Genomic DNA, 56,552 nt, shown 5'->3' with positions numbered 1-56,552 from the left:
GGCGGTTGACCAGCAGTGTGCCAAGGATGCGTTGAAGCAGTTCCAGAAGCAGGGCCTGAACATCGTGATGGGCGCCCGCATGACTGGCGCGGAAGTCAAGCGCAAGCTGGTTAACGTCAGCTACGAAGACTCCAAGGGTAAGCAAGACGCCAAGTTTGACAAGCTGATCGTGGCTGTTGGCCGTCGTCCGTACACCGATGGTGCACTGGCTGAAGACTCCGGCGTGACCATGGATGAGCGGGGCTTTATTTTCGTAGACGACAACTGCAAGACCGAAGCGCCGGGTGTCTGGGCCATCGGTGATGTGGTTCGTGGTCCAATGCTGGCTCACAAAGCGTCTGAAGAAGGCGTGATGGTTGCTGAGCGTATTGCCGGGCATAAGCCCCAGGTCAATTACGACTGCATCCCGAATGTCATCTACACCTTCCCTGAGGTTGCCTGGGTCGGCAAGACCGAAGAGCAGCTGAAAGCTGAAGGCGAAGAATACAATGTGGGAACCTTCCCGTTTGCGGCGAACGGTCGTGCCATGGCGGCCAATGCGGCTTCCGGTATGGTCAAGATCATCGCCGATGCGAAGACCGACCGTATTCTTGGCTTCCACGTGGTAGGTCCGCAGGCGTCTGAAATCGTTGCCCAGGGCGTTATCGCCATGGAATTCGGTTCCAGCGCAGAAGATCTGGCTCTGACCTGTTTCGCGCACCCGACTCTGTCCGAGTCTGTGCACGAAGCGGCCCTGGCCGTTGCTGGCGGTGCGATTCACGTCGCCAACCGTCGCAAGAAGAAGTAACGCATTGTCGGAATACGGGGCGCCAACTGGGGCGCCCCGCTGCCATCATAACGGCGGCTTTTCGCATGCGTGACCGGCAGGCCGAGGCGATCCCTGGCCTGCCAGAACGAATTCGTTTCAGCTGCACCAATGGCGGTGCACTGACGGGTTCATTTCCGTACGTGGTTATCCTCCATCAATAGACGGGACATTAACTATGAATTTGCACGAATATCAGGGCAAGCAGCTGTTCGCTGAGTACGGCCTGCCCGTATCCAAAGGCATTGCCTGCGATACTCCCAAGGAAGCCGTAGCAGCGGCAGACGAAATCGGCGGTGACGGCTGGGTAGTGAAAGCCCAGGTTCACGCCGGTGGTCGCGGCAAGGCCGGCGGTGTAAAGCTGGTCAAGAGCAAAGAAGAGATCCGTGAATTCGCCGAAAAGTGGCTGGGTAAGAACCTGGTTACCTACCAGACCGACGAAAACGGCCAGCCAGTCAGCAAGATTCTGGTTGAATCCCTCACCGACATCGATCAGGAACTTTACCTGGGCGCTGTGGTAGACCGTGGTTCCCGTCGTATCGTTTTCATGGCCTCCACTGAAGGTGGCGTGGAAATCGAGAAGGTTGCCGAAGAAACTCCGGAAAAGATCCTGAAAGCCGAAATTGATCCGCTGGTCGGCGCTCAGCCGTACCAGGGTCGCGAACTGGCATTCAAGCTGGGCCTGGAAGGCAAGCAGATCGGTCAGTTCACCAAGATTTTCCTGGGCCTGGCCAAACTGTTTGAAGAGTGCGACCTGGCTCTGGTTGAGATCAACCCGCTGGTGATCACCCCGGCTGGTGACCTGCACTGCCTCGACGCCAAAGTAGGTGTAGACGGCAACGCACTGTACCGTCAGAAGAAAATCCACGAGATGCACGATCCCTCCCAGGAAGATTCCCGGGAAGCGGAAGCGGCCAAGTGGGAGCTCAACTATGTTGCGCTGGAAGGCAACATCGGCTGCATGGTTAACGGTGCTGGCCTGGCCATGGGTACCATGGACATCATCAAGCTGTCCGGCGGCCAGCCTGCCAACTTCCTGGACGTAGGCGGCGGCGCAACCAAAGAGCGCGTATCCGAAGCGTTCAAGATCATCCTGTCTGACGACGCGGTACAGGCCGTTCTGGTTAACATCTTCGGTGGCATTGTTCGCTGCGACATGATCGCAGAGGGCATCATCGGTGCGGTTAAAGAAGTCGGCGTTAAAGTGCCTGTTGTGGTTCGTCTGGAAGGCAACAACGCGGAGCTGGGTACCAAGGTACTCGCCGAAAGTGGCCTGAACATCATCGCCGCCACCAGCCTGGCGGACGCCGCAGAGCAAGTCGTTAAAGCCGCAGGGGGTAAATAATGAGCATCCTGATCAACAAAGACACCAAGGTTATCTGCCAGGGCTTTACCGGCGCACAGGGTACCTTCCACTCTGAGCAGGCCATCGCTTATGGCACCAAGATGGTAGGTGGTGTCAGCCCCGGTAAGGGCGGCACTGAGCATCTGGGTCTGCCGGTGTTCAACACCGTACGTGAAGCGGTAGAAAAGACCGGCGCTGAAGCGACCGTCATTTACGTTCCGGCTCCGTTCTGTAAAGACGCCATCATCGAAGCGGCCGACGCCGGTATTCAGCTGATCGTTTGTATCACTGAAGGTATTCCGACCATCGACATGCTGTACGCCAAAGAATACGTTGATCGTAAAGGCGTTCGCATGATCGGCCCGAACTGCCCGGGCGTGATCACTCCGGACGAGTGCAAGATCGGCATCATGCCTGGCCATATCCACAAGAAGGGTAAGGTTGGTATCGTGTCCCGTTCCGGCACCCTGACCTACGAAGCGGTCAAGCAGACCACGGACTTCGGCTACGGTCAGTCCACCTGTATCGGTATCGGTGGCGACCCGATTCCTGGCTCCAACTTCATCGACATTCTGAAGCTGCTGCAGGAAGATCCGGAAACCGAAGCCATCGTCATGATTGGTGAGATCGGTGGTACCGCTGAGGAAGAAGCGGCTGCGTTCATCAAAGAGAACGTCACCAAGCCGGTGGTTTCCTACATTGCCGGTGTCACTGCACCTCCGGGCAAGCGTATGGGCCATGCTGGCGCCATCATCTCTGGTGGTAAGGGTACGGCGGACGAGAAGTTTGCTGCCCTGGAAGACGCCGGTGTTAAAACCGTGCGCAGCCTGGCCGAAATCGGCAAGGCCCTGAAGGAAGTGACTGGCTGGTAAAGCAGCCCTGAGCTTCACCAAAACCCCCGGATTCGCGAGAATTCCGGGGGTTTTGCGTTATAGAGCCTCGGTTTTGTGCCGCATTGCTTAACGCCGGCGAGTGTAAAGACTATAATGCCCGGTCAGCCTGATTTCAGCGGCCGGTTTAGGCGCTGATCTCCGGCGCTCTATAAACAGAAAGAAGGAGTTCGTGCTTTGAGTTCTGTCGATTCCCAGCAAAGAGTGTTGTCCGGCATGCGTCCGACCGGCAAGCTGCACCTCGGCCACTACCATGGTGTGCTGAAAAACTGGGTCAAGCTCCAGCACGAGTATGAGTGCTTCTTCTTTGTGGCGGACTGGCACGCCCTGACCACGCAATACGATGATCCCTCAGGCATTGAGCAAAGCGTATGGGATATGGTCATCGACTGGCTGGCGGCTGGTGTTAATCCGGGCTCGTCCACCATGTTTATCCAGTCCCAGGTTCCGGAACACGCCGAGCTGCACCTGTTGTTGTCTATGATCACGCCCCTGGGCTGGCTGGAACGTATTCCTACCTACAAGGATCAGCAGGAAAAGCTGCGGGAAAAGGATCTGGCCACCTACGGTTTTCTCGGTTACCCGTTGCTCCAGACTGCGGATATCCTGATGTATCGTGCCGGCAAGGTGCCGGTTGGTGCTGATCAGGTATCCCACGTTGAGATTACCCGCGAAATCGCCCGCCGGTTTAACCACATCTATGGTCGCGAGCCCGGTTTTGAAGAGCAGGCCGAGGCCGCTATCGTCAAGATGGGCAAAAAGAACGCGAAACTCTATCGCAACCTGAAAAAACGGTATCAGGAAGAAGGCGATTTTGAGGCGCTTGAGACCGCACGGGCCCTGCTGAAAGAACAGCAGAACATTTCGCTGGGTGACCGCGAGCGGTTATACGGTTTCATTGAAGGCGGCGGCAAGGTGATACTGCCGGAGCCGCAGCCGTTGCTGACGCCGGAATCCAAGATGCCGGGGCTGGACGGACAGAAGATGTCCAAGTCCTACAACAATTACATTGGCTTGCGTGAAGATCCGGACAGTGTTGCGCAAAAGATCCGGACCATGCAAACCGACCCGCAGCGGGTGCGCCGGACAGACCCGGGCGAGCCGGAGAAGTGCCCGGTCTGGGGTATGCACAAAGTCTACTCGGACGAGCAGACCTGCCAGTGGGTACAGGAAGGCTGCCGCAGCGCCGGTATTGGCTGCCTGGACTGCAAAAAGCCGCTGATCGATGCCATCATCGAGGAACAGAAGCCCTTGCATGAGCGTGCCCGGGAATACGAGAGCAATCCGGATCTGGTGCATTCCATTCTGCAGGAAGGGCGAGAGCATGCGCGCGATGCCGCACGTGATACCCTGGAAGAAGTCCGTGCAGCGATGGGGCTCAGCTACCGCTGATTCCTGACCGCCAATAACGTCAAAGGCTGGCAAAGGCATGACCGAAGACACCAGGGAGCCGGAAGAAGCGCAGGCAACGACACCGGAACAGGTGCCGCTGGCGCTCGTATCCGGCAAACCCCTGGTGGACATCCCCAAGGATCTTTACATCCCGCCGGATGCCCTCGCGGTATTTCTGGAGGCCTTTGAGGGGCCACTGGATTTGCTTCTGTACCTCATTCGCCGCCAGAACATGAATATCCTCGATATTGATGTCAGTGAAATCACCCGCCAGTACATGGATTACATTGGTGCGGTGGAAGCGATGCGATTCGAACTGGCAGCTGAATATCTGGTGATGGCTGCGACCCTGGCGGAGATTAAATCCCGTATGTTGCTACCCCGCCAGGAGAGTGACGATGAAGACGATATTGACCCCCGGGCAGAGCTGATTCGGCGGCTGCAGCAGTACGAACGCTTCAAGAAGGCTGCGGAGGATATCGATGAGATCCCGCGCATGGAACGGGATACCTATCCGGCTTCCGCTGCTTTACCCAAGCTTCCGTCATCGCAACCCCATCCGGACGTTGATATGAAGGAGCTGTTACTGGCGTTGCAGGGTGTTTTGCAGAGGGCGGATCTGTTTACCAGCCACCATGTCGAGAAAGAGCGGTTATCGACAAGGGAGCGGATGTCCCACATTCTGTCTGTGCTGCAGGGCGACCGGTTCGTAACATTCGAGAGCCTGTTTACCCTTGAAGAGGGCCGGCTTGGCGTGGTGGTCACCTTTCTTGCCACACTGGAACTGGTGAAAGAACAGCTGATTGAAATCGTTCAGGCGGAAGTGCTCGGCCCCATTCATGTCAGGGCGCGGGCGGCAAGCTGAAGGATCGAGTGACACTATGAACGAAGAACATCTGGCCCGTATTCAGGCTATTGCGGAGGCGGCACTGTTGGCGGCCGGCAAGCCGTTGTCTCTGGAGCAGCTGCGCGAGCTGTTTGGCGAAGATGAGCGCCCGGCCCGGCAGGTGATGGAGCATGCGCTGATGATGCTGGAGCAATCCTGCGAAGGCCGCGGCTTCGAGCTTAGTAAGGTTGCCAGCGGGTACCGATTGCAGGTCAGGGAAGAGTTTGCGCCATGGGTTGGTCGGCTGTATGAGGAAAAGCCCCAGCGTTATTCCCGGGCGCTTCTCGAAACTCTGGCCCTGATTGCCTATCGTCAGCCCATCACCCGTGGCGAGATCGAGGATATTCGTGGTGTTACGGTAAGCAGCAATATCATTCGAACACTGCTTGAGCGAGAGTGGGTGCGCGTGGTCGGTCATCGGGATGTCCCTGGGCGGCCTGCCATGTATGCCACCACACGCCAGTTCCTCGATTATTTCAACCTGACCGGGCTGGATGAACTGCCTCCGCTTTCTGAGGTGCGTGACCTTGAGGAAATCGGTCGGGAAATAGAGCAGAACATGCAGGGAGAGATCAAATTCGACTCTCCTGATGGTTCCGGTGCCAGTCCGGACTCTGACTCGGAGTCCCAGGCGCCTGAATCGGATCAGACACTTCACTGAAACCCAGGTTTCAGCCCCGTATATCAAGGATATCTACCCTTATGGCGGCAAAAGGCCCCGAAAACAAAACAGCCCGTAGCGATCAGTCTCTAAGTGCAGGCCCCGAGCGGGTGCAGAAGCTGCTTGCCCGCGCCGGCGTTGGCTCCCGGCGGGAAGTGGAAGGCTGGATAGAGGCCGGTCGACTGCTGGTCAATGGCGTTCCGGTTCAGCCTGGCCAGAAGGCTTCCACTTCTGATCGTTTTGAGCTTGATGGCAAGCTGCTGGACGTGAGTTCAGCTGCCGAAGTTGTGCGTCGGGTGCTGATTTACAACAAGCCGGAAGGTGAGGTGACCAGCCGGAAAGACCCGGAAGGGCGGCCCACGGTGTTTGACCGCCTGCCGCGGCTCAAGGACCAGCGCTGGATCTCCATTGGGCGTCTGGATATCAACACTACCGGTCTGGTGTTGTTTACCACTGACGGTGAGTTGGCGAATCGCTTGATGCATCCCTCCAGTCAGATTGACCGGGAATACGCGGTTCGGGTATTCGGTGAAGTGGATGACGCCATGATTGAGCGCCTGAAGGAAGGTGTGCTGCTTGAAGACGGCATGGCCAAGTTTACCGATATCAGCCCGGCGGGTGGCAAAGGTATGAACCAGTGGTTCCACGTAACCTTGCTGGAAGGTCGCAACCGGGAGGTGCGTCGCCTTTGGGAATCTCAGGGCGTTCGGGTGAGCCGTCTCAAGCGGGTACGGTATGGACCGATCTTCCTGCCCAGCCGGTTGACCATGGGCCGTTGGGAAGAGCTGGATCAGAAGGGTGTTGATGCGCTGAGCCGTGCCGTCGGGCTCGGCAGCGTTGCTGTACCCCAGAAAACTCCGGGAGAGCAGGCTGCCCATGATCGCAAACGTCGCAAGAGTCCTGGCAAATCGCTGCAACGGACGCGTAAAGGTGGAAGCTGGCAAGTCGCCGATGGTGCGCCGCCAAAAGCCCGGTCAGATTCCCGCGGGAAGCCATCTGCAGGCAAGGGCGGAAAGCGAGCACGCTGAGACCTCTCTTCAGGAAATACTTGCGAATACCCGCGTGCAGTTTCTGCCGGCCGCCTTGGCCCGGTAGAGTGCTTCGTCGGCCCGGGCAAGCCATTGCTCGGGCTGTTCATCCGTCAGATGCATCGCCACACCGCAACTGGCGGTAACCGTCAGAGGTGTTTCACCGCCGTCCACTCGAATGCTTTCAATGGCAGCCCGAATTCGATCTGCTACGTCACGGGCTTCCTGCTCGTTGGTATGAGGCAGGAGAATGGCAAACTCCTCGCCACCAAAGCGATAGACCGTGTCGGAATTACGCAGGGCCTGCTCAAGCTTTTCTGCGGTGCGAGCGAGAATGTGGTCGCCAACCACGTGGCCGTGGTTGTCGTTAATCAGTTTGAAGTGATCCAGATCGCACAGGATCAGGCTCCAGGGGGCGCCGTGTCTGTCCGCCATGGCGCTGGCGCGCTGGAGCGCCTCATCCAGTGCCCGTTTGTTGCCAATGCCTGTCAGGGAATCCGTCAGTGCGGTCTGTTCGATGGCAATGAACTGGCAGGCATTGCGAATATGGCAGATCGCACCGGAGAGCATCATCTCGATACCCGTCAGTTCCTCTTCGCTGAATCGCTGGCGACGGTGTAACGTCAGAGTGCCATACTGGTGACCTTCCAGAGAGAGACGGTACTCGCAGCGATGGGGCCCACCCATGCCAGTGGAAAAAACGAAGTCCTGACGGGCGATGCGGTGCCTGTAATTGAGGGAGTCGAAAGGCACCATGTCTGTCATCTCCTCCGCCAGAATCGACAGTTGCGCCTCGAGGGAGAGAGTGGTGCTCAGGCGTCTGGCCAGCCGGGCCATGACATCGGAGGTGTTGTTCCAGTCCTGGAACGACTGCTTCAAAGCGGCAAGCCGCGCGGGGCGGGAAGTGTTTGGCCGGATCGATGTCAGGTTTTTCACAGTAGGACGCTCTGCTGGTGACAAAGTGATTTGCTGTACCAATAAGCAGAAAAAATGCCATAAGATAAAAAGCCAATAAAAACAACAGAAAAGCGCCTCCTGTTAAAGTCGATTCCATAAACTGGCAGATAATATTTGCCTGGTTGTCAAAATTCCGGCAGCGGGTTGCCGGTTCTGAAGACGTGCAATCGAAATGTCGGACAAAGGGGTGGGGCTGCCAAAAGCCTGTGATAAACTCCTGCGCTTGAATGTACCAAGCGAGCTGTCGATTTATGAGATTTCAGGCACCGGAAAGCCTATCCGAACAAATTGCCCAGCATCTGGGGCAGCGCATTGTTGTTCGCGATCTCAAGCCGGGAGAGCGAATTCAGGAGCTCAAGGTCGCCGGCGATCTGAATGTCAGCCGCGGCTCCGTGCGTGAGGCTCTGCTGATTCTGGAGCGGCGTCATCTGGTTGAGATCTATCCCCGGCGCGGGGCGGTGGTGTCGGAACTGACGATAGGCTCGGTGAATGCCCTTTACGATATTTACATCGATCTGTTGTGCATGTTGGCTCGCAAGGTGCTGGAGCGTTGGCCAGGTGAACAGCTCGGCGGCATGATGGGGCAGGTTAATGAAATGCAGGCGGTTATTGATGCCCTCAACTCCAATGCGCCCGATGCCGCTGAGCGGGTTATTGAAGCGGGGTTCGGGGTCATGCAGTATGCCTACCGTCTGGTTGACAATCCCTTTCTTGAGGAAACCCTGGAAAACTTCCGTCCCGCCATCAGCCGGACCTATTACGTGGCGCTGGATCATTTCCGGAGCGAGATCGCAGAAACCGGTACCTTCTTCCGTCGTCTGGCCGATGCTGCCGTTGAGGGTGATTCCGAGCGTCTGCAGCGGGTTATTCAGGACTTTGGCGAGCATCAGCGCCACCAGGTTCTGAGCATTCTCACGGAGGAGACCGCCTGATATGCGGCTGAAATCCATCAAGCTCGCGGGATTCAAATCCTTCGTTGATCCCACTACGGTGCCTTTCCCCTCCAACATGACCGCGGTGGTGGGCCCTAACGGCTGTGGCAAGTCCAATATTATCGATGCTGTTCGCTGGGTAATGGGTGAAAGTTCCGCGAAGTACCTGCGTGGCGAATCGATGACCGACGTTATCTTCAACGGTTCCAGTGCCCGCAAGCCGGTGGGGCAAGCGTCTATTGAACTTGTTTTTGACAACAGCGACGGTTCCGCGCCTGGCGAGTTTGTGAAGTTCAATGAAATTTCAGTGAAACGCCGGGTATCCCGTGAAGGGCAGTCTGAATATTTCCTGAACGGTTCCAAATGCCGACGCCGCGACATCACCGATCTGTTCCTCGGCACCGGTCTCGGGCCTCGCAGTTATGCCATCATCGAGCAGGGCATGATTTCCCGGCTGATTGAGGCGAAACCCGAGGAATTGCGGGTGTACATCGAGGAAGCGGCGGGCATTTCCAAGTACAAAGAACGGAGGCGGGAAACCGAGAACCGCATTCGTCGCACCCAGGAGAACCTGGAGCGGCTGACAGACCTTCGCGAAGAGCTTGGCCGTCAGCTGCAGCACCTGGAACGACAGGCGGCAGCTGCGGAAAAATACAAAGCCTACAAACAGGAAGAGCGCGAAAAGAAAGCCGAGCTGACGGTGTTGCGCTGGAAAGCCCTGGATGACGATCTTCAGACCTGGCGCGGTAAAATCCGCGATACCGAGCTGGAACTTGAAAAGTTTCTGACCGAAAGGGTGAACCTGGAAACTTCCCTGGAATCGCTCCGGGAAGACCACCATGAACGGACCGAGCACTTCAACCGGGCCCAGGCCCGGTACTATGAGGCCGGGGCCGACATCGCCCGTATTGAGCAAAGCCTGGAACACCAGCGCGAGCGCAGCCGACAGACTGCGGCGGAGCTGGACCAGGCCATGGCCAACCAGCGTGAGTTAGGCCGCGAACTGGAGCAGGATGAAGAAAAACTGGCCTCTCTCCAGGAGGAGCTCGACATGATCGAGCCCGAGCAGGAGGCCCTGACGATACGTTCAGAGGAATCGGCCGAGAAGCTCCAGCAGGCAGAGGAGGCCATGAGTGACTGGCAGCACCGCTGGGACGAATTCAGTACCCGTTCCTCAGATGCCCGCCGCCAGGCCGAACTGGCACAATCCCGCATCCGCTCTCTTGAGGACGCCATAGAACAGCTTAAAGCCCGACAACAGAAACTGAGGGACGAGCAGGCGCTTCTGGACGGGCAACTGGACCGCTCGGAGCTGGAGCAACTGCTGGAAGAACAGGAAACCCTGGAACTGAAAAGGGAAGAAGCCTCAGAGCGTATTCAGCAATTGCAGGATCAGGTGTATTCCAGCCGACAGACGCTGCGCGAAGCCGAACAGAGTTCATCGGAATATCGCCAGACGGTTCAGAGCCTTAAAGCCACGCTGGAGTCCCAGCAGGCACTTCTGGACGAACAAATGGGCGCAGGCGACGATGCCTTGCAAGCCTGGCTGGCCGATCAGGGGCTGACCGACGCGCCGCGACTTGCTGCGAAATTGTCGATTGAGGACGGCTGGGAGTTTGCCGTGGAGCAGGTCATTGGCCGCTTCACTCAGGGCCTCACATTGCCGGAGTTTGATCAGCTGGCTACGGCGCTGGAATCGGCACCCAAAGGTTTTGCCGTGGTCAGTGACGGTGCAGCCTCGCCTTCAACCAATGGTTTGGCGGCCAAGGTAAGCGGTGTCGCAGGGATCAGCCAACTGCTTTCTGCGGTTCACGCTGCCGATACCCTTCCCGAAGCCATGGCCAACCGCGCTGGACTGGCGCCCGGTGAGAGCATCATCACCCGGGACGGTGTCTGGCTGTCCCGGGACTGGTTGCTGATGCCTGACTCTGACACCGCTCAGGTCGGTGTGATTGAGCGGCAGAAAAAAGTGGCGGAATTACAGGCAAAGCTCGCGGAAGCGGAAGCCAGGCTGGAGCAGGCAACCGAGCAACTCGAGCAGCTGCAAGAAAAGGCTGAACGTGCGGAAACCGCACGGGACGAGGCCCAGGCACGCCACAGTGACATTGAGCGGGAGCTTGGTGCTTTGGCATCCCGTGCCAGCGGCCTGAAAGCCAGGGCAGAACAGATTGACGCCCGGCTGTCCCGGATCGGGGAAGACATTGCAGACGTAGACCTGGCTCTGGAAGAGCAGCAGGCCAACCTTCAGGAAGCCCGTGAAGAGTGGGACATCGCACTTGCATCCAGCGAGGACAGCGATGAAGAGAAAGAGCAGTTGCTGGAGCAACGGGATTCTCTTCGGGAAAACCTCGACCGCCTGCGCCAGGAAGCCCGGCACGATCGTGATCACGCTCATCAGTTGCAACTTCAGTTGCAGACGCTCCAGAGCCAGCGCGACGGACTGCAGCAAACCATCGACCGGATGCAGATGCAGAAAGAACGGCTTGAAGAGCGACTGGATGTCCTTCGGGAATCCCGGGAAAGTGCCGAGGAGCCTATTGAGGATCTCCAGTTGCAACTTGAAGGCTTGCTGGAACGACGACTGGCGGAAGAAGAAAAGCTCAGTGCCGCCCGGGATGCCCTGGAAGAGATTGATCGACAGGTTCGTGATCGTGAACAGGGGCGGAGCCGAACCGAACATCAGGTTCAGGAAATCCGGGCTCGACTGGAAAAACTGAAGATGGAATCCCAGGCCCTGGAAATTCGGTCCGGCAACCATATTGAGCAGCTCAAGGAACTCAACGTTAAGCTCCAGGAAGTGCTCGAACAGCTGCCAGAGGATGCTGAAGAAAAGGTCTGGGCCGAAGAGCTGGAGAAAATCGGTAACCGTATTCAGCGCCTGGGAGCAATTAACCTCGCGGCCATTGAAGAGTATCAGGTACAAAGCGAACGCAAGACCTACCTGGACGAACAGCACAACGACCTGATGGAAGCGCTGGAAACCCTGGACAATGCCATCCGGAAGATTGACCGGGAAACCCGGCAGCGCTTCAAGGAGACTTTCGATCAGGTGAATGGCGGCCTGCAGGCCCTGTTCCCGAAAGTATTCGGTGGTGGCAATGCCTATCTTGAGTTAACCGGGGAAGACCTGCTGGAAACTGGCGTGGCCATTATGGCCAGGCCGCCGGGCAAGAAGAACAGCACCATTCACCTGTTGTCAGGGGGTGAGAAGGCGCTGACGGCCATCGCGCTTGTGTTCTCGATTTTCCAGCTCAATCCTGCGCCGTTCTGTATGCTGGACGAAGTAGACGCGCCGCTGGATGACGCCAACGTGGGCCGCTACGCGAATATGGTCAAGGAAATGTCGAAACAGGTTCAGTTCATCTACATTACCCATAACAAGATCGCCATGGAGATGGCGGATCAGTTGATGGGGGTCACCATGCATGAGCCAGGCTGTTCGCGGCTGGTGTCTGTGGATGTGGATGAAGCCGCCGCACTGGCGGAAGCCTGATGCGCGCAAAGGTTGGCGAAATGCTCGCCAACCATGACAATAACGCCATCTGGGCCCGGTGTGCGTTGTATTCATTACGGGCTTTTCTTAGAGTAGCAACGTTCCAAACTGCAAACAGGACAGCAGCATTATGTCACTTAGGGAATGGTTAATTGCCATAGGTACCCTGGTTATTATTGGAATTGTGATTGACGGTGTGCGCCGTATGCGGCGTGCCCGGAAGGAATCCATGGCCATTTCGTCTGGTATGGGCGCAGACGAGCTCAAGGATTCCCCGCTGGATGATGACTTCAACCCGGAATTGCCCAATGGCGGCGCCCGCACGGTTTCCCGTTCGACACTGGAAGACCGGGGCTATCTGAAGCGCGATATGTCCGCGCCCGTAAGTGCTGATCAAGAAGACGATGTAACCCCGGAATCCGGCTGGAGCGCCCGGGACGACGATGAGGATGACGGCATCCTGAGTCCGCCCAGGGTTGTGAAACCGGAAATAGAAGAACCCGAGTCCCTTGATCCCGAGGAAACCAGCACTCCGGAACCAGAAGCGGATAAACCGAAAACCAGGCCCACCCGGCCTGAAAAGGCCAAAGCCGAACCCGAACCCCGAGCGGAAGAGCCGCTGGTGGTTACTACCGAAGTTGAGGAAGATACCGCCCGGCGAACGCCCCTCAAGCCGCGGAAGAACCAGCCACTGGCTGGAGCCAATCGCCCGGAGGCCAGGGAAGTGCTGGTGATCAACGTGTTGGCCCGCAGCGGCGAGCAGTTCCAGGGCAGCAAGCTCAAGAGCCTGTTTGAGGCCTGCGGCCTGGAGCATGGCGATATGGACATTTACCACCGCCATGAATCCGAGGACACTACCACGCCTGTGCAATTCAGTGTGGCCAATGCCGTGGAGCCGGGTACCTTCCGCCCGCAGGACATGGCGGGCCTCAGTACTCCCGGTATCAGTTTCTTCATGAGCCTGCCGGGGCCCACCAATGCGTTGCAGGCCTTCGAATTCATGCTTGAAACTGCCCAGTGCGTAGTCCGAAACCTTGGTGGCGAACTGAAAGATGAGCGCCGAAGCGTAATGACGCCGCAAACCATTGAGCACTGTCGTCAGCGCATTCGTGAGTTTGAACGCAAACAACGCTCCCAGCGAGCCTAGCAGCCTGTCCGGACCCCAGAACCGATGACCAACGTTCCCGAAACTATCCGGAAGCGCGTGGACTCTCTGCGCGCTACTCTCGAAGACCACAATTATTACTATTACGTTCAGGACGACCCCAGGATCCCCGACGCCGAGTACGATCGGTTGTTTCGGGAGTTGCAGAAGCTGGAAGCCGAACACCCGGAACTGGCGACAGAGGATTCGCCGACCCGCCGGGTAGGCAGCAGCGCTGAGACCAGTTTCGAGGAAGTTACCCATCGCCTGCCGATGCTGTCGCTGGATAATGCCTTCAGTGAGGACGAACTCCGGGATTTTGACCGTCGGGTTCGTGACCGGTTGGGAGAGGACGGGGCCATTGAGTATGTCTGTGAGCCCAAGCTGGACGGTCTCGCCGTCAGTCTGCACTACGAAAACGGTACATTAACCCGTGCCGCGACCCGGGGTGACGGCTATACCGGCGAAGATATCACCGCCAATATTCGCACCATTCCGTCGGTACCTCTCAAGCTGCGTGGCTCGGGATACCCGGATCTTGTTGAGGTCCGCGGCGAGGTGTACATGCCCCGTGCCGGTTTCGAGAAGCTGAATGAGCGCCTGGCAGAGCAGGGCGAGAAGACCTTTGTAAATCCCCGCAACGCTGCTGCCGGAAGCCTGCGCCAGAAGAAATCGACGGTAACCGCCAGGCGCCCATTGGAACTGTGTGCCTACAGTATGGCGGTAACTGATGAAAGTGTACTGCCTGAAACTCATTGGGACAGTTTGCAGCTTGTCAGGGACTGGGGGTTCCGGATCAATCCGGAAATGCGCAAGGCCGAGGGCGTGGAAGCCTGTCTGGATGCCTACAACGAATTGATGGCCAAGCGCGACAGCTTGCCCTATGAAATCGATGGCATTGTGTTCAAGGTAAACCGTCTCGATCTTCAGCAGGAGTTGGGTTTTGTTTCGCGCGCCCCGCGTTGGGCGATCGCCCACAAGTTTCCGGCCCAGGAAGAGCTGACGATCATTGAAGATGTGGAATTCCAGGTGGGCCGAACTGGAGCAGTAACCCCGGTAGCCCGCCTGAAGCCGGTGTTTGTCGGCGGCGTGACTGTGTCAAATGCAACCCTGCACAATATGGATGAGATCCGACGCCTGGACGTTCATATCGGCGATACGGTGTTCATTCGCCGGGCCGGCGATGTTATCCCGCAGGTAGTGAAGGTGGTGCCCGAAAAGCGCCCGGCCAAGGCGCCGATGGTTGAAATGCCCGAGCACTGCCCGGTCTGTGGCTCGGATATTGTCCAGATTGAAGGAGAAGCCGTTGCGCGGTGTTCGGGCGGTCTCTATTGCCCGGCTCAGCGCAAGGAAGCGATCCGGCATTATGCCTCCCGGAAAGCCATGGATATTGAGGGCCTTGGGGACCGCTTGATCGAGATGTTGGTGGACGAAGGTATGGTCAGCACCGTGGCGGATCTTTACCGGCTGACGAAATTCCAGATCGCAAGTCTGGAGCGTATGGGCGACAAATCTGCGGCAAATCTTATTGCCGCCATCGATCGCTCCCGTGAACCGGTGCTTTGGCGGTTCCTTTATGCACTTGGTATTCGTGAAGTGGGTGAGGCCACCGCCAAGGGCCTGGCAGCCCATTTCGGCACGCTGGAAGCGATTTCCGAAGCGGATGAAGAGTCTCTCCAGACGGTGCCTGATGTCGGGCCTATTGTGGCCGGTCATATCCGGAGCTTCTTTGATCAGCCCCACAATCAGGAAACACTGGCGGCTCTGAAAGAGGCAGGTGTCACCTGGCAGGAAGAGCAGGTGCTTTCGGCGGATGAACAGCCCCTCAATGGTCAGACCTGGGTATTGACCGGCACTCTCTCAGGCATGACACGGGATCAGGCCAAGGAAAAGCTTGAGCAGCTCGGTGCCAGGGTTGCTGGTAGTGTCTCCAAAAAAACCGCCTGCGTTGTCGCAGGCGAGGCCGCCGGCTCTAAACTGGCCAAAGCCGAGCAGCTGGGGGTGCCTGTGTTGGACGAGGAAGGGCTGGCCAACCTGCTACGGGAGCATGGTCTGGAGGCCTGAGGGCAGCTGGCCAAAGAATCTGAGAACTCGCGCAGGTCGCTCCGGATTCAAATTGGCTACCATGGCGTTGATCTGTAACGGTGTGTAAACCGGGTGCCAGGCACCCGGGCACGGCCATAACAATAACGTCATGAAACGGATTTTTGCATGCGCGCCGATTTGTTCTCCCGCTCAACCGCCTCGGGCCGCCTCCTTGGTGTTGCCCTGATTGCCCTGGCAGCGACCGGCTGCAAGACCGAAAAAGATCCTGACCAGCCCACCTTGTTGGGGGCCCCGCCAACCACCGCCTATCTGGGGGTCGAGTATTACTACAACTGGGGCGCCTATGGCGGCGAAAGCATTCTCGATTACTCCCTGACCAATGCGCCATCCTGGCTTGCGCTGGAAGACACCAGCAATAAGGCCCGTCAGGGTATTATCATGCGCGGTGTGCCTGGGTTATCCGGGGGCAACCGGGGTGAAGCTGATCTTGGCCAGACCGAGAATATCGAGATAGTCACCACGGACGGCCGCATGGCGGGTTTTCAGCCGTTTGATATTGAAGTCAAGCGAAACGTAATTACCCTCGACGGAGCCAACCTGAAAGAAGGTGAAAGTCAGGCGTCTGAAGATGAGTCGGAAGAGCGGTGTGCGGTGCCTGAGCTGGATGCCGGTTCCTATTCTTACGAGCTCCAGAAGTTCACGGATGAGGGCGCGCCGGATGGAACTGAGTCAGTCACCTACCCAACCAAGCGCGCGTATGTAAAAGTAAATCTGGATCAACCCTCCGTTACCGAAGTCAAAATCGCCTTTGAGCTGCGTTCTGATTTCGACCCAACTGCCTGTGACAATGACGAAACTGATCCCGCCCATCAGGACTGCAAATATAGCCGCGCCAACACCGGTGCGATTATTATCGGCGAAGACCTTGTTGCGCTCAGCGACGAACTGAATCACCCCGTTGATAAAGAGGGTAACCCCCTCGAATACGTCGAATATGACACGACTGGCAATACGATAACCGGCGGTGTTGTGACACTGAAGCCCGGTCTTACCGAGTGCTACATTCCCTTTGAAGTGGTTGACGACCTGATTCCCGAGCCAACAGAAGTGGCGACCATGGTTCTGACCGAAGTACGCCAGGGCATTGCCTCCCTGGGCAATGGTAGCGTTGAGGTCAAGGCCAACCTTTCAATTGAGGATAACGAGCCGCTACTCAGCATAGAAACCGTCAATGGTGGTAGTCGCGATACGATCAATACCGAGACGACTCGTGAGTATCGCGCCATTCTCACGGGTGACCGTAAAACCCTGTTCAGAGCCAAGCTGACAAGAATTGGTGAGCTGACCGGTGTTGTCGAGGACGAGACTTTCGAGATTGTTGAGAAGAATGCTCAGGGTACCTACGACCCAATTGAGGAGCTGGTATTCCCGCTGGAGCAGGATGAAATCACCTTTGGTGTGCGTGCGCTTGTTTACAACAATCTTCAGGATGAATTGGACGACAACGCAGCGCCTATTGGCGTCGATGTAAATTACCAGGCTGGCCGGGCCGGATATGCGAGGGGCGAGTCTGAAACACTGCTGAGGCTGAACCTGAACCGTCTGATTGAACCGCTGGTCTGGAGTGATGGCTTTATGGCAACGGATGTGTCGCTGGGCCATGAGGGCCGGGTGTTTGTTGCTGGTTACCTTCCAGGGAACAATCAGGTCCAGGTCCGCATTTATGATCAGGCGGGTACGGAGCTGCAGATTGTTGAGGTGACAGACCCGGCGATAGCGCTGCAACCTTCAGACGTATTCCTGGACGTTGGTGTACGAACGGTCACTGAAAACAATAACCGTGTGAATCGTTATGAAATTGCCGTTGCTTTTAGCTCTGACCAGGCAGAACCGGGTGCTCCCGTTGGCGGGTCTGATGCGGTAACGGCCCTGTTCCATTATGACGGTGCTTCGGGGAACTATCTTCCGAGCTGGACCGGAAACAATATCTTCAGAATTGGCACGCCGGCGGACGATTCGGTGCGATGGGTGGGCATTAACGGCACCACTGGTTATGTTTTGGTGGGCGGCGAAACCCTCGGTGCCTGGAATACCGATGCCTACCTGGGCGGCACCGACAGTTTCCTGGCCCGCATTGATACGGCGGAGAACGCAGGGGCTCTGGAGCCGACCCTGGCCTGGACACGGCAGGTTGGCTCATCAGGTGATGAGACGGTGGTCGGTGGTAGCTCACAAGGCTCGCTGGCTCTGCTGTTCGGGGCTTCGCCAATGACGCTTGATGGCCTCGGAAATGTTGGCCCGTATTTCTTCAATGGCAACACCGGAGCGTCACCGACCGTGTATCAGGTGGGTGAAGACAGTTCTGAATCGCTCGGGGACGGTCTGTATGGTGGTGCCGGGGTGGTGCTGGTCGGCGACGCACCCTATAGCTACCGATTCCGTGAAGCTCAGCCAGAGGATGCCGGTACCGAAAATGCGGAGGATGAGATTATTCGCTCGCGGTTGGATAATCGGGCCGGCTTTGTTTTGGGATTCAATACGTCAGGCGAACCTCTGAGCGCGTACACCGTTGATGATGCGGGCGATCTATCCAACGAATTCCTGACCAGTGGTGTCCGGTTTGACGGTGATATTGTGGTGTCGGGCAATACCAACGGGAGCTTTGTTGAAGGCCAGGCGGCGCCGGTGACTGGCACAGAGAGTATCCTGGCGAGAGTGGATACATCCGAATCTGGCGTAGCCTTCCGCAACTGGCGTAGGCAACTGGCATTCGAAGGTCTGGACATTCTCGATCTGGAGAATTACCGCGACGATGAAGTGGTGGCGTTGGTAAACCGAAATGGCGAAAGGATGCTGCTTGTTTTCAGCCCGGAAGGTGAGTTACTGACACCGATAACGCCGTAATCCTCCGGGTTGCAGGTCCGGGGTGGGTCAGACTGCCCCTTCCTGTCGCCCCGCATTGGCATAGAGCTTCAGGTAGTCGGTGCTGGTGACCACGCCGGCGGGTTGTCCGGCAGCATTGATGACCAGGGCCGCATTCAGCCGGTGAGCGAGCATCAGGCGTGCCAGTTGATGGGCATCGGTTTCGGGAGATGCAGTCAGAAAAGCCGGAAGTTCAATGTGAATCAGGCTTTGGTTCAAAGCTTCCGAACTGTTCTCGTGAATCCACGAAAGAAGCCATCGCAGGTCGATCAGGCCTGCGACATTGTTATCCGAGAGCACGACCAGATGGTGAACGCCGTGTTCTTCCATGGTCTCCAGTGCCTCTGCGACGGTGGCAGAAGCAGGAACCGAAAACTGAGCTGGCGAGCTGATGTCGGCGACGGGCAGGTAAACCCTTTCCTCCCGACGTTCGCCCGCAGCAGCGGCACCATACTCCTGAAGTGCCCGGAAGCTGCTACCACCGCCGCCGCTGTGCACGGCCTGCTGAAACTCGGCGTCGGTAGCCTCGCTGTGTTCGGCAGAAATGGACGCAGACTCCGACAGCTCGGTGACATCGCCCACCCGGCGACTTCGGAACGCTTCGGGTAACCGGGTCCCGATCGGGCGTCCGGGTTCACTGACGAAAATGGACATGGTTCCACCTCTCCGGGGATTTCCCCTTTACTGCCACCTTATGAAGGTTTATCGGCCGCCGGACCGTTCGCTATAGCTCAAGTTTATTACTATACGGTTAGTTGGTTCCGGTAAAGGCGTCCCGTTTCCACACGACGGGCGAGCCGGGTATTCAGGCAGGCCGGTTGCTGGCAGATCCGGTCGGCCAGATATTCCGCCAGCAGGGGAGCCCACACCAGGCCTTTGCTGCCGAAACCGGTGAGCAGATACACGCCGGTCCGGGATATCTCATTGTTGTCGGGGCACGGACCTGCCACCGGCTGATAGTCGTGTGTGGCGCAGCGGAATGCGACGCGTCCTTCCAGGTGTTCTGCCTGTATGTGCTCTGAGATGTTTATGGAGGGCAGCAGTTCCCGAAGCTGGTCCAGGTTTTCCTGATGTCCCTCGGGCGTTGGTTCGGGGTTATCGTCGCGAAGATCAAATGTGGCACCGGTTATGGCACTGCCGTCATAAGCGGGGTTCAGGTATTTGGTGCCACAAATGACTACGTCTGGAAACCGGCAGCCGTCTGCGGGTATACGAGTGACCTGTCCGCGAATGGGCTTGAGGCGCAGCGACTGACCCTCAGGTACAGGCGCGAGGGCAGTGCTTTCATGGCCGGCAGCAACCACAACCTTTGCGGCTCTGAGAGATCTCCCGTCACTGGCCTGAATGACCCAGTGGCTGTCTGTCCACCTCAGCGTATCGGCCTTGAATCCGAAAATCGTGCGGATGAGCGGGTGCTCAATCAGCGTTTTGCACGCACGGGCCGGTTGTAACCACCCGGAACCCGGAAACCATAGCCCTTCGCACTGGACCGGTATGCCGGCAATACGACTAGCTTCTGTGGGTGATACGGCAGCCAGCAGGCTTTCGGGGTAGCTGCTGCGTTCCAGAAACCGCTTTTGGCGATCCTGCTCCTGGTCTGTGGCTGCGAGCTGCAGCAACCCGCATGGGTACCAGAACTCGCCCTGCCAGCGTTGGTAGAAGCGCTGACTGAAGCAAAGCGCGGTGGCTGCGAGCTCTGTCTGGTCGTTGTACTCGACACCGAGTTTTACATACAGGGCGCCCTGGTCATTACCGGAAGCTCCTGCACCGGGGCCACAGGCCTGGTCGGCAAGCACCACCGGAACGCCCCGTTCCGCCAGGTTGCGGGCCAGAGCGGCACCGGCGATCCCGGCGCCAATGATGACGATGGGGTCAGTTCCGACAGTGGGGGCAGTGACCTCTTTCGACGTTGGCAGTCTGCCGGTCAGCATTTCCCGCTTGCGCCCGAAGCCGGGAACTTTAGCCATCTCAAAGCCTTCATCTGCCAGCGCACGACGAACCCTGCCGACCGAGGTGAAGGTGGCCAGGGTGGTGCCGGGCTGGCTGTGAGCCCGGATCTGATGAATGGCTTTTTCAAGCCACATGTCCGGGTTCAGCGACGGCGCAAATCCATCAAGGAACCAGGCGTCGGCCACGAATTCCAGTTCGTTCCAGGCGTCCAGTACATCGCCAAAACAGAGGGTAAGCCTGATCGCGCCGCCTCCAAGTACAAGGCGGTGAGTGCCTTTGATCAGTGGTGGGTAGTTGTCAATCAGCTCCCGTGCCAGGGGCTGCAGCCCCGGCCAGCTCTCCAGGGCCTTTTCCAGATCAGCCAGAGCCAGGGGGTAGCGCTCCACCGAGATGAAGTGAAGAATTGCGTGGTCTTGATCGTCAGGCCGTTGAGCCAGCCACTCGGCCCAGGTTGCCAGGAAGTTGAGCCCGGTGCCGAAACCTGTCTCGGCGATCACAAAGTGGCTGTTCCTGTCGAGTTCGGCGAAGCGCCCGGGTAGTCCATTTCTTTCGATGAACACGTAACGGGTCTCGGCCAGGCCGTCATCTCGGCTGAAGTAGACGTCGCCAAAGCGGGCTGATTCAGGCACTCCGTCTTGCCATATCAGCTCCGCCGGTTCCATTGCTGGCGGACGAAGGTCGGTGATCATGGAACTCAGTTGTCTTTTGTGATTTCTTCGGCGGACTCGATAATGACCGGGCTCACGGGAACATCGGCCATTCCGCGCTGGTAGCCGGTCTGGACTCCTGCGATACGATCAATCACACCCATGCCCTCGGTCACCTTTCCGAAAACCGCATAGCCCGGGCCCCGAACTCCGGCGTTCAGGAAATCATTGTTGGCCACATTGATGAAAAACTGGCTGGTGGCAGAATCCGGTGCATTGGTTCGGGCCATGGCGATGGTGCCTCGGAGATTGGGCAGAGTGCGGGTAGCTTCGTTCACGATGGGAGCTCGGGTCTGTTTACGCCCCAGGTTCTCATCGAATCCGCCGGCCTGAACCATGAAGCCGGGAATCACTCGGTGAAAGATGGTGCCATCGTAAAAACCGCTGTTTACGTAAGCCAGAAAGTTTTCCACGGTTTTGGGCGCAACATCGGGCCGAAGCTGAAGCACGAAAGAGCCCTCTGTCGTGACAAAACGGACCTCAGGAAGTGCCGGTTCCTCGTTTTGCGCCACGGCTGGTGAGGTGGTCAGCAGAGTGGCAACGAAGGCAAACAGGACAGACATCACAATCGGGACGAGTTTTACGGGATTTGTCATTTCAAGGCAGCTCTCTGTTACAGGTGGTGACCAGAATACTGAGATAATCCGGTTATTACGTAGTTTGTGCAGATCTTAACAGATCATTACGCCATTAAGGGTAAATCAGAACAGCACGCTCAGAGGTTGTGGGCTACGCTTCACTTGACTGTTGAATACCGGGCCGGGTTGTACGGTGATCACTGATACTGCAGGAGGAATCTGGTGAGAATCCGTCAGGGTTTTGAAGAGAAATCCCGGCTTGGCCGGCTTTTGATCAATCGTGGCTACCTGTCTGAGGGTCAGCTGGAAGAGGGGCTTCGGGCTCAACGGGAGACCGGGCAGCGCCTCGGTGAGGTGTTAATTGCTGCCGGCTGGATCTCAGAGAGGGAACTCCACCGCGTACTCAAGCATCAGTCGCGTTACCGCAATGCAGCAGCGCTTGTCACCATGGTCACCTTGCCATTTCAGCCCTTGGTGTCACTGGCGTCTAGCAACACCAATGCAGCGCAGATAGGCGCCGGAGCGGGCGAACTCTACGAGCGGAGCGGACTCACACCCCTCTCGGAAGAGGAAATGTCAGGGGTGTCTGCACAAAGCGGTATTGGCCTGATGGAGCGCCTGGAGGCCGTGTCTTCCATGCCCGCCAGCGCCCGGGACGATCTCTCAGGAGAATCTCCCGATGTCGATGTGGTGGAAGGGATCAGACTGGCGGCAAATGTATTCGTGCCGGTGCTCAGCTTTCTGGATTCCGAGCTTACAATTACGGGTGTGCATTACCGGGACTCAGAGCCTCGCTACTCGCTACAGGAAGACGGAGGCCTGAGGCTGGCATTTCCCGAGCGTATCGAGGAAATCCGGATGGATAATATTCGCGTGATGGGCGGCCAGACTCCACCCATGGGCAATGTCAGCATTCGCGATATCCGCTTTCACCCGGATTCCCAGATGACCATCTATACGCGTTGAAGACCTTGCCCTGAAACGAAAAATGCCCGGAAGATCTCCGGGCATTTCGTTGTCTGTGAGCGATGGGTGTATCAGGCGCTGGCCAGAATATTGGTGCTTGAGACGTTGGTCTGCTGGCCTTTGGCACCATAGAGCTTCTGCTGGGCGGAAGCACCTCGGAAGATGTCGGTAAGGCGTGACAGGCGCTTTTGCAGGTGGCCAAGAATTCGGCCGTTGTTCTGATTCACGGCCTGGCATTCGCGCAAACGGGTGTCGGCTTCTTTCCAGAGTTGGTACAGCTCATCCATACCAGCGGCGCGAATGAAGCGTGATGGCTCTCCGGCATTGGGCTTGTAGCCCATATTCACCAGCAGGTGAATCTTCTTTTTGGCGCGGTCGCGTATGCCTTCAAGAATCTGTTTTTTCCGGCTGGTCATTTCCTGGAGGGGTTGGATATCCGCAGAGGAGAGCACGGATTTTTCCTGGTGGAGTACTTCCGCCAGCAACTCAAGCTGGCGGATATCTTCCTGAAGAATCGCTTTCAACTGTTCATGTGCAGTCATGCTTTACTCACCCGAAAATGCTTTTATCCATCTCAAGCATTTTCTGGGCCAGTTTCTGGGCATCTACCTTGTAGGTGCCGTTCTCAAGAGCAGAACGAATCTGTTCGATGCGGTCATCGTCCATTTCGGGGTAGTCCCCCAGCTTCTGCTCAAGTTGCTTCAGGTTTTTCGCCTGATTGCTCAGATTCACGTTTTCGCCACGGGCAGCGGGGCTCTGGGCCTTGGCTTGCTCGCCTGTGGGCGCCTGTGACGTTTGATTGCCTGAGGCTTTGTCGGCCGTCGTGCGCGTGGTGTTGACCTGGCCGGGGCCAATTCCATTTAAGTCAACTGACATATCAATACCTGCTTGCCTGGGGCCACACGAAAGTGGCGTATTCGGGTTTATATCTGCTTAACGGCAAATCCGCGCCATACTTTAGTTACAAAACGGAAAACATTTGCCGCTCTTGCTGTTTGCCGCCTTACATCGGAATTTCGACCCGCCCGGGTCCAACGGCACGAGCTTTGACTGTCCGGGACGAGCGGAGATTTTCCACCAGTACCTGTTCTCCAACGCCCGCGCTCGCCAGTGCCTTACCGCGAGATGATACCGAAAATGAGCCTGAGCGCGCGGTGATAATAACATGGTCACCCCGCTCAATCGCGTTGGGAGCTTCAAGGAGATCCGGGGTCATTACCGTGCCGGCGTTCACCGGGCGGCGCATCATCATGCCTGAAACGGACTCTTTGCGGGTGAGTACGCCGCGACGACTGGCATTGATCTGCACCGAATTTACGGTGACCAGATCCGGCGTCAGGCGCTCTCCGCGCGCCAGGGGACGGGCTGCTATCAGGGCGGGGCCATGAACCTCGACGCTGGTGGTAACGTACATTCTCCAGGGTCGCTCACCACTGCAGGAAACCAGGACCGACGGGCTGGTGGTCTGTAGCGGATCGCCCGCAAACTCGGCGTTCAGCCCCTGGTTGCAGGCAGCAAGGGCGATGCGGCTGTCGATAGCGCCAACTTCGTAGCGGCTCGTGTAGCCATCGGCAGCAAGGGTTCTGGACCACTCTGCCAGGAACGTCTGGGCAGCGTCACGGATGGCTTCAGCACTGGTTCTCTCTGAAGACAGAGTGATTGGGCTCAGTGATAGACACAATGCAGCCAAAAAGATGATTCGCATACGCACCGGTTTGTCCTATGCTGTCTGTATCTGTGGATTTTGTCGAAACACGTTAAGGATTCGGGTTGTCGGGCCGTTAACCCTTAACAGGTTTGCAGGCGTCAAAGATTTGTCTTGGACAGGCCTGAAAACACCTTGCAAAGGTCAAAGCAATATTGATGCCGGTATAGGCACGCCAGGAGTAAAGCATCATGGCAGGGGTATTAGACAGCGTTAACCAGCGCACCCAGCTAGTCGGTCAGAACCGGCTTGAGCTATTGCTGTTCCGTTTGCGGGGGCGGCAGTTGTACGGCATCAACGTATTCAAGATTAAGGAAGTTCTTCAGTGCCCGAAACTGTCGTCGATTCCCAATAGCCGGAGCGTCGTCAGAGGCGTCTCCCACATTCGTGGTGAGACCATTCCCATTATTGATTTGAGTATGTCGATCGGTCTGCCGGGTATTCCGCAAGAGCAGTTGTCTACCAGTTTCGTGATCATCACCGAGTACAACCGTAAAACCCAGGGCTTTCTGGTAACGGGCGTAGACCGGATTATGAATATGAACTGGGAAGATATCTTGCCTCCGCCGAAGGGCGCAGGGAAGGATGTCTACCTGACAGCGGTGACGAAGATTGATGATAAGCTGGTAGAAATCATAGATGTAGAAAAGATTCTTGCAGAAGTTTCTCCGCTCAGGGAAGATGTTACGGAGGAGTTGGTTGCCAGGAGTGCCGAACGTGTGCCGGGCCACTTGCCTGTGCTGGTGGTGGATGACTCTTCGGTGGCTCGTCGGCAGATCGAGCGTTGCCTGACCGCTATAGGAATGGAAGTGGTTACCAAAAACGATGGCAAGCAAGCACTGCACTATCTCAAAGAGATAACTCAGGATGGATCGCGCGCAAATGATCACCTGTCTCTGATTATCTCTGACGTTGAGATGCCGGAAATGGACGGCTACACCCTGGTTACCAGAATCAAAGAAGATGCGGCTCTGAAAGAAATGTATGTAATGCTGCACACCTCGCTGAGCGGTGTCTTCAACCGGGCGATGGTGCAGAAGGTGGGCGCAGACGATTTCATGGCGAAATTCAGCCCGGATGAGCTGGCCGAGCGAGTAATGGAAATTATTGATCAGCACTGATGCTCGGCTGATGGTTTCACCCACGAAGAGATCCAATGAAAGCGGACATAACGCCCCAGGAATACGAAGCCTTTAAAAAGTTCCTGCAGGATGCGTGCGGCATCCTGCTGGGTGATAACAAACAGTATCTTGTAAAGAGCAGGCTTCGGCGCATTCTCGAAGAAAACAGCCTGAATTCCCTTGGAGAGCTTCTGGAACGATTAAAGAGGCCTGGAAGGGCAGGCTTGCGCGAGGTGGTCATCGACGCGATGACGACCAACGAGACACTTTGGTTCAGGGACAACCATCCGTTCCGGATTCTGCAGGAAAAGCTCTTGCCAGAGTTTGCCGAGCGCAGTTCACTTCAGCCGTTAAGAATCTGGTCTTCCGCCTGTTCTACTGGCCAGGAGCCATACTCCGTAGCCATGGTGATTGACGAATTCCGCCGCTCCCGGCCGGGTAAGCTGCGGGATGTAAAAATCACGGCAACGGACATTTCCAAAAGCGTGCTGGAGGTTGCCCGCAGAGGCGAGTATGAAATGATCGCCATTGGCCGCGGGCTGTCCCCGGAGCGTCAAAAGCACTTTTTTACCCCCTCGGCCAACGGTGGTTGGCAGATTCGACCGCAAATCAAGTCCATGGTGGAATTCAAGGAATTGAACCTGCTGGATCGATACATGCTTGGCAAGTTCGACATCATCATGTGCCGGAATGTGCTGATCTATTTCTCAGCGGAGCTGAAAAAGGACATTCTTACCCGGCTGCATGGTGCTCTGAACCCCGGAGGCTATCTGATTCTTGGTGCTTCTGAGTCTTTGAACGGGCTTCCCAATCTCTACGAAATGGTCCAGTGTCACCCTGGCATCATCTATCGCAAAAAATAGCCGGGAACTGTTCAATGCGGAGTAGGGGACCGATGTGGAGAATCTGAACCTCCGACATCTCTATTATTTCTGGGTTATTAGCTGCGAAGGCTCTATTGCCCGAGCCAGCGAGGTACTCGACCTGGCTCCCCAGACCCTCAGCGGCCAGCTTGCGACCTTTGAGGGAGCAGTGGGCGGCCGGTTATTCAGCCGCGAGCGCCGGCAACTGGTACTCACAGAACTCGGCCATATGGTTCGCAGTTATGCCGATGAGATCTTCGAGCTGACCGGTCAGTTGTCTGAAACCCTGAGGGCGGGGCCTGAACATCGGCCGCTTTCCTTGTCTGCAGGCATATCGGCGTCTATCCACAAACTGATCGCCTATTACCTCCTTCACCCGGCGATGAAGCTGAACCGGCCCGTGCAACTGGAATGCCGGACCGGCCGGACGGAAGACCTTCTTCTCAGCCTCAAGCGGAAGGAGCTGGACGTGGTACTGACCGATAGAATGCCCCAGGCAGAATCTCCCGAGCGTTTCGCGGTTCATCCGCTATCCCGGTCTACCATCAGTCTGTTTGCTGCACCCGAACTGGCGGAGAAGCTCAAAACCGGCTTTCCTCACTCGCTCAATCACCAGCCGTTACTGGCGAACGCTACCGATGCGCCGTATTTCGAGAAACTGATGCACTGGTTCAATCTCAATAATGTCCGAATGAACCTGGTTGCCCGAGTCGATGACAGCGCCCTTATCAAGGTGTTTGGTCGGGAGGGACTTGGTGTGTTCGCGGCGCCTACGATGATTCAGGATGAAGTGTGCCGTCAGTATCAGGTGGCTCTGATTGCTTCGCTCGATGAGGTGACGGATCAGCTGTTTGCGGTCTCCCGAAGCCGAAAGCTGGCCCATGAGGGGGTAAGGGCAATCTGCGAGGCTCGTCAGGGGATCTTTGAGCGCTAGGCTTCAAGCTGTTAAAGCATCGAAAAATACGATGTTTTCTGCTTAATAAAACTTATTTTATCGAAGCCTGCACTGCTCCATTATGGAATCGTATTCCGCAGTATCCAGAGGAGCGCAGCTATGAAAACGATTCACAAGTTCAGACTTGAGCCTGGTAAAGAGCCTACCACCCTGACCTTGAGAGAGGGTTATGAAGTGGTGCGCTGCGAGTATCTGGTGCCGCACAAAGCGGTCTTCCTTTGGGTACAGCAGCCTTTGAATGTAACCACGCCTACGGTGGAACGGCAGTTCCGGGTGGCAATGTCGGGTGAGCCGGTTCCCGATCGGTTCCAGTACATTGATACCGCGCTTGACCCGTTCGGCCCTGAGGCCTATCACGTCTTCGCGGTGCCGGCAGGTGAATTACACCTCACTGGTAATGGCCACGAGCGGGCCAGCGATGAAATGCTGGGTGGCGCTGGGTGGCAAGGGCGTTACGCGTCCTGAATATGATCGCTAGCAAGCAGCGTTGCACGCGCTCTTGGGCCCCGTCTGGGGCCCTTTTTACGTTTCAGGGGAGTGGTTTACCGGTAAGTGGCCGGTTTTTACCCAGATGACCGTCTCCTGTTCTACAAACGGATGATGTTGGCTCATATGCGGGCTGCGAATCCAGCTTCCTGGGGGATACCGGCCGTGTTCATCACGGAATTCGCCCGACAGCACAAAGATCTCTTCTCCACCAAAGTGACGATGCGGCTGAAACGCTTCGTTTGGCGGCCACTTCACCAGGGCAACGTGTTCGTGTTCGAATTCGTGCAAAGGCATAACCTGTAAGCCGCCAATGCCGGGTAGCCAGTGGCCGGAATTGGTATCGATTCTGACCGTCGCGGTATCTCTCGGGTCGAACTGATGGAGTTTGACCAGCAGGGTGCAGCCCTCTTCGCTGAACGGTGCATGACTGCTGCCCGGAGGATTCCGGATGTAGGTGCCGGCCGGATAGTGGCCGGTCTCGTCGGAAAAAACGCCTTCAAGCACCAGAATCTCTTCACCCAGAGGGTGTTCGTGGGTAGAAAAGGAAGAGCCGGGCTTATAGCGTACAACGCTGGTAGCGTGGCCCCGCTCGGCTTCCTCTCGGGCCAGTGGCTTGCGCTCAACGCCTGCGGCGGGGCTGGGGACCCAGCGCTGTTCGTGGGTACGAATAACAACGCGCTGGGAAAAATCCATGTTGAGCATAACGTGTCTACCTTCTGTCATTCACTTTATCAGAGCCTGAATGTCCCGGAAGTGTGGGTGCTTGCAGTGAACCATCCACTCGAAAGCCACCATTTCAGTGGTAACAATGCGAGCGCCGCTCTGGTGCAGTCGATCCAGGGCAACGTCCCGATCGAGTTCGCTACGGGACCCGGTGGCGTCGGCCACCACCCATACCTTGTAGCCGGCATCCAGGAGGCTCAGGGCGGTTTGCAGCATACATACGTGGGTTTCGCAGCCTCCGATGACAATATGTTGCCGGCCTTCTGGCAATTCATCGATGAGCCCGTCCGGGCAGGCGTCGAAATGGGTTTTCGCCAGGGTTGTGGAGCAGAGCTCCTTAACGCCTTCAAGATTCGGCCCAAGCTTTTCAGGTAGCTGCTCGGTTGCAATCGCAGGAACGCCAAGCAGTCCGGCGATGGTTGCCAGCGTAATGCAACGCTCAGCAACCGCATCGCCTTCGCTAATGGCAGGCATCAGCCGTTCCTGGACATCAATGAGCAACAGGGTGGATTGGTCAGCTTTCATCAGCATGGTCATTCTCCTGGACGTGTTGAGCGGGTTTCCTGAAAGGATACGTCATGGATCCGGGGTTTGTTATGTCCGAGGCCGTCGTAAGTCCCTTCGGAAAATTTTTTTGATGAATTCAAAACATGGAGTTGCCAAACGCCGCCAAAACCATTAAAGTTTGCGCCCTCAAATGAGCGACGACATCGCTGATTTGAAACAGTTTATTGGAGAGGTGGCCGAGTGGCTGAAGGCGCACGCCTGGAAAGTGTGTATACGTTAATAGCGTATCGAGGGTTCGAATCCCTCCCTCTCCGCCAATACAAAACCCCAGCAGAAATGCTGGGGTTTTTTATTGGCCGATTGGGTGGGTAGAAGCACCCTCGCGGGTTCGACCGAAGGCTGCGCAGCAGCCGCAGGAACGTCGGAGCAAAGCGACGACGGCCCCGAAGGGGTGAGGGCCGCAGGCCCGAATAATCCCTCCTATTCTTAGGCAACTCCTATCGACTGCAGGATAAACACCCCGGTAGTTACCGTCACACTCGCCAGCAATGTCGTCAGCGCGATAATGTTCGCTGCCATGCGATCGTTGCCGCCAAGCGCCTTCACCATCACGAAGCTGGCCGCTGCTGTTGGGCTGGCAAAAAACAGGAACATGAGCCCGAGTTCGCGCCCTTCAAAGCCTGCCAGCCAGGCTGCAAGAGTGCACAGTGCCGGCAAAGTCACCATCTTCCAGATGGATGATCCCACGGCCGGGCCGCTGTCACTGCGGATGGATTTCAGTGAGACCGTTGCGCCGATACAGAGCAGGGCGAGGGGCAGCGTTAGCGAAGCAAAGTAGTCGCCGCTGGTCATTACCCATCCGGGAAGCCTGATTTCAAGGGCTGCAAAAGGAATAGCCAGCACTACGCCGATGATCAGAGGGTTTCGGGCAATGTCTCGAAGGGTGTTGGTCAGGCTCATGGTTTTACCGGGCTGATACGCCAGCAACACGATCACCGATAATGAGTTGTAGACCACGATCACCAAAGCCAGGAGCAGCCCCCCGGCCGAGAGCCCGTAGTCCCCATAGAGGTTGGCTGCCAACGCCAGTCCAACGATGCCACAATTGCCCCGAAACGCTCCCTGGACGTAAACCCCGCGATTCTCTTGCCGGACCCGCTTTGTTGCCCAGAACCAGACCAGGGCAAAACTGGCCAGGGTCGCCAGGAAGTAGAACACCAGCATGCTGATGCTGAGGGTGGTATCCAGGTCGGCTCTGATAATGCTCAGGAAAACCAGGGTGGGGAGTGTGGCCTTGAAAACCAGGGCAGAGGCGGTGGCGATGAAGCCCTGGTCAATCCAGCCAATGCGCCGAAGACCGATGCCGATAAAGACCATGGCAAAGACCGGCAGCGTGGTCTCCAGCGTATACAGAAAGGTACCAAGAAGACTGCTCAATGTGTGGCCCTGAAGTCAGTGAATTCCTGAGTAGCCGGCAGTTCCTGAGCCGCCACTTCATCGACCACCGCACGTTCCGGGCCTTCGTGACACCATTCATGCAGTGCCTTGAGCTGGAGTGGCTCGCCCTCTGCCACGATTTCGACCCGGCCGTCGGGTAAATTTCGTACCCAACCTGTGAGGCCCAGTTCCCGGGCTTTCTGTTCGGTGGATGCCCGGTAGTAAACGCCCTGTACTTTGCCGCTTACCAGCAAGTGCCAGCGATTGATGGTCATCGTGTTCCTCCTTGCGCTGATTGCAAGTAAAAAGGCCTCCGCGAGGGAGGCCTGTAACTCCACATTATAACGCCTGTCAGTCGAATGATCTCGACCGTACCGAGTCTGGCTTGAGGAAAGGTTTGTCTCCGGTGTTGTTGTGGTCGCCCAGCAACTTGCCATCGGATTCCCGAACCTGGCCATACAGGGAATGCTTGTGGAAAGTGGGCCCGAATTTTTCTGCGGTTTCCTTTACGTCGCCCGTGTAACGAGGATCTTGTGGCCGCTCCTGGCTGTCCATGTAAAAAGCGATATCCCAGGCTTCCTGGTCACTCAGGGAATTGGGCTGCCCCAATGGCATGTTGTTCTTGATGAAGCCGGCTGCGGTATGCAGGCGCACAATGCCGGCACCCCAGTTATTGGACATATCGCCCCACGGGGCCGGGAATACCGTGTGGCCGTCGACACGCAGGCCAGCACCGTTTTCCCCGTGGCACACCGCGCAGTTTTCCTGATATAGCTCTTCACCGTTGGTGTAGCTCAGTTCAGCCGGCCGCTCGGGTGCCGGGAAACCCCGGCCATAGATGGGCTGTTTGGGGTACATCTCCACACCTGTTGCCAGCCACTGATGGTAGGCAGACAGTGCCAGCATATCGTCACTGCCGTATTCCAGCGGCTTGCCGTTCATGGAATAGGTGAAGCAGCCCGCAATCCGTTCCTCCAGGTTGTTTACATGGCCGTTCTTGCCGCGATAGCCGGGCAGGGTGACGGCAGCAGGCCAGATAGGCGCGCTGAAAGGCATCCGGCCTCCACCCAGATGGCAGCTGGAACAGTTCATATTGTTGAACACGTTCTTGCCACGTAGTTGCTGGGTATTGGTGAACAGGTCGTAGCCCCTTCGAATAACCTTTTTCAGTTCCGGATGGATGTCGGCTTCTTCCAGGTCCGCCATGGACGGCGGAATGTGTACCAGCTGGTTTTCGTTCGGGGCAGGAAAGCCCATGGCCGTGAGCTGATCGATGTAGGCCTGGGTTCTGTCGTCATTGGCCGCAGCGGTTATCGGAAGCATTACGAAGCCGGAGAGGGCGACGGTTAGCAGTGTGCGCATCATGATCTTTGTCCCCTCAGTTGCTGGCAGTGTTCTGGTTGGCAAGCCAGACGGCGACCGCGTGAATGTCGGTATCGCTCATGCGGCGTGCTATGGAGCCCATAAGATCCTGGGGATCGTTCTTGCGGGTACCTTCTTTCCAGGCTTTCAGTTGAGCCTCAATGTAACCCGCGTGCTGGCCTGAAATCCCGGGAAATACGTCGCCAGCACCCTGGTTCCCGGGGCCGTGGCAGCTCTTGCAGGAAACCACGTATTGGGACCAGTCGCCACGCTGGGCCAGTTGTTCGCCTCTGGTCAGAAGTGCGTCATCGGCTTTGTGGCCGCCTTCACCAGCGGTGGGTTCAAGCTGGCTGTAGTAGGCCGCAACGTCGGCAATCTTCTGATCGTCCAGCATGTTCACGAAAGGCATCATGGTGGGGCTGGCCCGGGAGCCATCTTTGATGTCGTGCAACTGTTTGGCCAGATAGCTGGCATTCAGCCCCGCCAGCCTGGGCCAGGATTCTCCACCTTCGATGTGTTTGCCGCTGCCATCGGCCTGGTGGCACGCCACGCAGAGGTTGGCGACCTCCTTGCCGTTTTGTGGGTCGCCAGATACCTCAGCCGATGCAATACCTGCTGTGGTGGCCAGCCCGATCGCGGCCAGTATCACTGGGAGTTTGCTCACGGTCGATTGTCTCTCTTTTGTTCTGAATAAGTGCGCTTTATCACCATCAGTTATGTGCTTATAGCGCTAGTTCACCGTTAATTCTTGCTTGACGAAGGTCAATAATGCAAGGGAACCCCTCCGAAAGGCGAAGATGGTGATGCACATTTCGGGATTTTCGTTTACTGTCCTATTCAAAGAATGGCAGCAAAGAACCATCCTGCAAACGAATGAACAGGGACAACTATGGCGACCGTCAATCCATCTCAGGAAGAGTTACAGAAGATTCTTGATGAAATCCCCAAAGATCAGCCTGTTGTGATGCTGAATCTGCTTCGGTTCAGGGACAAGGCTGCATACAAGGATGACAGCGAAGACTGTTCGGGAAGGGATGCCTACAAGCGTTATATGACAGAGGCTGCCCGCAGTGTCTCGGAAGTTGGTGCTGAGGTGATCTGGTCTGGCCGTTCCGTCGGTTCGCTGATTGCGCCGCCGGATGAATCCTGGGATCAGGTGCTGCTGGTCCGCTACCCCTCCATTAACGCCTTTCTGGCGATGATTGAAAGTCCGGAATACAAGGGCGTGGTGAAGCACCGCACGGCCGCGCTGGAAGATTCCCGGCTGGTGGCCAATGTTGAGGGCACCCCCTGATTATCGGGTGCCTTACAGAATGCCTGATTGCTGAATGCCCATGTAGGCGGCAGTGCCGGCCGCGATAGAAAGCAGCGCGTTTCTGCGCCACAGGTGAACGGCAACCACCAGTAATGCGGGTATCAGCGCATCTGCGCCAGGTGCCTGTGCCTGCCAGTCCGCAGACCTCTGCAAAAATACTGTGGCCAGTAATGCCATCACGGCTGCGGGCAGGAAGCGCCCGATGTGTTTGATCAGAGGGTGTTCCGTGTGCTTTTCAAAGAACAGGAAAGGCACCACCCGGGTCGCAAATGTGGCCAGGGCGGAGATGGCAATAAACGCCGCCAGGTAGCTACTTTCATCCACGATTTGCGTCTCCTGCCATGGTGTCGGTTCGATACTTCCGGTAGTGCAGAAGAAGCACTGCAGTAACCAGTACAATGCCTGCTATCAGTTGATGGGTTGCCGGTACCAGCATCATGGCAAGCGCAGCTGCCGCCGCCCCCGCCCACACCGGAAACGAATCCCCCAATGCTTTCAATTGTTCGATTGTGAGCACAATAAACAGCGCCACGAGTGCAAACTCAATGCCGGTACTGTTGAAGGCGACAGTCTTGCCGAGTACCGCACCCAAGGTGCATCCGACAATCCAGTAGCCCTGGTTCATGGCCGTGATCCGGAAGTCCACATGCTGTTCCTGTTCGCGATTGGCCGAACGGGGACGGCTGGTGAGCAGCGAATAGGTTTCGTCGGTCAAACCGAAAATCAGATACGCCTTACGCCAGCCGGCGCCACGGAATTGCCCCAGCAGCGACAATCCATAGAAGAGATGTCGAGCGTTCAGTACGAACATGGCAACGGCCACCTCAACCAGTCCGGCATTGGCAGCCAGCAGGCTGACCGCCAGAATCTGGCCGGCACCGGCGTAGATAACAAGGCCCATCAAGGGAGCAATCCACCAGGGATAATCCAGTTGCGTGGTAAACAACACACCAAAGGCCATACCAAGGGGGATGTAGCCAAATAAAATCGGCAGGGTTAGCTTGAAAGCGTGGTGATTCATTAGCATCCGAACGGAAATAAAAGAGCGATGATAGTGATTTAGCAGTTATTTTTGAAGATCGCCAAACGTAGTATCGAAAAAATGACGCAAGCAAATACATAAAAGTGTCATAAAACGGGCATACCCTCCGACCGGGTACACCTGATCGGAGTTTTTATGCTGACCACTGTTCGCGCCAGAATCCTGGCGTTTGCGCTGCTGTCGGTGGCTGCTGTTGCCGGCCTCACGTTCATTGCCTGGATGATCATAGCGAAAGCCGAGCATACCTCTCAGGCACTGGTTGGAGAGAGTCTCGAGCAATCCTGGATGCTGGTTGATCTGGAGCAGGACCATCGACTGTTGCAGGATCTGGCTTACAAGATCAAGGCACAGCTTTTACTGTGGGACGAAATCGATCCTTTGTTCACCGAGTTGGAGCGCTCAATTCCCCGGCACTGGCAGAGGATTCAGCAGAATCCCGGGTTAGGCACCTGGTCACGGGACAATCGCGAGCAATATGACCGGGTCGTGGCGCTGATGGCGGACATGAAACAGGGAATAGGCCAGCGTAGCTACTATGAAGTGGGAAAAATCGTCGATTTTCAACTGTTCCAGGCGTTGGAGCCCATGCTGGCGGCGATAAGCGAGCGCCAGAGAGCCAGCCGCGATGGCGTTACTGCGAGCGCATCAGAACTGTTGCATTATCTGGCAGACCAGCAGAGGTTCCTGCTTGGTGGCGCCCTGGTCTTTCTTGCGTTGGTCGTGGCGATGACGCTCTGGCTACGGACTTCGGTGATCCTTCGCTTGCAGGCCATGGCCCAGGATGTGTCGGCCATGGAGCAGAACGCTGATCTGACCAAGATCCTGGCGGTAAAAGGTCGTGACGAGGTTGCCGGCGTGGCCGGAGCTATTGAACAACTGGTCCGGCGCTTTGAGGTGTTTGTTGAGGATGTTCGGTCAGCGGCTTCAGGCCTTGATGCACGCTCTGCCAGCCTGGATAACGGAGCGGAAGCACTGCAGCAAACCGCCGAAAGCACTCGCCGCCAGATTTCCGATGTGGCTCAGTCTATGGCTTCCATCGCGGATCAGGCGTCCCAGATCGAACAGGCCACCGAGCACTCTGCAGCAACGGTGATGCATGCTGTCAATGCCAACAGCGAAGTCCGTGAGGGGCTGGCTAACAGTGAGAAAGGCGCTGACCACACGGTTGAGGTGATTGGACGGGTTTCTGAGTCGATCACTGCGTTGATAGACGCAACCGGAAAAATCGAGCAAGTCACCGGCGTGATCGCCGATATTGCCGAGCAGACCAACCTTCTGGCCCTCAATGCGGCGATTGAAGCTGCCAGGGCGGGCGAACACGGCCGGGGATTTGCCGTGGTGGCAGACGAGGTGCGCACGCTTTCACGTCGGACCTCGGAATCCACCGCCAATATTCGCCAGTGGGTGCAGGATCTTGTCGTGGGTGCAAACAACGCAGACTCACTGTTGGAAGATATGGCGGGCGCTGGCGAAATGAATCGCGCTAATCTGCATGCCCTGAGAGCGCACCTGGAAGGCCTGGCGGCTCAGTTTCATGAGCTGCAGCGTCAGAGTGAGAGTGTGCAGGGTGCGGTTGCCTTGCAGCGGGGTGAAATCGCGAGGGTGGGGCGTCGCGCGGAGGCTCTCGGTGAGAGCGCTGAGACCCTGACTCTGAATGTGGAGGATACCCGCCTTGTCAGTGAAGCGCTTAGGCAGGAATCGGTGGGCATGAAGCAGCTCATTGCCCGTTTCCGCACCCGCTCTCCAGAAACGTGATGATGTGTCTTCATCTGCGGGGGTTCTTGTCTGGCTCATAAAACCGTAACATACAGCGACTGACTGGAGGTTCTATGAGTAACGATGCAGTGCAGCCTTCCGATCCGGACCCGCGAGAAGAAAAATTTGTAGTAGACACGGGTTTACTCACGGCTGATCAGCTTGAGGGCCTGGCCGAGGAATACTGCACCCGTTATCACGGATTGAATGACACCGAAAGTCCTCTGGCAGAGCGGGAGCGAGTACTTGAAGCAGTGCGCAGGGGAGAACTTGTGGTGTGGTTCGATCCGGTTGAGAACACTGCCGGCCTGGGTTCCCCTTCCGGCAATGGTCTGTGATCAAGGTGCCCATTCTGGCAATTTTTTTCATGCCGCCTACCGGCTGACGCTGCTAACCGTTACAATCGGCCTGTTTCCTCATACCTGACGGCGAGGTGAGTTTTGATCAGGGTATTGGTTGTTGATGACCACGAGCTCGTACGCTCGGGTATCACTCGCATGCTGGCTGACAATCCCGATATAGACGTCATTGGCCAGGCTTCGTCCGGCGAAGAGGCGATTGACTGTGTGCGTGAAAACCGTCCGGATATTGTCCTGATGGATATTCGCATGCCCGGTATTGGCGGCCTGGAGGCGACCCGGCGCATTCTTCGTATTGATGATTCCATTCGCGTTATCGTGGTTACCGCCTGTGCAGACGACCCTTATCCGGCCCGAGTGATGCAGAGCGGCGCCACCGCGTATGTGACCAAAGGTGCTGATATTCAGGAAATGGTGCGGGCCATTCGTAAAGCCCATTCCGGCCAGCGCTACATCAGCCCTGAAATTGCCCAGAAAATGGCACTGAAACAGCTCGGGGGTGAGCGGGATGAAGACGGCGAGCTGTCGTTGTTCGAGCGCCTGTCTGAGCGCGAAATGCAGATTGCCATGATGGTGGTGGATTGCCAGAAGGTTCAGGATATCTCCGACAAACTGTGCCTGAGTCCGAAAACCGTAAACAGTTACCGTTACAGGATTTTCGAAAAGCTGGAGATTTCCAGTGATGTGGAGCTGGCGCTGATGGCAGTAAGGCTTGGATTGCTGGATGCCGACAAGGTCTGATCCCGAGCAATCTCCCGGGAAGTTCGACAGCCAGAATTTCCTGAAACAACTGACAGAACGCCCCGGTGTCTATCGTATGTATGACGATACCGGTGGCATCCTCTACGTGGGTAAAGCCCGCAACCTTCGCAAGCGCGTCAGCAGTTATTTCCGTAAATCAGGCCTGGCCCCTAAAACCGAAGCCCTGGTGGGCAAGATTGCGGCCATTGAAGTCACTATTACCGGCAGTGAAACAGAAGCGTTGCTGCTGGAACAGAATCTGATCAAATCGCTGCGGCCGCCCTACAATATTCTGTTGAGGGACGATAAGTCCTATCCCTATATCTATCTCTCCTCGCATTCGGATTATCCCTCGCTGACCTTTCGGCGGGGCCGCACCAAAAAGGGTGGTGGCATCTGGTTCGGGCCCTTTCCAAGCTCGGGAGCGGTCAAGGAAAGTCTTAATATTCTACAAAAGGTTTTCCGCATAAGATCCTGTAGTGAAAGCTATTTTAGAAACAGAACCCGGCCATGCCTGCAGTACCAGATCAACCGCTGCACGGCGCCTTGCGTCGGCTTTATCAGCCCTGAGGAATACCAAGAGGATATCCGGCACGCCAGCATGTTTCTGGAGGGCAAGAACCCGGCGATTATTCAGGACCTGATGCAGTCCATGGAGGATGCATCACGGGCGCTGGAGTTTGAGAAAGCCGCGGCGTACAGAGATCAGATCAACAATCTTCGCCATGTTCAGGAACAGCAATCCGTAGACGGTGAGGGAGGGGATGCAGATGTCATCGCCATTGCCCAGGATGCCGGTGTGGTCTGCATCGTTGTGATTATTGTTCGTGGCGGGCGGGTGCTGGGCACCAAGGATTATTTTCCTCGCTATTCCCTGGAACAGACCGAAGGCGAATTGCTGGCCTCGTTTCTGGGCCAGTACTATTTCGGTGGCGACACCCGGCGGGAGATTCCGCGCGACATCCTGGTGCCGGTGGCGGTAGACGGGCAGGAATTATTGTCGCAGGCCCTGTCGGAAGCGGCGCGCCGGGAAACCCGCATCCGCGGCAATGTGCGGGGCGAGCGTCGGCGCTGGCTGGAGCTGGCGATGACCAACGCCCGGCAAACCCTGCTGACACATCTCGCCAGTAAAGAAACCGTGTATCGCCGATTGCTGGCCCTGCGGGACCTGCTGGAGCTGACGGAAACGCCTTCCCGTATGGAATGCTTCGATATCAGCCACAGTCATGGGGAAAATACCGTCGCATCCTGTGTGGTTTTCGACGAGAATGGGCCACTGAAAAGCGATTACCGGTTGTATAACATCCAGGACATAACCGCCGGCGATGACTATGCCGCCATGCGACAGGTACTCACCCGGCGTTACCGGCGGATGGTGAACGGCGAGGGCAAGCGGCCAGATCTGGTGTTTATCGACGGTGGTAAGGGCCAGTTGAATATTGCTCGTGAAGTGTTTGAAGAGCTTGGAATTTCCGATATCCCCCTGATTGGTGTCGCCAAGGGTGTGACCCGGCGCGCAGGGATGGAGCAGCTGATTGACGCCTTAACAGGGGCCGTATTCCGAGTACCGGCGGATTCTCCGGCGCTGCACCTGATACAGCATATTCGGGATGAATCCCACCGCTTTGCCATATCCGGACACCGGGCCGGGCGAGATAAAAAGCGGCGCCAGTCAACACTGGAAGGCATCGAAGGGGTTGGTCCCAAGCGTCGGCGCGAACTGATTCGCTATTTCGGTGGCATCCAGGAACTCAGAAAAGCCAGTGTTGATGAAATGGCCAAAGTGCAGGGCATCAGCAAAACACTGGCAGAGACCATTTACGCAGCATTGCATGACCAATAGGAACACCATGAATTTACCGAACATACTGACCATGTCCCGTATCGTGATGATTCCGGTATTCGTGGTGATCTTTTACCTGCCGATGCAGTGGAGCTACCTGGTCAGCGCCATCATATTTGCTTTGGCGGGTCTGACGGACTGGCTGGACGGCTACCTGGCCCGCAAGCTGAACCAGAGTACGCCTTTCGGCGCCTTCCTGGATCCGGTGGCCGACAAACTCATGGTGGCAGTGGCGCTGGCGGTCCTGATCGAAGAGTATTCGGCGGTACTGCTGACAATTCCCGCCACCGTGATTATCGGTCGCGAGATTGTGATCTCGGCGTTGCGTGAATGGATGGCCGAAATGGGCAGTCGCGCCAGTGTTGCTGTGTCTTATATCGGCAAGATCAAGACCACCGCTCAGATGGCGGCCATTGTCGGGTTGCTGGCGTTTCCGCCGGGTAATTTCTGGGCTTATGTGGCCATCGGTCTGCTATACATCGCAGCAGTGCTGACCCTGTGGTCCATGATTCTCTACCTTCGTGCCGCCTGGGCTGACTTGTTTCCGAAAGAGGCAGGTTAATTGGCCGGAGGTTCCTGGGCCATACACTGGTGTGCCCAGGTGACTGTGGTCACGGATGAATGTGCACTGGCATTACTGAAGGCCTCCATCAACTCCCCCAGCGCGGTGCTTTGTGCGTTCGCACTGGCTTCATAACTCCTCACACACAAGCTCCGTCTGGTGCGATTATCCATGAGTTGCTGATGCAGCCTGATCACCACCCGTGTGCCAGTTTCACCATTCTCAGCATGAAATCCGGTCAGCTCGGAGACCAGGGTTAACTGCGACGTTGCCGGGCTGGTGTCGGTCATCACATTCGCGAACGCGCCGCTTGCCCGGAAGGTTTCCAGCAGGTGATCGCGAACGACCACGGGAATACTCTCTCGCCATCGGGCGCCTGCCAGGGCCCGGTATTCGTAAGCCGACGGTTTAATCAGAATACGAGCGCTGTCCAGCGGGTCAGAAGCCAGTGGCGTATCTACCCGAAGGCTGGCCGGCAGCGCCTGGTCAAATGCTGGCAAGTCGCTCGCTGGTGCCAGCTCCATCAGGCGAGGGGATTCGGGCACCGGGAAGACCGTGCAGCCAGCCAGAACCAGGCCCAAGGCGAGAGCGGATAGCACTTTCATTGTTCGTACTCCTTGATGCCGGTGCCGCCCCACAAGGTTCCGGTGGGGTCCTGCTCCAGCCTGCGGGTAAACGAGTTCAGGTTGCGCAAGGTGCTACGCAGCTCCCGCAATGCAGGGGTTATTTCTCCCAGACCCTGAAGCCCAGCGTCCAGCGCCAGTTCATTGTCGCCGGTGAGGGTGTCCAGTCGATCCAGGGTAGGTTGAAGGGTGGTCAGCGCCCTGGACATGGCCAGGAGAACCGGTTCCACCCGCTCATCCAGGACCTCTCGGGACCTGTCTGCCGCGGCAGACACCTTGATGGCAGCTTCTTCGGCACGGATGCCGGCTTCATCGAACCGGGTCATCAGCGCCTCAAGCTCGTCCCGGCTCGCCAGCAGGGATTCACTGGCCTGGCGGGCGTTTTCAAGAATTTCGGCAATGTTGCTCAGGTTGTCTTCGGACATCAGCCGGTTGGCATTCTCCAGCAACTGCTCTGCTTTGCCGAGCATGGCCTCGCCATTGGTCAGCAGGTTACTGAAGGCCGAAGGCTCGGCGGCTATCAGCGGTGGATTGGCTTTGTGGCCTTCCAGAATGGGGCTGTCTGGTGTGCCTCCGGTAAACTGTATGCTCATGCTGCCGGTTATGTTGGCCAGTACCAGGCCCGCGCGGGTATTCTCCCGTACCGGAATATCCTGATTCACCCTCACCAGTACCCGCACATGGGCGGGGTTGTCCGGCGCCAGGGTAAGATCCAGCACGTCGCCCACCGGGACGCCGGTATAGAGGACCGGGTTACCCTTGGCCAGCCCGCCAACCGGGTGATCAAACCCGATCCGGTAATAGGCCCAGTTAGTGTCGGTAGATGATTTGCCCAGCCACAGAGCAAACAGCAAGGCAGCGATGACTGCCGCAAGCGTGAAGAATCCGATGATAACGTGATGGGCCTTGGGCTCCATTAACCGGGCTCCTGTTTGGTTAGCCTGTTGTGGGCTGTAATCGCCGCGCGGCCACGGGGACCATGGAAGTAGTCCTGAATCCAGCGATCGTCGGTTTGTGCCACCTTTTCCAGAGTATCGGCAACCAGCACCCTGCGTTGAGACAGAACCGCAACACGGTCACAGGTGGTGTACAGGGTATCCAGATCGTGGGTAACAAGAAATACCGTCAGGCCCAGTGCGTTGCGAAGGGTGACAATCAGCTCGTCAAAGGCGGCAGCGCCGATCGGGTCCAGACCGGCGGTTGGTTCATCCAGAAACAGGATTTCCGGGTCCAGCGCCAGCGCCCGGGCCAGGGCCGCCCGCTTGACCATACCGCCGGAGAGTTCGGCCGGGTATTTCGTGGCGGCTTCTGGTGGCAGGCCGGTCAAGGCCAGCTTCATTCGGGCCAGTTCTTCCGCCTCGGCCCGCGACAGCCGGGCATGTTCAATCAGCGGCAGCGCGATGTTCTGCTCAAGGTTCAGCGAGGTGAACAAGGCGCCGCCCTGAAACAGAACCCCGAAACGCTGCTCATAGCGGGAGCGCTCCGTGGCGGATAGTTCCGTCAAATCTTCACCAAAAACGGTGATATGTCCGCCGGATGGCGGATTAAGGCCAACAATGCTGCGCAACAGAACTGACTTGCCGGTGCCGGAGCCGCCGACCACCCCAAGAATCTCCCGGGGGTAAAGATCCAGATCGAGTTTCTCATGAACGATGTGGCTACCGAACCGGTTGTCGAGTGCGCGTACCTGTATGACCGGATGATCTGCCATGCCTTACCAACCCATTTCCATGAAAAACAGCGCTGCCACGGAATCCAGCAGTATCACCATAAAGATAGACTGCACCACGCTTGAGGTAGTGTGTTCACCGACAGACTGTGCGCTGCCCGCCACCTTGAAGCCTTCCAGGCAACCGATGACGGCAATCAGAAACGCGAACACCGGCGCCTTGCCAAGGCCGACCAGGAAGTGCTTCAGGGCAATGTCCCGTTCGACAATGGCAATGAACTGACTGGGTGGAATGTCCAGTGCCAGAGCGCAAACCATGGCCCCGCCAACCATCCCGGAGATCATGCCGATAAAGGTGAGAATGGGAAGGCTGAACATCATCGCCAATACCCGGGGAACCACCAACAGTTCCACCGGATTGAGCCCAAGGGTGCGAATGGCGTCGAGTTCTTCATTGACCTTCATAGCACCAATCTGTGCAGTGAATGCACTGGCGGTTCGGCCGGCCAGCAGGATGGCTGCCAGAAGTACGCCGAACTCCCGCAGGAACGAGAACGCCACCAGATCCACGGTGTAAATAGTCGCGCCAAAGTCCTCAAGAACCGTCGCGCCGAGAAACGCTACCACGGCCCCAACCAGAAAGGTGAGCAAGGCCACAATGGGCAGGGCATTCAGGCCGGTGTCGTGTAGTGCCGCCACAAAGGGTGTTATACGCCAGCGAGTAGGCCGGGGCAGGATGTAGAACAGCGTGCCCAGCGTCTGGCCAATAAACCCGGCCAGCAACCAGACCAGCTGCCCCAGCGTGGTCACCTTCTTTCCGATCTCCGCCAGGAACGCCACGACCGGGTTGACGGTTGCGATCTCCGCCGACGGCTGGTTCATGGCTTCAGCAACCGCCTGTATCAGGGCACGCTGTTCATCCGGTAATTTGGCTCGTTCCAGAGCGCTGATCAGAGCGTCGCTGCCAAGCAATTTCACCATCAGCGAGGCGCCGGCGGTGTCCAGGCGACCCAGGCCGGAAAAATCCGGGTTGCAGCCTGCTGCGCGAGGTTTCAGGGCAGTTGTTTGCCGATTCAGGGCGGAATAGTGGGACAGAGTCCAGTCGCCGGAAAACTTCAGCGTATGGCCACCGAATTCGGCGTTACCGAGAGTGTGGGCGCCAAGTGGCTGAGATAGGCCGGGTTCATTTGCCACGGAGTCACGGAGTCCCTGTTTGAGTTCTCTGAAAGCTTAAAGATTCCAGTGGCTGTCTGCCAGTATTCTGCGTTCTTCTTCATCGTGACTGGCCAGTAGCATGGTGATGCCCCGGGCTTTTTCTTCCAGAAGCATGGCGTACAGAATCTTCCGGGTCTCGGTGTCCAGGCCAGTCATTGGCTCATCCAGCAAGAGCAATGGTTGGCGCCGCAGGATGGCTCGCAGCAAGGCAACGCGCTGGCGTTGGCCACCGGAAAGCTCGCCAGGCATTCTGGGACCGAAACCTGCTAACCCGGTGCGTTCCAGCCCGGTTTCAATGGCGTGGCGTTGAGATTCATCCAGCTTGAGACCGGGGTGAATGCCAAGGCCAATATTGGTAAAGACATCCAGGTGCTCGAACAGGTTGTGTTCCTGGAACACGCTCGTTACCGGGCGCTGCCAGGGTTTTAGCAAGTGGATCGGCTTGTCCTGCCAGAGAATCCGGCCGCTGGCTGGCGGGAGAAAACCTGCAACCAGACTGAGCAGGGTTGATTTGCCGGAACCGCTCGGGCCCTGGATGGCCAGACATTCACCAGCAGGCACGGAAAAATCGAATCGCCAGAGATGGCCGTCAGGGCCATACTCGAAGGCCAGATCTTTGATCTCAAGCATGTTCAGGCTCCGGCAGTGGTTGGCTCGCAGCGGAAGTTGTTCTGGACTTAATGCCGGGAACACGGGAGAGCGATACAAAAATCAGTATCAGTAACCCCAACAGCCAGAGTCCGGTACCTGCGGCCTCCCCTAAGCGGTAACTACCCAGTTGCTGATATAGCAAAACGGGGAGAGTGGGTTTGCCGGGACTGCCGAACAGGGCGATAACACCGAAGTCACCCAGAGATAATGCCACACCATACGCCAGGGCCAGAGCAACTGGACGGCGCAGATGCGGCCAATACAGCCATCGCCATCGATACCAGCCCAGGAGGCCCAGTTGGTCTGCCTGTTTGAGTGATCCGGCGTCCAGGCTTGCGAGAGGTCCGCGCAGTATCTGTAGCACAAACGGCACGGCCATCAGCCCGTTGATCAGTGCCACCAGGAACCAGCCCTGCATGGTGTTCCCCAATTGCGGCCTTAACAGAATAAAAAGCCCGGTCCCCAGTACCAGAGGCGGTACGATCAATGGGAGATAGCCAGTGACGGCCGGCACTATGGCCAGCCAGCGCAGACGAGCCCTGTTGGTTGCCGCCAGGGTTAGCAAGGCAACGACCACCGAACCGAGCCCGGCTGGAATGGCGATTAACAGGCTGCGAGCGGTGGCCGGCAATAGCTGTTGATAAATAGAAGTAGCATCCGCCGTTGGCCACAAGGCCGGTAAACCGCGCAGAATAATAGCCAGTAGTGGCGCGACCAGAAAGGCCGTGAAAATCGCCAGGAGCAGACTTGCTGAAAACCCTTGCCAGCGCCGTGCGAACAGAGGGACCTGACGCGATAGCCGTCGGTTTGGCAGTACCGCGGTGTCCAGGCGTTTCCGGAAAACCAGCCACCAGAGGCTGCCACAGATCAACAGCTGCAGAATGGCAAACAGTGCGGCACGGGCGAAATCGAATTCAAAGCGCAGTGCCTGGTAGATGGCGACTTCCAGGGTGGTTGTTCCTGGCCCTCCGCCCAGCGTCATGATGATGGCAAAACTGGTGAAGCAGAGCGTGAACACCAGTGCCGCCACGCCGGGCAGGACCGGTTTGATGGCGGGCCAGTGTACCGCACGCCACAGCCACCAGCCGCCGAGCCCAAGCTGAGAGGCGGTTCTCATTCGTGGCGCGGGTATGGAATCCAGAGCCTGCAACAGGATTCGGGCCGCCAGTGGCGCATTGAAGAACACGTGGGCGAGCAGAATGCCGTTCAGCCCATAAAGATTCCATCCATTTCCAGGAACCCAGATATTGAGCAGGCCGGTGAACCAGCCCTGCCGACCAAACACCGCTATGATGCCTGAGACTGCCACGATAGTGGGTAAAACCAGACTCAACTCCATCAGCCGCATAATCAATGTGCGACCAGGGAAGCTTCTGTAGCGGGCGAGGGCGGTCGCTACCGGGAGCGCCAGCGCCAAGCTTAACAGGACAGATAAAAAGGCCTGCCAAAGGGTAAATCGGACCACGCTCTGGAAATAGGAACTTGCCAGCGTGCGCCCCGGATCCAGCTCTCCGGCCTCCTGTAGTATGCTCCCCAGGCCAAGTGCCACGAGCAGCAATAGCCCGGTGCCGAGTAACAGGCCGGGCCAGATTTGCCAGCCAGGATGGCTGAAGGGGGCGGCACTCGCGTGTGTTGGCATCACATCAGTCGGTCAGTGCATCAAGCCAGTCGTTCACCAACTGTCGGCGAATGGTGGCAACTTTCGCGGGGTCTATATACAGGGCTTCGGATGGTGTAATCAGCTTGTCGAAAACGTCTGGCAATTCATCGCCAAGATCAACCGCCGGATACATTACATTCTTCAGTGGAATATGACGCTGGAAGTCCGCGGTCAGCATGAAGTCCAGAAACTCTCTGGCAAGTGTCTTGTTATCGGAGCTTTCCACCAGGGCGGCGACTTCCACCTGCAGGTAATGTCCTTCATTGAAACGGGCCGCCTGATAACGGTCAGTTTTGTCGATAGCCATGTGATACGCAGGAGAAGTGCTGTAAGAGAGGATCATAGGCGCTTCGCCATTCATGAATAGCGAGAAATAACCGTCACTCCAGCTTTGGGTGGTTGCGAGAATCTTGTCGCTGAGCTGCTGCCACTTTGCTGGCGCTTCATCACCATAGACGGCATGCATCCAGAGCAACAGGCCGAGTCCCGGTGTGCTGGTGCGCGGATCCTGAATGATGATCTTGAGATCGTCTGGCGCGTTGACCAGTTCTTCAAGGCTTGAGGGCGGTTCCGACAACTGCTCTGTATCGTAGACAAAGGCAAAATAGCCCCAGTCGTAGGGCACGAAAGTGTCGTCGTCCCAGTTAACAGGCAATGCCAGGCGTTCCAGTGATTGGCCGTGGCGGCCCAGAAGGCCGGTTTGCCGAGCGGTCTCCATGGTGCCGGTATCCAGCCCCAGAACCACATCTGCCGGGGTGGAGCTTCCTTCCAGCCGGAGCCTTTGCAGAATGTCTCCGCCGCTGTCCAATACCGTGTAGTTCAGGGAGCAGCCGCATTGGGCTTCAAACGCCTCTTTAACCGCGGGCCCCGGGCCCCATTCGGCGGCAAAGGAGGGGTGGGTATACACATTCAGGACGGTCGGTTCATCGGCGGCAACCATCAGCGGCAGCGACACGGCGAACAACGCGGGAATCAAGCGTGAAATCATACATTGGCACCTTGTTCAGTAGCGGGGGTGCCATGCCGCGAACACCACGAAAGGTGGTGACTCAATCCCTACGCCGGTATTAACCGGGTCAGGTTCCGCGGGTATGGTCTCAGCCCTTCCAGGCACCCCGTTGAGTTGAGTCAATGCTATCACGCCGGAGCCACACCCCGGAATTCGTATGTTTGATTACTGCTTGTTTATTTTTTGTACGGCGATGACGGGTGTCTCATTTTTTATTGATAGAATGGGGCATTTTTTGATCTGTGGATTTATGCAGCTTCTATCTGGTTGAGAGGTAAGTTTGATGCCCAAGCATCACAAACGACGAGGAATTTCTGCTCTGGTTGCAGGCGCGCTTTTTACCCTTGGGTTGTCGGCCGCAGGCCACGCCCAAACCGCGAACGATGATATGTTTGGACGTTTGGCCTCCGCGGCTCCCAAGCTCAGCCCGCAGGTTCTCGAAGCCGCACTCAAGGCAACCCGTTGCGCCATCAGCAATGGCACGGCCATGCCAGAGCGGCTGGCGGTGATCGACTTCTCTTTGCCGTCCTCCAAAGAAAGGCTATGGTTGTTTGATCTGAACGAAGGAGAATTAATCCTTCGTGACCTCGTGGCTCACGGTAAAAACTCCGGTAATGCTGAGGCAACCGCATTTTCCAATATCGAGGGCAGTCACCAGTCCAGTATCGGCCTGTTCAAAGCCGCCGAATCCTATCGGGGTTCCCATGGCTATTCGTTGCGCCTTGATGGACTGGAACCGGGTTTCAACGACCTGGCTCGTCAGCGGGCAATTGTTATCCATGGTGCAGACTACGTTCAGGACAGCTGGGTAACAAAGTACGGCAGAATCGGCCGTAGTCATGGCTGTCCGGCGGTAGACAATCAAATCATCAAAACCGTGGTAGACGAGCTCAAGGGCGGACAGCTGGTGTTTAAATACTACCCCGATCAGGAGTGGCTCCAGTCCTCCAGTTACCTGAACTGCGATTCCGCCGGGCAGCTGGCCGGTGCGCGTAATGCAACAGCGGTGGCTGGGGATCGATCCTGAATCGTTGCTGGCTAAACTTTGTGCAGATTTTCAGTAAAAACAGAAAGTTGAAAAAAAGGTGTTGACGGCGAAGGCGGAATCCGTAGAATACGCAGCCGTTGACGAGGCAATGCCTCTGAAACATTAGAGCGGGAATAGCTCAGTTGGTAGAGCACAACCTTGCCAAGGTTGGGGTCGCGAGTTCGAATCTCGTTTCCCGCTCCAATTTCTCCAAGTCTCTCAATGCCTCCTGAGAGCAAAAGCCAGAATCCAGGCTTCCCCGGCGCGGTGGCAGAGTGGTTATGCAGCGGACTGCAACTCCGTGTACGCCGGTTCGATTCCGACCCGCGCCTCCATTTTACCCTTGCTTTTCAGTTGCTTACGATTTCGGAAAATAACCGGCGTCTTTCCCGCGAACGTTTTCCTAATTTTTTCCATCTCTCTCAGCGATTTCAGCGTCGATTTTGACTATAACGGCGAGATGATTTCCTGCTCTCGCTTTTAGTGCCTCGCAGCAGGTACAGTCAATGTGAGCACCCGGACCTTGCGTGTAAAAAATGTTGCCTATATTATCAAAAGTGTAAAAAAAGGGAGTTTCGTGTAAATAAAGTTTTGGCGAGGGGATGAAAGGGAAAACATGCAGTACGCAGGTTACGCACATCTTATTAATCAGGACAGTATCTCGGCCATAGCGCCGGCGATATCTGCGGAAGTGCGCTCGGTCACCCGCAAGGAAACCATCGGCCAGACTATTGCTGTGCCCGCAAAGCTGGCCCCGGCCCCGGACGATCGCCTGGGGCACGTTCTGTTTGCCATCAAACACGAAGGTATCAACTTGCAAGTATTGGCCCAGGCACTGCCGGCCATCCCAGAGCCTGAGATCCGGCAGGCCTTTGATGCCTCCCCAAACAGCCAATACCTGCGCAAGGCCTGCTTCCTGTGGGAACACTTTACCGGTGAGACGATTCGACGCGCCACGGAGAGCATCCAGCAGGCTTACGTGCCGTTGTTTAACCCCAAAGCCTACATTACCGGCCAGGGACAGAAGAATCCCCGTTGGCGAGTGATATTCAATGGCCTGGGCACACTGGATTACTGCATCACAGTGCGGCGAACCAGAGAGCTTCAGGCGTTGCTTGATGAACACTTGCTGCAAAAAGCAACCGAGTTTACCGAGTCGCTGCCGAAAGACATTCTTAACCGCACGCTGGCCTGGGCCTACCTGCACGAAACTAGGGATTCCTACGCCATTGAAAACGAAGCACCGTCGGAAGATAAAGCCACCCGCTTTGTGAACCTGCTGAAACAGGCCCACAGCCCCCGAAAACTGGATGAAGACTACCTGGTAGACCTGCAAAACGCCGTTATCAGCAACGTGTTCTCCCAGGCGGTGTCTTTCCGAACGGAACAGAACTATCTCAGTAACGGCCTGCGCGGTGCGCTGGGTGTTAGCTATGTGCCGCCGGCCCCGGAACTCTCGCGTTCCTTGATGGAACATCTGATGGTGCTGGCAAACCAGCAGCCGGAAGATACGGACCCACTGGTATTGGCCAGCATCGTATCTTTTGGTTTTGTTTTTGTTCATCCCTTTATGGACGGCAATGGCCGCCTGTCCCGGTTTTTGTTTCACCAGGTACTGTGCCAGCGTGGAGCCCTTCAGAATGGCCTGGTGCTTCCTGTATCCATAGTGTTACGCCAGAATGAATCCGAATATCTAGGTGTGCTGCAAGCGTTTTCGGAACAAGCGAGGCAGTACTGGGATGTTACTTACATCGACGAAAACCAGTTTCAGTTCGAATTTAAGGGCCATGAAGCCCTTTACCGGTACTGGGATGGCACCCACTGCGCAGAATTTATGGCCCGTGCAACCAAACAGGCTATTGAACAACACCTGAAAGAAGAGACCGTGTTCCTCACGCGGTACGACGAAATCTACCGCCGCATAGACCAGTCCTTCGATATACCCAACACCGATCTCTCCAGGCTGGTGATGTTCTGCCTGGACCAGAACGGCCGCATTTCGAATCACCGACGCAAGCAATATCAGTACAAGGTTCCAGAAGAGATCTTCGATGCGCTGGAACAGGCATATCGAATCCTGGTAAATGAAGACATCAAGCCTATGTAGCAGCGAGGGCTTCTACCCCTGATTGTCGAAAAAGGGTTACCGAAATTGCCAACAGCTTGCTGTTATCTTGTATACAGTGGAGCGAAATCTCTAACCCATTAAACACAGATTGAATGAAATGAAATTGGTCTGTATTTCCGACACCCACAGCCTGCATAGGTGCATTCCAGGCATCCCGGACGGTGATGTGCTGATTCATGCCGGGGACTGCCTGGGGCAGGGTACGTTAGAAAACGTCATAGACTTCAACGACTGGCTTGGGACTTTGCCTCACAGGCACAAGATTGTTGTTGCCGGTAACCATGACTGGGCTTTTCAGGAAACTCCGGAACTCGCGCGGCAGGCATTAACCGAAGCCATCTATTTGGAAGACAGCGGTGTTGAAATCGAGGGAGTCCGATTCTGGGGGCCCCCTGGCGTACCCCTTCAGCAAGGCTAATCCGAATGAAATCAGGCTTCGTTCGTTGCTTATAAATTGCGCGAAGTCCGGAGCTTCATAAACGCCTCTGCCGCTTTCGCCGGCATCGGTTTGGCGTAAAGAAAGCCCTGAGCGAAATCGCAACCGAGATCACGTATCAGCTTTGCCTGTTGCTCCGTCTCTACACCTTCTACAAGAATGCTCAACCCGAGACTCTGGCCGACCGTAACCATGGCTTTCATGATGGACATGTCGCTTTCGTTTTCCATAGCATAGTGAAGGAAGCTTCGATCGATCTTGATGCTGCATACCGGCAGCTTCCGAAGATAAACCAGGGAAGAGTAACCAGTGCCGAAGTCGTCAATGGATATATGGAGCCCCGCAGCCTTGAGGCGCTCCAGTTGCCTGGTTTGGCTTTCTTCACTGCCAAACACCTCGTTCTCCGTGAGCTCCACCCCGAGTTGCTCAGGTTTCAAGCCATAGTGTTGGATGGTTTCCAGGATCTGGTCAGCCAGGTGTGGATTGGTCAGTTGGCGACCGGACAGATTGACATCAATACGCACGCCCGCGAGCTCAGTTCCCTGCCAGGCTTTGAGCTGTTTGCATGCGGCATCGATGACCCAGTCACCGATACGGTTTATAAGTCCGGATTTTTCAGCGACCGGGATAAATGTCGCCGGAGAGACAAGGTTTGATGCTTTATCGAAACATCGTAAAAGCGCCTCGCAGGAGGTCGTCCCACCAGTTCTCAGGTCTATTTGTGGCTGGTAGTAAAGCTCCAGGCCACCATTTGTCAGGGCCTGGCGCAGCAGGGCGGTTATCTGTTGGTATTCGACCAGCCGGTCGTTGATATCAGAGGTGTAGAAGCAGACCGTATTTTTTCCGATCTCCTTTGCGCGGTACATGGCCGCGTCTGCGTTGCCCATGAGTTCTGCTACGGTGCCGCCATTGTGTGGGTAAAGGCTGACGCCAAAACTTGCCGATACCTGATAGCAATCACCTTGAAGCTGCACTTTGTTTTCCAGCGCCTTGATCAGACGCTGGAGCAATTCATGAATTCCCTCTGGGCCGTCAAAATCAAACAGAAGAAGCACGAACTCGTCGCCTCCGAAACGGCTGAGCAGATCGCTGTGCCTTAGTTCCTGCTTTAGAATGTCGGCTACCGATTTAAGGAGGGTGTCGCCGTGATGGTGGCCGAGGGTATCGTTGATCAGTTTGAAGTTGTCCAGATCCAGAAAGATCACGGCAACTTCACGATCCTGGCGTTCTGCCTCCGCCAAACGGCTTTCAAGCTCAGATTCCATCAAACGGCGGTTGGGCAGCCCGGTAAGGTCATCAAAACTGGCGCGGTGGACCAGCTCTTCCCTGGTTTGCTTCTGCTCTTCCAGGCTGATGTCGATACAGAACATCTCGCACTCGCCAGTGTCCTGTTTGATCATGACGTGACTGGAATAAACCGGCACCAGATGGCCCGCCTTATGTTTCAGTTCCAGTTCTTCCGAGGGAATGCTGATGTTGTGATCAAGCCAGTTAGTATGGGCCTCAATGACGGCTGCGCGCATGGGCTCCGGAATAATCAGGTCCTCCAGCAGCTCTCCCTGAGCCTCAGTTCTGGAGTACCCATACAATCGTGTGCTGGCTTCATTCCAATAGATGACCCTCCGATTCCGGTCGTAACCCTGAACGGCAACCATCGGCAGGCTCTCAATCAACTCATGGAACTTTTGTTCACTTTGCTCCGATTGTGACGGTAACGACGATCTGTCCTTATTCCTCTCCATGACGGACGAGACTCCTCCCGGTGGGTGAGAACGCATCTAAGCGTTTTCGAGTCATTCACAACAAGAATAGGAAGCCATTCCGCAGTTTGCGAGCCTGATGGGGTATTCCTTGTTAGAATGGCCCGGCATTTCCAACGTTTGGACGCTCAGTGAACATCACTTCCTTCGAATCCCTCGCCTGCCCACTCGACGGCAACCCGCTGCAGCGGGTAGATAAAGCCTGGCGATGTCCGCAGGGCCATAGCTTCGACATTGCGCGGCAGGGTTACGTACATTTGCTGCCGGTTCAGAAAAAGCGCTCGAAAGATCCCGGCGACAGTAAAACCATGGTGGCGGCGCGCCAGCGCTTTCTTGAGGCGGGGTACTATCGCCCGATTGCGGATGCCGTGTCGGCTGCAATCCTGAACGACGCTGCGACGGGCAGCGAACTCAGTTGTCTGGATGCCGGCTGTGGTGAGGGCTATTATCTGCGCCAACTAGCGTCCCAGGAGGACGAAATCTCACTATCGTTGCTCGGACTGGACATTTCCAAGTGGGCGGTGCTGGCGGCGGCGCGCAGGGAAAAGCGCGCATGTTGGGTGGTTGGCAGCAATGCTAATCTGCCGGTGTTGTCGGCTTCAGTGGACCGTCTTCTTTGCCTTTTCGGATTTCCGGTGTATCCGGAGTTTGCCCGGGTTATGCGGCCGGGTGGGCGACTGGTGCAAGTAGACGCCGGCCAGGATCATCTGAGGGAGTTGCGGGAGATTGTCTATCCGGAAGTTCGCGCAGACTCTCGTAAAGTGGCTCTGGTACCAGAAGGATTTCGGCGAATTGGCACCCAGGATTTACGCTTTACACTGCATCTCGAGGGCGCCGATCCTATTGCCGATTTATTGGCAATGACCCCGCACCTCTACCGGGCGAGTGCGGAAGGCAGGGCACGGGCTGCGGCGCTGAAAACGTTATCGGTAACCGTGGATGTCTGCCTGCAAACGTTTGAACGTTACAATCCGGCAGGTTGATCCTCGCTCTCTATCCCCCAGCGGGTACCCCTTGCCTTGAGCCGGTAGAATTCTTCGACGATGCCGGCCATGGCTTCAGGGCAGTATTCCCGAAGGCCAGCCAGCACCAGGCGCTTGGAAACCTCGCCAACGGTTTTTCCAGAAGACTGCAAATTGTATTCGAGCGTTACGTTGCCGCGTTTCCCCGCAACTTCCAGATCCGCATTATTCAACTCAAGGTCTGGCTGAGGGTTCTCCAGCTGCGTGAGAGCCAGGCTCATGCTCTCATACATCACCATTGGCCGGTCGGGATTGAACATCACCCCGTGTGATTCCATCAAGGGCTTGAGCGTGTGCGGAAAGTTTTTCCCGGACGCCGCAACATAGCACCGACTGAACTCTTCAATCACTTTTTCATCCCGGGTTACCGCGCCTTTACGGGTAACTTCCAGGTAGACCTTACCGGCTTCGTCGACAACGTTGATGGCTTCGCCATTTTCGCTTTCGCGGAACTCAAGCGGAACCTCGGCACCAAGCAGGTTACGGAACTTGAAGGTCATATTTTCTGAGAGCCCGAAACGGGACACCACAATGGTGAACAGAAGGTCGCCGGGCACGCAAAAACGACGGGCGTCCGGATCGTGGATCGGATTGAAGTCCCCGGCGATCTCTTTGGCAAAGTAGCTGGCCTGGGGTGCGGAAATCACAATACGTCCGTCCTGGACGGAATAGAACTGTTCAGAAAACATGGTGGGCCTTTTCTGGTTTGCTGAGCCTCGAGGGCCTGGGGAGTGAATTCACCCGAGCAGGCATTATAGGCCTTAGCGTGGCTCAAGGTGAGCCCGACCATGGTACTAATAAGGATGAATACGGACTAACACGGAATTTCAGGCAACAAAAAAGGCAGCCGAAGCTGCCTTTTTGATCGTACTGGGCTGTTAATTACAGACCAACTACGTTTTCCGCCTGAGGACCTTTCTGGCCCTGAGTCACGGTGAATTCAACCTGCTGGCCTTCTGCCAGAGTCTTGAAGCCGCCGCCCTGAATGGCGCTGTAGTGAACGAAAACGTCCGGGCCGCCTTCACGAGTGATAAAGCCGAAGCCTTTGGATTCGTTGAAGAACTTAACAGTACCGGTAACAGTAGACATATTTTACTATCCTGAATTCAATCATTTAATGTGCCGCCTGATCTCGTTGTGAGGGCAGGTCAGCGGTGTGCGGAAACATAAAAACTGGCGTGATCAAAAACAGGACGAACACTACTTATAACAACAGGGATGCGTCTTATTGATGAATGCTTTGCTAAATCTTTCCAACGACCGCCACTGTACTCCTGTCTGGATGGTTTGCATAGCTATTTTTTCTAGGCAGATACCCTGATCACCAGAAACCACTTAAACCAGCCCGTTAGAATCCTGAAGTTTCCGGGTCAACCGAGACATCAACTCCCCACCGTGCCGCCAGAAGTGCCAGTAAAGCGGTACTTCCAGGCCGCTGCCAGGGGCGATATTAACCAGTTGATTTGCCTGGATATGCTCCCGGGCCTGAATTTCCGGAATCATTCCATAGCCCATGCCGGCCAGCGCGAGCTTTACGAAGCCTTCGGATGAGGGGCACAGGTGGTGCGGAAATTTGCCCTGATAGCCTACCTGGGCCAGAAATCGATGCTGGAGTTGGTCGTTGGGGCCAAACACAATGGCGGGCGCGGATTGCAGGCTCCCGTTGTTCAGCCCGTCTGGAAAATAGCGGCGGGTATACTCCGGTGTGGCCAATGGCAGATACGTCATCACTCCCAGCGGTATGCACCGGGCGCCGGCAACCGGCTGAGGGCTGCTGCAAAGGCAGGCGGCTACGTCGCCCTCGCGCATGCGCCGCAGTCCTACGTCCTGGTCTTCTACCACCATGTCCAGAAGTATTCCTTCTTCGGTACAGAAGTCGCCGACGGCAGAGGCCCACCAGGTTGCGAGGCTGTCGGCATTGAGCGCGACGCGAAATCGAGTGGCTGGTTCGGCCAGGGAGGGAATGGAACTGGTCAGGTCGCGTTCCAGCAGGCGCACCTGATGAACATGATTGAGTAATCTCTGGCCTGCGGGCGTTGCTCTCGGAGTCTGGCTTCGCACCAGCACAGGTTGGCCAAGCCTGACTTCAAGTGTACGAATTCGCTGAGAAATGGCGGACTGGCTAATGCCCAGCATGTCGCCGGCTTTGTCAAAACCGCCGGCGTCGACCACGGCCGCAAGGGCTTCCAGCAATTTGTAGTCAAGCATAAGAAAAACTTATCAGGTATTAACAGGATGAATTTCAAGTATAGCGGTAACGGGGTAGGCTTTCGTCATTAATCATAAGGAGTGCAGTGGTGTTTGAGAGTTATCTGACAGGCCTGGTTGTGTGTGGCGGTATCATCGTGGCTATTGGTGCCCAGAATGCCTACGTTCTCAGCCAGGCCATTCGTCGTGAACACCATTGGTGGTCAGCAGGTTTGTGTATGACTTCGGATATCCTGCTGTTCACCCTGGGCATGTTTGGCGTGAGTGCAGCACTGATGGCCATGCCCGAGGCGCTGGATGTGCTCAGGTGGTTGGGCGTGGCGTTCCTGGGGCTGCTCGCAGGCCAGGCGTTCTATCGGGTTTTGAGGGGGCGCGCGTCGCTGGAGGCCGGGGAAGCTCGGCGCAGCACCGTCAAAGGTGTGATCCTTACAACATTGGCTGTCACCTTGCTGAACCCCCAGGTTTATCTGGACACGTTACTGCTGATTCCGGCCGTGGGTGCTCAGCAGCAGGATCCGGCCACGTTTGTGGCAGGTGCCAGCAGCGCGTCCGTGCTTTGGTTTGGTGCGCTGGCCTGGGCCGGTTCCCGACTGGCGCCATGGCTAGCCAGGCCTGCGGCGTGGCGTGTGATTGACGGTGTTATCGGCCTGATGATGGCTGCGATTGCTATTCAGCTCGCTGCAGGAGGGCTGTAACCCTATATCCTCTTTGCGCCTGAGATCGTTCGTGTAAAGGTTTCGCAAAACCCTGATCCCCGACTTCTTTTTCACGTATCAGTTCTCTATGGTTCGGTCTGATTTGAACTCATGGAGATATCTGAATGGCCTCTGCTACCCGTGCCGGGCATCGCTGGCTGAAGTGGGTTGGATTTCTGATTGTACTGTGCGCTTTGGCTTTCGCTGCCTTTTGGTACGCCCGCAACGGTAACGGCAATGAGCCGGCGTTGAATACCGTGGCGGTGAGCCGAGGCGACATCCAGAATCTGGTTTCGGCCACCGGCGTGCTTGAACCGAGCAATTATGTCGATGTGGGTGCACAGGTTTCCGGCCAGCTGGAGCTGATTCACGTACGAGTAGGCCAACCCGTTAGCACCGGCGATCTGCTGGCGGAAATCGACCCTACCGTCTATGTGGCGAAAGTGGATGCCACCCGCGCCCAGCTGAAGAACCAGCAGGCCCAGTTAGCCGATCGCAAGGCCCAGCTGCGGCTGGCGGAGACCCAGTTCCAGCGCCAGCAGAACCTGTGGCGCGAAGACGCGACCACACGGGAATCCCTGCAGACTGCCGAAGCATCGTTAGCGTCCGCCCGGGCGCAGTTGGCCATGCTTGAAGCCCAGATTGAACAGACCTCCTCCACACTGCGGGCCGAAGAAGCCAACCTGGGTTATGCGCGAATCTATGCGCCGATGGACGGGACCGTGGTGTCCATTGAAGCCCGCCAGGGACAAACCCTGAACGCCAGTCAGACCGCGCCGTTGCTTATGCGCATTGCCAACCTGAGCACCATGCGGGTGCGTGCCCAGGTGTCCGAGGCCGACGTCGGCAAGCTGCAACCGGGCATGCGGGTGTACTTCACCACACTCGGTGATGCCGAGCATAAGCTCTATGGAGAGTTGCAGTACATTGAGCCAACTCCCGAAGTAACCAACAACGTGGTGCTCTAC

Annotated in this window: 54 protein-coding genes, 3 tRNA genes, 1 pseudogene and 1 riboswitch (2 of these 59 only partly in view); of the genes and pseudogenes, 32 read left to right on the top strand and 26 right to left on the bottom strand. The window is 56.7% G+C overall.

The annotated features are described in order from the left end of the window. From lpdA to rluB, 7 genes are all read left to right on the top strand, one after another. Positions 1–787: the 3' portion of a dihydrolipoyl dehydrogenase gene (gene lpdA, locus QPL98_RS03800; protein ID WP_011784664.1), read on the top strand. Its footprint begins 656 nt before the window's first position; the window shows 787 of its 1,443 coding nt (coding positions 657–1,443); its start codon lies beyond the left edge, outside the window; its stop codon occupies positions 785–787. A gap of 196 nt (positions 788–983) precedes the next feature. After that, a complete protein-coding gene (gene sucC, locus QPL98_RS03795; protein ID WP_011784665.1) occupies positions 984–2,150 on the top strand; it encodes an ADP-forming succinate--CoA ligase subunit beta in 1,167 nt (388 codons plus the stop codon). Next, complete coding sequence (sucD, locus tag QPL98_RS03790; protein ID WP_011784666.1) at positions 2,150–3,022, top strand: succinate--CoA ligase subunit alpha; 873 nt, start codon at positions 2,150–2,152, stop codon at positions 3,020–3,022. Before sucC ends, sucD begins: the two co-directional genes overlap by 1 nt. Before the next feature lie 195 nt (positions 3,023–3,217). Beyond that, on the top strand, positions 3,218–4,432 hold the full coding sequence (locus QPL98_RS03785) for a tryptophan--tRNA ligase (protein WP_011784667.1): 1,215 nt from the start codon (positions 3,218–3,220) through the stop codon (positions 4,430–4,432). A 37-nt stretch (positions 4,433–4,469) separates the two neighbouring features. Beyond that, positions 4,470–5,297 (top strand): ScpA family protein, encoded by an 828-nt coding sequence (locus tag QPL98_RS03780; RefSeq protein WP_011784668.1) that lies wholly within the window; start codon positions 4,470–4,472, stop codon positions 5,295–5,297. Between the two features lie 16 nt (positions 5,298–5,313). Continuing rightward, positions 5,314–5,979: an SMC-Scp complex subunit ScpB gene (gene scpB, locus QPL98_RS03775; RefSeq protein ID WP_011784669.1), complete on the top strand. Its 666-nt coding sequence runs from the start codon at positions 5,314–5,316 to the stop codon at positions 5,977–5,979. 41 nt (positions 5,980–6,020) lie between these two features. After that, entirely contained in the window at positions 6,021–7,007 is a 987-nt protein-coding gene (rluB, locus tag QPL98_RS03770) for a 23S rRNA pseudouridine(2605) synthase RluB (RefSeq protein ID WP_153740166.1), read from the top strand. Positions 7,008–7,016: 9 nt separating this feature from the next. Here the strand turns inward: rluB and QPL98_RS03765 are convergent, their stop codons facing one another. Next, entirely contained in the window at positions 7,017–7,943 is a 927-nt protein-coding gene (locus QPL98_RS03765) for a GGDEF domain-containing protein (protein ID WP_022992465.1), read from the bottom strand. Positions 7,944–8,215: 272 nt separating this feature from the next. On the opposite strand from QPL98_RS03765, the gene QPL98_RS03760 reads away from it, so the two are divergent. The 5 genes from QPL98_RS03760 (at position 8,216) to QPL98_RS03740 (ending at position 18,483) form a co-directional block, all read left to right on the top strand. After that, complete coding sequence (locus tag QPL98_RS03760; RefSeq protein ID WP_278350001.1) at positions 8,216–8,896, top strand: GntR family transcriptional regulator; 681 nt, start codon at positions 8,216–8,218, stop codon at positions 8,894–8,896. A 1-nt stretch (position 8,897) separates the two neighbouring features. Continuing rightward, positions 8,898–12,389 carry a chromosome segregation protein SMC gene (gene smc, locus QPL98_RS03755; protein WP_153740164.1) on the top strand — a complete coding sequence of 1,164 codons (3,492 nt, stop codon included), beginning with the start codon at positions 8,898–8,900 and terminating at the stop codon, positions 12,387–12,389. A 130-nt stretch (positions 12,390–12,519) separates the two neighbouring features. Continuing rightward, positions 12,520–13,536, top strand: coding sequence for a cell division protein ZipA (zipA, locus tag QPL98_RS03750; RefSeq protein WP_153740163.1), 1,017 nt, complete (start codon positions 12,520–12,522; stop codon positions 13,534–13,536). Between the two features lie 24 nt (positions 13,537–13,560). After that, positions 13,561–15,597 (top strand): NAD-dependent DNA ligase LigA, encoded by a 2,037-nt coding sequence (gene ligA / locus QPL98_RS03745; protein WP_303292704.1) that lies wholly within the window; start codon positions 13,561–13,563, stop codon positions 15,595–15,597. Between the two features lie 147 nt (positions 15,598–15,744). After that, entirely contained in the window at positions 15,745–18,483 is a 2,739-nt protein-coding gene (locus QPL98_RS03740; RefSeq protein WP_303292703.1) for a hypothetical protein, read from the top strand. A 27-nt stretch (positions 18,484–18,510) separates the two neighbouring features. Here QPL98_RS03740 and QPL98_RS03735 read toward each other — a convergent pair whose 3' ends face one another. The 3 genes from QPL98_RS03735 to QPL98_RS03725 all read right to left on the bottom strand — a co-directional run bounded on the left by QPL98_RS03735 (position 18,511) and on the right by QPL98_RS03725 (position 21,754). Continuing rightward, positions 18,511–19,155: a CBS domain-containing protein gene (locus QPL98_RS03735; protein WP_014421707.1), complete on the bottom strand. Its 645-nt coding sequence runs from the start codon at positions 19,153–19,155 to the stop codon at positions 18,511–18,513. An 89-nt stretch (positions 19,156–19,244) separates the two neighbouring features. Further along, positions 19,245–21,140, bottom strand: a complete 1,896-nt coding sequence (mnmC, locus tag QPL98_RS03730) for a bifunctional tRNA (5-methylaminomethyl-2-thiouridine)(34)-methyltransferase MnmD/FAD-dependent 5-carboxymethylaminomethyl-2-thiouridine(34) oxidoreductase MnmC (RefSeq protein ID WP_303292702.1) — start codon at positions 21,138–21,140, stop codon at positions 19,245–19,247. Between the two features lie 5 nt (positions 21,141–21,145). Beyond that, positions 21,146–21,754, bottom strand: a complete 609-nt coding sequence (locus tag QPL98_RS03725; RefSeq protein WP_303292701.1) for a peptidylprolyl isomerase — start codon at positions 21,752–21,754, stop codon at positions 21,146–21,148. A 204-nt stretch (positions 21,755–21,958) separates the two neighbouring features. On the opposite strand from QPL98_RS03725, the gene QPL98_RS03720 reads away from it, so the two are divergent. Beyond that, positions 21,959–22,702: a pilus assembly protein PilB gene (locus QPL98_RS03720; RefSeq protein WP_303292700.1), complete on the top strand. Its 744-nt coding sequence runs from the start codon at positions 21,959–21,961 to the stop codon at positions 22,700–22,702. Positions 22,703–22,773: 71 nt separating this feature from the next. On the opposite strand, the gene QPL98_RS03715 is transcribed toward QPL98_RS03720, so the two are convergent. The 3 genes from QPL98_RS03715 to flgA all read right to left on the bottom strand — a co-directional run bounded on the left by QPL98_RS03715 (position 22,774) and on the right by flgA (position 24,407). After that, positions 22,774–23,244 (bottom strand): flagella synthesis protein FlgN, encoded by a 471-nt coding sequence (locus tag QPL98_RS03715; protein ID WP_303292699.1) that lies wholly within the window; start codon positions 23,242–23,244, stop codon positions 22,774–22,776. A 7-nt stretch (positions 23,245–23,251) separates the two neighbouring features. Beyond that, positions 23,252–23,578 carry a flagellar biosynthesis anti-sigma factor FlgM gene (gene flgM / locus QPL98_RS03710; protein ID WP_011784682.1) on the bottom strand — a complete coding sequence of 109 codons (327 nt, stop codon included), beginning with the start codon at positions 23,576–23,578 and terminating at the stop codon, positions 23,252–23,254. A 127-nt stretch (positions 23,579–23,705) separates the two neighbouring features. Beyond that, on the bottom strand, positions 23,706–24,407 hold the full coding sequence (gene flgA / locus QPL98_RS03705) for a flagellar basal body P-ring formation chaperone FlgA (RefSeq protein ID WP_226374319.1): 702 nt from the start codon (positions 24,405–24,407) through the stop codon (positions 23,706–23,708). Between the two features lie 191 nt (positions 24,408–24,598). On the opposite strand from flgA, the gene QPL98_RS03700 reads away from it, so the two are divergent. The 4 genes from QPL98_RS03700 to QPL98_RS03685 all read left to right on the top strand — a co-directional run bounded on the left by QPL98_RS03700 (position 24,599) and on the right by QPL98_RS03685 (position 27,811). Then, positions 24,599–25,528 carry a chemotaxis protein CheV gene (locus QPL98_RS03700; RefSeq protein WP_303292698.1) on the top strand — a complete coding sequence of 310 codons (930 nt, stop codon included), beginning with the start codon at positions 24,599–24,601 and terminating at the stop codon, positions 25,526–25,528. Positions 25,529–25,563: 35 nt separating this feature from the next. Further along, the gene (locus tag QPL98_RS03695; protein ID WP_011784685.1) at positions 25,564–26,391 is read left to right on the top strand and encodes a protein-glutamate O-methyltransferase CheR; all 828 of its coding nucleotides are present in this window, start codon (positions 25,564–25,566) and stop codon (positions 26,389–26,391) included. A gap of 34 nt (positions 26,392–26,425) precedes the next feature. Next, entirely contained in the window at positions 26,426–27,325 is a 900-nt protein-coding gene (locus tag QPL98_RS03690; protein ID WP_303292697.1) for a LysR family transcriptional regulator, read from the top strand. Positions 27,326–27,445: 120 nt separating this feature from the next. Then, a complete protein-coding gene (locus QPL98_RS03685) occupies positions 27,446–27,811 on the top strand; it encodes a hypothetical protein (protein WP_011784687.1) in 366 nt (121 codons plus the stop codon). Positions 27,812–27,868: 57 nt separating this feature from the next. Here the strand turns inward: QPL98_RS03685 and QPL98_RS03680 are convergent, their stop codons facing one another. Both QPL98_RS03680 and QPL98_RS03675 read right to left on the bottom strand, forming a co-directional pair. Then, entirely contained in the window at positions 27,869–28,537 is a 669-nt protein-coding gene (locus tag QPL98_RS03680; RefSeq protein WP_303292745.1) for a cupin domain-containing protein, read from the bottom strand. Between the two features lie 21 nt (positions 28,538–28,558). Continuing rightward, positions 28,559–29,089: an isochorismatase family protein gene (locus QPL98_RS03675; protein WP_153740153.1), complete on the bottom strand. Its 531-nt coding sequence runs from the start codon at positions 29,087–29,089 to the stop codon at positions 28,559–28,561. A 202-nt stretch (positions 29,090–29,291) separates the two neighbouring features. On the opposite strand from QPL98_RS03675, the gene QPL98_RS03670 reads away from it, so the two are divergent. Beyond that, positions 29,292–29,382, top strand: a tRNA-Ser gene (locus QPL98_RS03670). 169 nt (positions 29,383–29,551) lie between these two features. Here QPL98_RS03670 and QPL98_RS03665 read toward each other — a convergent pair. The 4 genes from QPL98_RS03665 to QPL98_RS03650 form a co-directional block, all read right to left on the bottom strand. Continuing rightward, complete coding sequence (locus tag QPL98_RS03665; RefSeq protein WP_303292696.1) at positions 29,552–30,502, bottom strand: AEC family transporter; 951 nt, start codon at positions 30,500–30,502, stop codon at positions 29,552–29,554. Continuing rightward, complete coding sequence (locus QPL98_RS03660; protein WP_113879740.1) at positions 30,499–30,777, bottom strand: acylphosphatase; 279 nt, start codon at positions 30,775–30,777, stop codon at positions 30,499–30,501. The genes QPL98_RS03665 and QPL98_RS03660 overlap by 4 nt, the downstream gene beginning before the upstream one ends. Positions 30,778–30,853: 76 nt before the next feature. Further along, complete coding sequence (locus tag QPL98_RS03655) at positions 30,854–31,867, bottom strand: c-type cytochrome (RefSeq protein ID WP_303292695.1); 1,014 nt, start codon at positions 31,865–31,867, stop codon at positions 30,854–30,856. Between the two features lie 13 nt (positions 31,868–31,880). Next, positions 31,881–32,528, bottom strand: coding sequence for a cytochrome c (locus QPL98_RS03650; protein ID WP_303292694.1), 648 nt, complete (start codon positions 32,526–32,528; stop codon positions 31,881–31,883). Between the two features lie 225 nt (positions 32,529–32,753). Between QPL98_RS03650 and QPL98_RS03645 the strand changes: the two genes are divergently transcribed. Further along, positions 32,754–33,158 carry a DUF1330 domain-containing protein gene (locus tag QPL98_RS03645; RefSeq protein ID WP_011784694.1) on the top strand — a complete coding sequence of 135 codons (405 nt, stop codon included), beginning with the start codon at positions 32,754–32,756 and terminating at the stop codon, positions 33,156–33,158. A gap of 12 nt (positions 33,159–33,170) precedes the next feature. Here the strand turns inward: QPL98_RS03645 and QPL98_RS03640 are convergent, their stop codons facing one another. Both QPL98_RS03640 and QPL98_RS03635 read right to left on the bottom strand, forming a co-directional pair. Continuing rightward, positions 33,171–33,503 (bottom strand): branched-chain amino acid transporter permease, encoded by a 333-nt coding sequence (locus tag QPL98_RS03640; RefSeq protein WP_273031102.1) that lies wholly within the window; start codon positions 33,501–33,503, stop codon positions 33,171–33,173. Continuing rightward, positions 33,496–34,200 carry an AzlC family ABC transporter permease gene (locus tag QPL98_RS03635; protein WP_041656245.1) on the bottom strand — a complete coding sequence of 235 codons (705 nt, stop codon included), beginning with the start codon at positions 34,198–34,200 and terminating at the stop codon, positions 33,496–33,498. Before QPL98_RS03635 ends, QPL98_RS03640 begins: the two co-directional genes overlap by 8 nt. 156 nt (positions 34,201–34,356) lie before the next feature. On the opposite strand from QPL98_RS03635, the gene QPL98_RS03630 reads away from it, so the two are divergent. The 5 genes from QPL98_RS03630 to pgsA all read left to right on the top strand — a co-directional run bounded on the left by QPL98_RS03630 (position 34,357) and on the right by pgsA (position 39,481). Continuing rightward, on the top strand, positions 34,357–35,976 hold the full coding sequence (locus QPL98_RS03630) for a methyl-accepting chemotaxis protein (RefSeq protein WP_011784697.1): 1,620 nt from the start codon (positions 34,357–34,359) through the stop codon (positions 35,974–35,976). A gap of 74 nt (positions 35,977–36,050) precedes the next feature. Beyond that, positions 36,051–36,314: a hypothetical protein gene (locus QPL98_RS03625; RefSeq protein WP_011784698.1), complete on the top strand. Its 264-nt coding sequence runs from the start codon at positions 36,051–36,053 to the stop codon at positions 36,312–36,314. 102 nt (positions 36,315–36,416) lie between these two features. Further along, on the top strand, positions 36,417–37,076 hold the full coding sequence (uvrY, locus tag QPL98_RS03620) for a UvrY/SirA/GacA family response regulator transcription factor (RefSeq protein WP_011784699.1): 660 nt from the start codon (positions 36,417–36,419) through the stop codon (positions 37,074–37,076). Continuing rightward, positions 37,060–38,919, top strand: coding sequence for an excinuclease ABC subunit UvrC (gene uvrC, locus QPL98_RS03615; RefSeq protein ID WP_303292692.1), 1,860 nt, complete (start codon positions 37,060–37,062; stop codon positions 38,917–38,919). The genes uvrY and uvrC overlap by 17 nt, the downstream gene beginning before the upstream one ends. Positions 38,920–38,926: 7 nt before the next feature. Further along, positions 38,927–39,481 carry a CDP-diacylglycerol--glycerol-3-phosphate 3-phosphatidyltransferase gene (gene pgsA / locus QPL98_RS03610; protein ID WP_011784701.1) on the top strand — a complete coding sequence of 185 codons (555 nt, stop codon included), beginning with the start codon at positions 38,927–38,929 and terminating at the stop codon, positions 39,479–39,481. Here pgsA and QPL98_RS03605 read toward each other — a convergent pair. From QPL98_RS03605 to thiB, 7 genes are read right to left on the bottom strand one after another with little or no spacing between them, the layout of a single operon-like run. Next, the gene (locus tag QPL98_RS03605) at positions 39,478–40,086 is read right to left on the bottom strand and encodes an ABC-type transport auxiliary lipoprotein family protein (RefSeq protein WP_011784702.1); all 609 of its coding nucleotides are present in this window, start codon (positions 40,084–40,086) and stop codon (positions 39,478–39,480) included. The two genes, pgsA and QPL98_RS03605, sit on opposite strands and share 4 nt — an antisense overlap. Further along, complete coding sequence (locus QPL98_RS03600) at positions 40,083–41,021, bottom strand: MlaD family protein (protein ID WP_011784703.1); 939 nt, start codon at positions 41,019–41,021, stop codon at positions 40,083–40,085. Before QPL98_RS03600 ends, QPL98_RS03605 begins: the two co-directional genes overlap by 4 nt. After that, the gene (locus QPL98_RS03595) at positions 41,021–41,815 is read right to left on the bottom strand and encodes an ABC transporter ATP-binding protein (RefSeq protein ID WP_011784704.1); all 795 of its coding nucleotides are present in this window, start codon (positions 41,813–41,815) and stop codon (positions 41,021–41,023) included. Before QPL98_RS03595 ends, QPL98_RS03600 begins: the two co-directional genes overlap by 1 nt. Positions 41,816–41,818: 3 nt before the next feature. Continuing rightward, the gene (locus QPL98_RS03590) at positions 41,819–42,967 is read right to left on the bottom strand and encodes an MlaE family lipid ABC transporter permease subunit (RefSeq protein ID WP_303292691.1); all 1,149 of its coding nucleotides are present in this window, start codon (positions 42,965–42,967) and stop codon (positions 41,819–41,821) included. Positions 42,968–43,003: 36 nt separating this feature from the next. Then, positions 43,004–43,618 (bottom strand): ATP-binding cassette domain-containing protein, encoded by a 615-nt coding sequence (locus QPL98_RS03585; RefSeq protein WP_011784706.1) that lies wholly within the window; start codon positions 43,616–43,618, stop codon positions 43,004–43,006. After that, positions 43,611–45,278: a thiamine/thiamine pyrophosphate ABC transporter permease gene (gene thiP, locus QPL98_RS03580; protein WP_303292690.1), complete on the bottom strand. Its 1,668-nt coding sequence runs from the start codon at positions 45,276–45,278 to the stop codon at positions 43,611–43,613. Before thiP ends, QPL98_RS03585 begins: the two co-directional genes overlap by 8 nt. 4 nt (positions 45,279–45,282) lie before the next feature. After that, a complete protein-coding gene (thiB, locus tag QPL98_RS03575) occupies positions 45,283–46,287 on the bottom strand; it encodes a thiamine ABC transporter substrate binding subunit (RefSeq protein ID WP_303292689.1) in 1,005 nt (334 codons plus the stop codon). A 48-nt stretch (positions 46,288–46,335) separates the two neighbouring features. Continuing rightward, positions 46,336–46,427: riboswitch (TPP riboswitch) on the bottom strand. A 164-nt stretch (positions 46,428–46,591) separates the two neighbouring features. Here thiB and QPL98_RS03570 point away from each other — a divergent pair. The 5 genes and pseudogenes from QPL98_RS03570 to QPL98_RS03550 all read left to right on the top strand — a co-directional run. Then, positions 46,592–47,335 carry a murein L,D-transpeptidase catalytic domain family protein gene (locus tag QPL98_RS03570; protein ID WP_121206394.1) on the top strand — a complete coding sequence of 248 codons (744 nt, stop codon included), beginning with the start codon at positions 46,592–46,594 and terminating at the stop codon, positions 47,333–47,335. A 128-nt stretch (positions 47,336–47,463) separates the two neighbouring features. Beyond that, positions 47,464–47,539 (top strand) — tRNA-Gly (locus tag QPL98_RS03565). 57 nt (positions 47,540–47,596) lie between these two features. Next, positions 47,597–47,670: transfer RNA gene (locus QPL98_RS03560), tRNA-Cys, on the top strand. A gap of 281 nt (positions 47,671–47,951) precedes the next feature. Continuing rightward, positions 47,952–49,442, top strand: coding sequence for a Fic family protein (locus tag QPL98_RS03555; protein WP_199452636.1), 1,491 nt, complete (start codon positions 47,952–47,954; stop codon positions 49,440–49,442). Positions 49,443–49,560: 118 nt separating this feature from the next. Continuing rightward, positions 49,561–49,857: pseudogene (locus QPL98_RS03550) on the top strand (metallophosphoesterase); the annotation flags it as partial. Between the two features lie 53 nt (positions 49,858–49,910). Here the strand turns inward: QPL98_RS03550 and QPL98_RS03545 are convergent. Beyond that, on the bottom strand, positions 49,911–51,641 hold the full coding sequence (locus tag QPL98_RS03545; RefSeq protein WP_286715376.1) for a bifunctional diguanylate cyclase/phosphodiesterase: 1,731 nt from the start codon (positions 51,639–51,641) through the stop codon (positions 49,911–49,913). 149 nt (positions 51,642–51,790) lie between these two features. Between QPL98_RS03545 and QPL98_RS03540 the strand changes: the two genes are divergently transcribed. Next, positions 51,791–52,642, top strand: a complete 852-nt coding sequence (locus QPL98_RS03540) for a putative RNA methyltransferase (RefSeq protein WP_278349989.1) — start codon at positions 51,791–51,793, stop codon at positions 52,640–52,642. On the opposite strand, the gene QPL98_RS03535 is transcribed toward QPL98_RS03540, so the two are convergent. The 3 genes from QPL98_RS03535 to QPL98_RS03525 form a co-directional block, all read right to left on the bottom strand. Further along, positions 52,624–53,370, bottom strand: a complete 747-nt coding sequence (locus QPL98_RS03535; protein WP_278349988.1) for a DUF3581 family protein — start codon at positions 53,368–53,370, stop codon at positions 52,624–52,626. The two genes, QPL98_RS03540 and QPL98_RS03535, sit on opposite strands and share 19 nt — an antisense overlap. 193 nt (positions 53,371–53,563) lie before the next feature. Further along, a complete protein-coding gene (locus QPL98_RS03530; RefSeq protein WP_011784828.1) occupies positions 53,564–53,770 on the bottom strand; it encodes a cold-shock protein in 207 nt (68 codons plus the stop codon). 246 nt (positions 53,771–54,016) lie between these two features. Further along, positions 54,017–54,889, bottom strand: a complete 873-nt coding sequence (locus tag QPL98_RS03525; protein ID WP_278349987.1) for a LysR family transcriptional regulator ArgP — start codon at positions 54,887–54,889, stop codon at positions 54,017–54,019. Between the two features lie 89 nt (positions 54,890–54,978). Here QPL98_RS03525 and QPL98_RS03520 point away from each other — a divergent pair, with 89 nt between their 5' ends. Both QPL98_RS03520 and QPL98_RS03515 read left to right on the top strand, forming a co-directional pair. Then, positions 54,979–55,584, top strand: coding sequence for a LysE/ArgO family amino acid transporter (locus QPL98_RS03520; protein ID WP_278349986.1), 606 nt, complete (start codon positions 54,979–54,981; stop codon positions 55,582–55,584). Positions 55,585–55,709: 125 nt separating this feature from the next. Then, positions 55,710–56,552: the 5' portion of an efflux RND transporter periplasmic adaptor subunit gene (locus QPL98_RS03515; protein ID WP_303292688.1), read on the top strand. It continues 312 nt past the right edge of the window; 843 of the gene's 1,155 nt are visible here — the first part of the coding sequence; it begins with the start codon at positions 55,710–55,712; its stop codon lies beyond the right edge, outside the window.

Source organism: Marinobacter sp. ST-43 (assembly GCF_030541085.1).
Classification (GTDB): domain Bacteria; phylum Pseudomonadota; class Gammaproteobacteria; order Pseudomonadales; family Oleiphilaceae; genus Marinobacter; species Marinobacter nauticus.
Note: the sequence above shows the minus strand (reverse complement) of the source record. Positions and strands in the feature narration are given on the sequence as shown.

Coding starts and splice junctions, on each gene's coding strand:
- QPL98_RS03545 (WP_286715376.1), bottom strand. CDS start 51,641: ATGGAGAGGAATAAGGACAGATCGTCGTTACCGTCACAATCGGAGCAA.
- QPL98_RS03735 (WP_014421707.1), bottom strand. CDS start 19,155: ATGTCCATTTTCGTCAGTGAACCCGGACGCCCGATCGGGACCCGGTTA.
- rluB (WP_153740166.1), top strand. CDS start 6,021: ATGGCGGCAAAAGGCCCCGAAAACAAAACAGCCCGTAGCGATCAGTCT.
- thiB (WP_303292689.1), bottom strand. CDS start 46,287: ATGATTTCACGCTTGATTCCCGCGTTGTTCGCCGTGTCGCTGCCGCTG.
- QPL98_RS03595 (WP_011784704.1), bottom strand. CDS start 41,815: ATGGCAGATCATCCGGTCATACAGGTACGCGCACTCGACAACCGGTTC.
- smc (WP_153740164.1), top strand. CDS start 8,898: ATGCGGCTGAAATCCATCAAGCTCGCGGGATTCAAATCCTTCGTTGAT.
- QPL98_RS03725 (WP_303292701.1), bottom strand. CDS start 21,754: ATGACAAATCCCGTAAAACTCGTCCCGATTGTGATGTCTGTCCTGTTT.
- QPL98_RS03645 (WP_011784694.1), top strand. CDS start 32,754: ATGGCGACCGTCAATCCATCTCAGGAAGAGTTACAGAAGATTCTTGAT.
- mnmC (WP_303292702.1), bottom strand. CDS start 21,140: ATGATCACCGACCTTCGTCCGCCAGCAATGGAACCGGCGGAGCTGATA.
- QPL98_RS03585 (WP_011784706.1), bottom strand. CDS start 43,618: ATGCTTGAGATCAAAGATCTGGCCTTCGAGTATGGCCCTGACGGCCAT.
- QPL98_RS03655 (WP_303292695.1), bottom strand. CDS start 31,867: ATGATGCGCACACTGCTAACCGTCGCCCTCTCCGGCTTCGTAATGCTT.
- QPL98_RS03530 (WP_011784828.1), bottom strand. CDS start 53,770: ATGTCTACTGTTACCGGTACTGTTAAGTTCTTCAACGAATCCAAAGGC.
- QPL98_RS03660 (WP_113879740.1), bottom strand. CDS start 30,777: ATGACCATCAATCGCTGGCACTTGCTGGTAAGCGGCAAAGTACAGGGC.
- QPL98_RS03600 (WP_011784703.1), bottom strand. CDS start 41,021: ATGGAGCCCAAGGCCCATCACGTTATCATCGGATTCTTCACGCTTGCG.
- uvrC (WP_303292692.1), top strand. CDS start 37,060: ATGCCGACAAGGTCTGATCCCGAGCAATCTCCCGGGAAGTTCGACAGC.
- QPL98_RS03695 (WP_011784685.1), top strand. CDS start 25,564: ATGAAAGCGGACATAACGCCCCAGGAATACGAAGCCTTTAAAAAGTTC.
- QPL98_RS03630 (WP_011784697.1), top strand. CDS start 34,357: ATGCTGACCACTGTTCGCGCCAGAATCCTGGCGTTTGCGCTGCTGTCG.
- QPL98_RS03635 (WP_041656245.1), bottom strand. CDS start 34,200: ATGAATCACCACGCTTTCAAGCTAACCCTGCCGATTTTATTTGGCTAC.
- thiP (WP_303292690.1), bottom strand. CDS start 45,278: ATGCCAACACACGCGAGTGCCGCCCCCTTCAGCCATCCTGGCTGGCAA.
- QPL98_RS03685 (WP_011784687.1), top strand. CDS start 27,446: ATGAAAACGATTCACAAGTTCAGACTTGAGCCTGGTAAAGAGCCTACC.
- QPL98_RS03760 (WP_278350001.1), top strand. CDS start 8,216: ATGAGATTTCAGGCACCGGAAAGCCTATCCGAACAAATTGCCCAGCAT.
- flgM (WP_011784682.1), bottom strand. CDS start 23,578: ATGTCAGTTGACTTAAATGGAATTGGCCCCGGCCAGGTCAACACCACG.
- QPL98_RS03740 (WP_303292703.1), top strand. CDS start 15,745: ATGCGCGCCGATTTGTTCTCCCGCTCAACCGCCTCGGGCCGCCTCCTT.
- zipA (WP_153740163.1), top strand. CDS start 12,520: ATGTCACTTAGGGAATGGTTAATTGCCATAGGTACCCTGGTTATTATT.
- scpB (WP_011784669.1), top strand. CDS start 5,314: ATGAACGAAGAACATCTGGCCCGTATTCAGGCTATTGCGGAGGCGGCA.
- sucC (WP_011784665.1), top strand. CDS start 984: ATGAATTTGCACGAATATCAGGGCAAGCAGCTGTTCGCTGAGTACGGC.
- QPL98_RS03625 (WP_011784698.1), top strand. CDS start 36,051: ATGAGTAACGATGCAGTGCAGCCTTCCGATCCGGACCCGCGAGAAGAA.
- QPL98_RS03700 (WP_303292698.1), top strand. CDS start 24,599: ATGGCAGGGGTATTAGACAGCGTTAACCAGCGCACCCAGCTAGTCGGT.
- QPL98_RS03535 (WP_278349988.1), bottom strand. CDS start 53,370: ATGTTTTCTGAACAGTTCTATTCCGTCCAGGACGGACGTATTGTGATT.
- QPL98_RS03605 (WP_011784702.1), bottom strand. CDS start 40,086: ATGAAAGTGCTATCCGCTCTCGCCTTGGGCCTGGTTCTGGCTGGCTGC.
- pgsA (WP_011784701.1), top strand. CDS start 38,927: ATGAATTTACCGAACATACTGACCATGTCCCGTATCGTGATGATTCCG.
- QPL98_RS03715 (WP_303292699.1), bottom strand. CDS start 23,244: ATGACTGCACATGAACAGTTGAAAGCGATTCTTCAGGAAGATATCCGC.
- QPL98_RS03570 (WP_121206394.1), top strand. CDS start 46,592: ATGCCCAAGCATCACAAACGACGAGGAATTTCTGCTCTGGTTGCAGGC.
- sucD (WP_011784666.1), top strand. CDS start 2,150: ATGAGCATCCTGATCAACAAAGACACCAAGGTTATCTGCCAGGGCTTT.
- QPL98_RS03525 (WP_278349987.1), bottom strand. CDS start 54,889: ATGCTTGACTACAAATTGCTGGAAGCCCTTGCGGCCGTGGTCGACGCC.
- flgA (WP_226374319.1), bottom strand. CDS start 24,407: ATGCGAATCATCTTTTTGGCTGCATTGTGTCTATCACTGAGCCCAATC.
- QPL98_RS03780 (WP_011784668.1), top strand. CDS start 4,470: ATGACCGAAGACACCAGGGAGCCGGAAGAAGCGCAGGCAACGACACCG.
- QPL98_RS03555 (WP_199452636.1), top strand. CDS start 47,952: ATGCAGTACGCAGGTTACGCACATCTTATTAATCAGGACAGTATCTCG.
- ligA (WP_303292704.1), top strand. CDS start 13,561: ATGACCAACGTTCCCGAAACTATCCGGAAGCGCGTGGACTCTCTGCGC.
- QPL98_RS03675 (WP_153740153.1), bottom strand. CDS start 29,089: ATGCTGATGAAAGCTGACCAATCCACCCTGTTGCTCATTGATGTCCAG.
- QPL98_RS03680 (WP_303292745.1), bottom strand. CDS start 28,537: ATGCTCAACATGGATTTTTCCCAGCGCGTTGTTATTCGTACCCACGAA.